Here is a 57,521-nt window from a genome sequence, read left to right on the forward strand (position 1 = left end):
GCTTGGTCATCTTGGATATCTTCGCGACGGGCGTCCGCGCCTTCGAGTGCGCCTTCAGTTCCTTGATGTCTTCCTTCGTCCACTCGCGCCGGACAGTTTTCTTTGCCTTTTTGGCCACTCAGCGACTCCGTCAATTGTTAGGAGCGCGGTCTAACAACATCGCCCACCGTACGCAACCTTGCAAAGGAGAATCCTTGCCCAACGACGACTTTCAATCGCCAGTTTTCTAGCTTTCCATTCAAACTGAAGCGCCAATAGCAAGGCCATAGCGCAGCAGCCGCTGTGGGTCAGGCCTTTACGGGCGTCAGATGCTCAGTGTCCACAACCGGCATCTCCTTTCCTGCATCAAACTGTTCGCTTGCGATCTGCTCGATCGTCCCCCGATCCTTGTGGAATGTGGCGACCACGTTATCGGGGTCGGTGCAGTCGGCAACGGCGCGGTCTCTCAAGGCTGACCATTCGACCCTGCAGTCGATGCGATCATCGCCATTGAACATAGCAAACAGAACGGTTTCCGGGTTCGCCTCCTGAAACTCGCCAGAGGGGTCGGGGGAAAGGGGCATCTCGGAACTCTACTCCGTCAAGAGAGGTTTCTACTTTTCCCGATCGGTGTGGCCGCGGCTACCTCAACCGTCGCCGATACCGTCATTATCGGAGTCTCTTTCGTTCTTACGAGGATGGACAGCTTCTCAGTCAGGCTGGAAGGACTGTGGTTTCGTATCGCCTCTGCCAAATATCTCATCGCAGCGTCGCGGGCGGCCGCGAAGTTCGGAAGCTCTTCTCCCTGGTCGTCGATGATGGCACCAGCCGTGTCCTGATAGTCGAAATAGAAGCGCATGCTTGCCAACGTTGCGTTGGTCCGGCCAGTTCCTAACGACGAGCACTCTCTGCAGCGTTTGAGCCGCTTACTCTGGTAACAGCTCAGGGGCGAGGCCTCTGACTGGCGGATTGGATCGTTGGAGATCGCATAGAGACTGCTATCAACGTGCGCGTGCAGAGCGACACCGTAACCGTCCTAACCGATGGACCACTTTACTCGAAAGACGCGAGCAAAACTGTTCAAACGAGCTTGTGAAGTCCGTGCCCATGCGGGTAGGCGTGCTTGTGTTGCGGCAACGGGTCCGGCGAGCTTCGCTTATCTCGTCGCTGAGGTAGCGAAGAACTATTCGTTTGACGATTTTGTCACGCAATCTGGCGCATACTTTCAGGAGCTATTCGCCTCTCACGTCACCAGTGACGGCCTGCAGTTTGCAGCCGCCGTTGGCTGGCTCGATCGCGAGGATCGCCCGGCCGCATATATGATCGATCTGGTGTACGGTGACATCGAACGTTTGCGCAGCGAAGTCAAAATTGACGGCGAGCCGATCAACCAATTGATGGAATCTCACCTGCTCGCATTTCCGCCTCCGGACATCGAGGAAGTGAAGCGGACGGGCTGGCCATTAGGTGTTCCCCTTGACGCGCGTGATGCTCAAGCAGATCTGCTCCATCTTGCGGAGATCCAGCGTCGCCAGAAGTCACTAACCGGCCGCTACATCGGGATTTGGCCGCGCCCTAGCCACTTCTTTTAGGCTCCGGCGTCGTCGACCACATGTAGGGGCGTGCTATCGCCGAGAGGCGAGGGCTGGCCCTTGCGTACGCGCTTGATCAGAGTCCAGAGCAGCCCGCCTTTCCGCGACTGCATGATCGAACAGCTCAAGGACAAGGCCGAACGCGGCCATGTCCTCCTGTTCGATGGCTCCCTCATCGTAGCACTTGAGGGTTTCTGCAATGATCGCGTCGACCTCCCGCTGCGATGCCAGCAAATCCTGTTCGGATGCGGCATCGCGGACCTCGCTGGCCACTGCGAGAATGCGGTTGCGGTACCTGGTGTTGTCGTCACGTTCGTCCCTGTTCAGATATCGGCGTAGCCAAGCGGCGGCCGAACCGATCCCGGAAAAAAGAAGCAGGGCGAACCAGAAATAGTCGCTGTACTTGTCCAGAAACGTCCTTTCGGTCCCGTTGATGACCGCCGCAGCGCCTCGGTGTACCGAGGGCTCCACCTCCTTCTCCGTATCTGGCTTCGCGATGTGCCCGGCGCCGGGGACGCGTTGCGCGATGGAATCGCGTACGACGAAAAGCTGACGATAAAAGGCCGCTGCTTTGGCTTCCGATAGCTCTTTTCTGGCCAGGATGAGATGGCTGACGCTGATGGTGTCGATCTTGTCCTCGGGCCAAGCCGGGTTGGCGTTGAAGACGCTGACGGGGACCTCCTCGGCTTCGTAGCGGGGGTGCCGCAGGGCGATCGCCTCGGCCGCTTCGATCGGAAGAAACTTCGGAGCTCCTCGCGATCGGGCAGTCGCGGCGATGGCCGCGGCCGTGATCTTGCTGTCGAGGGGGCCTACGGTGAAGTACGCATCCAGCGTGTTGTCCTGCGCGAGCTTTTCGATCTCTTCGGTCCCGAATTGGTTGGTGGCAACCCTGTCGGGCCGCACGCCCGAGCCCTCTAGAATTGTCCGAAGGAGTGCGACATTGGCGCCGGTCCTTCCGATAATGCCGATCTTGTGCCCCGCCAATTCGGCGATCTCAGCGATCTTGCCGCCTGACCTCTTCTTGGAGTCCTTGCCCGGTCGCCCTGAGGGGGACCAGAGGACGACGTAATTCTTACGCAGGACGGCCAGCGTCTGCGCATCGGCCGGCATCGCAAGGTCGCTGCGGCCCACAGCCAAGTCGGTTTGGCCGACGCCCATCAAGGCCAAAGATTCGACCGCTCCTGCGGTCGTGATCGGCGAGATCCTCACCGTCCTGCTTTCGTCCTCGAACGCTTCGGCCATCGCCTGGACCACCTGGTGATCTTCGCTTCCTGAGGGTCCGACGGCGATCCTAAGGGCCTTGGGCTGCAGGACGTAGAAGAGGGCGGCCGTAGCCCCGCCGAAGACGATGAAGCCCAGGGCCAATAAGAGTAGGAGCCTTCGTTGGTGTAGATCGGCTGAACCTTTGACCGGAGCTGAAAAAGACATCACCGGACCTCACTAGGGTAGTCGTCGATGCGGATTACGACCAAGTCATTGAGCAAGCCATGCCGACGATGCACAGGAACATCGCTACGGTGGCAACCCAGCCAAGCCAATAGACCGGCCCCGAGATCACCAAGTCGCCCATGACCGATTTCCGCCGCACCAGGAGCATCATTACGGTCATGATCGGCGCTGCCAATATGCCATTGATGACGGCGCTCCAATAGAGCGCCTTGATCGGGTCGAGCGCCGTGAAGTTGAGCGCCACGCCGAGCGCGACAGACAGTGCGAGGACGCTGTAGAAGGCCACGGCTTCCTTCGGCTTTCGCGACAGACCGACCGGCCACTTGCGACCCTCGCCGATCGCGTAGGCGGTCGAGCCGGCCAGCACCGGGATCGCAAGCAGGCCTGTCCCGATGATGCCGAGTGCGAAGATCAACTCGGCGATTGCCCCCGCGATGGGTCTCAAGGCTTCCGCGGCCTGGGCGGACGATTCGATGTCGGTCTTGCCGGATGTGTGCAAGGTTGCTGCCGTCGTCATGATAATCGCGATGGCGATGACGTTCGACACAGCCATGCCGACGAGGGTATCGATCCGGATCCGCTTGATTTCCTCGTCCTCCTTCTCGGGCTCGCGCTTGAGCGGCTTCTTATCGGGGTCGATCCGCTGCTCCTCCGCTTCCTGAGAAGATTGCCAGATGAACAGATAGGGTGAGATCGTCGTCCCTAGGATGGCGACCAAGGTTGTCAGGAACGGCCCATCCCATTGGAGCTTGGGAATGAGCAATCCTCTCAGTGCCTCGCCCCACGGCACCTTTGCGAGAAAAAGCGCGATCACGTAGGCGAAGAGCACCAACGTCAGCCATTTCAAGATGGAGACGTATCGCTCATACTTGAAGAAGATCTGCGCGAGCACCGAAACGGCGCCGAAGACCACGACGTAAAGCGTGCCCGGTCCGCCGATCAGAAGCTTGAGAGCATCGCCCATCGCTCCGAGGTCGGCGGCGACGTTGATCGTGTTGGCGACGAAGAGCAGGACGATTATGGACCAGATGACGGGCGTGGGAAAATTTCGGCAGACGTTTCCTGCGATGCCGTGGCCCGTGACGCGGCCGATGCGTCCCGAAATCTCCTGAATCGCCGCCATCAGCGGATAGGTGATCAGCATCGTCCAGCCGATGCCGAATCCGAGCTGGGCGCCCGCCTGACTGTAGGTGCCGATGCCGGAAGGATCGTCGTCGGAAGCGCCGGTGATCAGGCCAGGCCCCAGGCGCTGCAAAAAGCTGTCCTGATCTTCATTCTCGATCGGCTTCTTGCTTGCACCCGCCTTCATCGTCACGTCCGATCCTCCGCTTGTTTCAGCCACGGAACCGTTAACGCCCCCGGCGTCCTAAGGGTCCTCACGGTCGCGCGCGCTTTTGATTTCAGTCGCAAGCGCGCTCGGGAAAATTAGGCAATTTCCTGCCGCGAATCTGGAACCTTGCCATCATTCAGGGGTTCTCGCATGCAGCAGCCTGCGGCCAGGAGATTTTCATGAAGAAGCTGATGCTGACGTGCGCGGCTGCTGCGCTGATCTCGACGGGCGCGATGGCGCAATCCACCGTCGTCCCCCCCGCGGGTGCGGGCCACGCCGCCGCCGTGCAGATCGAGCCGGAATACCGCACGAAGATCCGCACCTACGTCACCGAACACAAGGTGCGCCCCGTGCAGACCCGCGAGAAGATCGTGGTCGGGCAGCCCGTGCCTCGAGAAGTAGAGCTCGAGTCCGTGCCCGCCGATTGGGGGCCGTCGCTCACCAAGTACCGTTACGTCTACTCCGGCGATCGCGTGATGCTGGTCGGTCCTTCGACGCGCACGGTCGTCCAGGAGATCGACTGAATCCTTCCGGGCGGGTCGCTGAAACAAAAGCGGCCCGCCTGCGTCCGCTCCGGCCCACCGATTCCTGATTCCTTCCTTGCGAGCGGCCGTCCATGCCGATCATCAGATACTTCGTCTTCGTCGGCGCGCTGCTGCTGGCGCTGCTCTTCGCTGCGGACCGATACCTGCCGCCCCCTGTCGAGCGCGCGGGCCCCTCCGATCCGGACAGGACCATTATCCGAATTACGTCGACGAGAAGCCTTCCGGAGAAGATCGTGTTCGACACGCGTCCTCGCGCCGATGCGCCGACGATCGCGCAGGCCGATCCAATTCCAGAACGGCAGTACCAGGTGCGCGAAGACATGGCCGCCATGCCTGCAGCACCTTCCGTGGAGGTCAGGAAAGAAGCGTCGGCGCGCGCCTCCGCTGGGGCCCGCCCGCATTCGAAGCGCTCCGCAAAGCTGCAGAAAAGGACGCCAGACCGACATCTCGCCTTCGAGCGGAACGGCCCGTTTACCGGCGGATGGTGGTGAGCGGAAAGCTCGACAGTGGCCCAAAGGAAAAGGCCGCTCCCTGCAGGGTGCTGCCTTCGTCGCCTTCAGGTGCGTCCGCCTCACCAGTGGCGGCGGTGCCGATGCCAGTGGTGGGAATGACCGGATACATCCCGCGGTAGTAGGCGTAGGTCGCCCGGACGACGCGGCGATAGCGATACCCGTAGGAGACCGGCGCAGTGTAGTAGGTCGTGGTGTAGCCGCCGCCGCAGCGATAGGGCTCGTCGTACCCATAGTGGTAGGCGTAAGGACCGCCATAGTAGCCGGCACCATAGTAGTCGGGGCCGTCGTAGTAGCCATAGCCCGGCCCCCAGCCATATGCCGAGGAGGCGAGCCCGCCAATGACGGCGCCCGCAACCAGGCCGCCGGCGATGCCCGGTCCCCAGCCACCCTAGCCGCCTTGCCTATGAGCTTCGGCGGGAGACGCCGTGGCTACCGATGCCAGACCAAGAGCGCCGACCATCAGCGCCGACATTGCAATCTTCTTCATCGAGGATCCTTTCCACATTGCGCACGCCCCGGCGATAACGGGAAAACAGGCATTGGTTGCTGCTGGCCCCAGGCGGCGAGGGGCAATGGAAGGCTCGGCGCCGGGGCAGCGTCACTCGAAGCTTCGAGCTTGGAACCCAACGTTCATGGGTGAGACGAGTTCGATCACAATGCTGCGGCGCGAATTGCGCAAGCCGCCCGGAGGTCGCGTTAACAAAGTTGAATTCGCCGCCGGGCTTTTGCGCTAAGCTCCATTTCTCGCTTTTGGGGGGTCTCATGTTCGATCCGGCCACGACCGCGCTTCTGCGCGCCGTCCTCGACGAGGTTTGCGAGGAAATCTCGCGTTCGGAAACTGGCGCTCGCACGCGCGTCGCCTCGCGAATTCTGGAAGCTCCGCCGCCAAAGGCGACGTCGCACCAGAGAGTCTGAAGCAGGTCGGCCGCCAAGCGCTTCACGACGCGCCCACCATGTGCCGATAGCGCGGGGCGCCGAGGCGTGAACTTCCAGGTCACGGTGCTCAAGATCCTGGTGAGTTATCCCGATGGATTCGCCGTCATGGCGGACCTCAAGCGCGACATGGCGATCCTGTCGACGAGCGGGCGGGACTGGGCCGAGCGAACCAGGCGCCTCGCCGCACGCGTGCCGGACCTCGATATCTTTTCGCAGGCGCTGGTCGAGCGTCTGAACGGAGGATGGCGGATCACCGACAAGGGCCGGACGGTGCTCGAGTTCATGGAGAGCAGGCCTTCCGCGCCGCAAACCACGCCGGCCGCTCCGGTCGAAAATCTCGCGACCGCAGGACCCGCGCCCTGACTTCTCGTCTCTACAAGGGACGGCCGCAGCCAACGCCTGCAGCGCCGCCGCGCCGCGCGAGCGCGCGCGTGTGCCAAGGCGTCCTGACTCCTTCGTCTGAGGATCGGGAAAAATCGGAAACCTTCCGGAGCGCCTTGAGTTGGCAACAACTGGGTTTGTCTCCGGAGAGTGAGCATGGCCGAAGACGTCGTCTTGAAGAACGCCACGGAGACCGCCTGGACCGTGTATCGGGCGCGGCACCCCAACGTCGACGCTCATGATGGCCGGCGCTGCCTCATGGAGCGCCATCTGCATCGGAGATGGGAAGAGCGACAGAGCGATACTGAAGAACTTGCCACCTTCGGGTTAGCCTACCTGCACCGGCTCCCCAGAGACGAACGTTGACGAGCATGAGAATGCTCGTCGCGCACCTAGCCAACGGAAGCACAAGGCCCGGTTGGACGCTGCTTGCGATTTCGTTTCTGATCTCCGCGACCATCGTGATCGGCCTGCGCATCGCGTTCGGGGCCTAGCTCGATGCGGATCGCTCAGCTTGCCCCGTTGGCCGAAAGCGTCCCTCCGAAGTTGTACGGTGGTACTGAGCGGGTGATCGCCTGGCTGGTCGACGAACTGGTCGACGTCGGTCACGACGTCACTCTGTTCGCAAGCGGCGATTCGAGTACGAAAGCCAAGCTTCACGCGGTGTGGCCGCGCGCGCTGCGCCTGGGGCGGCGCGGTGTCGACGCCAACGCCGCCTGCTCGCTGCTGATCGAGACCATCGCCGAACATGCGCACGAATTCGACGTCATTCATTCCCATGTCGACTGGCTTCCGCTGCCGGTACTGAGCCGGACGGGCGTGCCGTTTCTAACGACGATGCACGGCCGGCTCGACCTTCCGGGCTTGCCCGACGTGATCCGGACTTTCCACAAGGCGCCGTTCGTCTCCATCTCCGACAATCAGCGGCGTCAGCTTCCGAGCGCCAACTGGATCGCGACGATTCAGCACGGATTGCCGAAGGATCTGTTTCGTCCCTCCTACGAAGCCGGGTCGTATCTGGCTTTTCTCGGGCGGCTGACCGCGGAGAAGGGGCCGGAAGCCGCGATACGCATCGCACACGCGGTCCAGCTGCCGCTCCGGATCGCGGCCAAAATACCCCGGGCCGAGGCGGCCTACTTCAAGAAGAAGCTCGAGCCCGAGATCGACGGCGAGAAGGTCCAGCTCATCGGCGAGGTGGACGAAATCCGGAAGCAGCCTTTCCTCGCCGGCGCCGCCGCCTTGCTGTTTCCCATCGATTGGCCGGAGCCGTTCGGCCTCGTCATGATCGAGGCGATGGCGTGCGGGACGCCCGTGATCGCCTACCGTTCCGGATCGGTGCCGGAGGTCGTCGAGGACGGCGTCACCGGCTTCATCGTGGAAGGCGAGGCGCAGGCGATCGAGGCGGTCAAGAAAGCCGTCCGGCTGGACAGAAGAGAGGTGCGCGCCCGCTTCGAGGAGCGCTTCGTCGCGTGTCGCATGGCGAAGGAATACGAAGTTCGGTATCGCGAATTGACCTCCGCCCAAGCGCGACACCCGCTTCACGCAGCGGGTAAGTGACGAATCCTTTGGCGTTAGTCCCCGGCGTCTCCTACCAGGAACAAGCGGAACTGCCGGGCGTTGTGGGGGCGGCATCCGACCGGATGCTGGTCCACTGGAGGATATGATCTATGAAAAGGATTCTTGCCATCGCTCTGCTTGGCACTGCCGTGATCGGCGGGGCTGCATTCGCCCAATCCACGCAACCGGCCGATCGCGCTGCGCCGGCCGCCACCGCCGCTCACACGACCGACGCGAAAATGGCATTCAAGGGCAATTGGCGCGCCTCGAAGCTCATGGGCCTGAACGTCTACAACGAGAACAACGAGAAGCTCGGCGACATCAACGAGCTGCTCGTCGACAAGAGTGGCAAGATCAACGCGGTGGTGATCGGAATCGGCGGCTTCCTGGGAATGGGCGAGCACGACATCGCCGTCTCCATGGATAAGCTGAAGTTCGTCGAAGAGCCTGTCCGGACAAGCTCGACCAGCACCACTACCACTACTACGCGCGACAAGACCACCGGCGCGGCTTCGACCAACACCACGACCCGCAACGCCAACGATTGGGTCCCCGACCACGCTGTCATGAGCGGCAACAAGGAGCAGTTGAAGGCGCTCCCGCAGTTCAAGTACTCAGACTACAACTAAGGGGACGAAGCGTTCTCGGATCGAGGGCCTCCATTGGAGGCCCTTTTTCTTTGAGGTTCGATGACGCGGGCACAAACAGAAACGGCCCATCCGGATGCCGGACGGGCCGTTCGTACGAAAGTCAGTAGCTCAGTGCATATGAACCAGGAAATAGCCGACGCCGCCAACAACGAGGACGGCAGGAACGGCCCACAGAATCAATACGGGCATTTTCTCCTCCAATTGCTGTCAGTAGGTTCGCGGGCTTCCTTCGGCCCCCGAATGGTCGCTTACTGCTCGGTGCAAACCTTGGTGGTCTTCACGGCGGACTCGGCTTCCGTCTTGGTTTTGTAGACGCCGTCGCCCACGACCGTGGTGGTGGTCGTCGTCGGCTTGGTGTCGACGACGGTGCACTTCTTGGTGGACGCGTCGCGCACGATATAGAACTCGGCGGCGCTGGCGGCCTGGGTGCCAAGGGCGAAGGCGGCGAGCGCGCCGCACATGATCAACTTCTTCATGATGTCCTCCTCAGTGTTCGTAAGTAGTCACTGCCAACGGGGTTTCGTAGACGAAGTTCCGGTTGTTTCCACCCGCTCAAACCATCGTGCCATTTCGCTACAGCAGGAATCCTCCACGCCGGAAGAAACAAGAACGCTTTGCCAGGTTTTCCCGGAATCGGAACCGCGCGCGCCGGTAATGGTTGATCGTCGTCCACATTTGGAGGTTTCAGATGAACAAGCGTTTATTCTTGGCCACTACCGCTGCAGTCGCCCTAGCGACTTCGGCCATCGCGCAGTCCTCTCCGAGCACGTCGAGCTCGAATCCAAGGGCCACCGAGCGTCAGCAGGATTCGTCGACAACGTCGCCGTGGTCCTCGACGTCGATCCCTTCCACCAGCTCGTCTTCAGGATCCGCGCAGTCTTCGACGAATTCCGCCCAGACGCAGTCTCCGTCTTCGACGGGACAGACTGCTGCAGGCTAGTCGTCCAATTCCGGTACCGGGACCAACACTACGCAGGCGCCGACCTCGAACAACTCCAGCAACCAGGCCCAGACCAATCAGCCGTCCGGCCAGAACACGACGCCGTCCAGCGAGGCGCAGACCAACACTCCGTCGAACACGAGCAACCAGACGCAGAGCGCCAACCCGCCGTCCTCCAGTACCAATCAGGCGCAGTCGCCGTCGGGTAGCGGTTCGACCACACGGCCCAGCAGCCGACCAATCAGCAGAACGCCCCCGATCGTTCGTCGAACACCAACGTGAACGCGTCGGTGAACATCAACGACCAGCAGCGGACCCGCATCAGCGCGTTGATCTCGCACCTGAACGTGCAGCCGCTTACCAACGTGAACTTCTCCTTGTCGGTGGGCACCGTCGTCCCTCGCGATGTCCGCCTGCAGCCGCTGCCGGCCGAGGTCGTCGAGATCGTGCCGCAGTATCGCGGCTACGACTTCGTCTTGGTGAAGGACCAGATCGTGATCGTCGAGCCGTCGACCTACAAGATCGTGACGGTCCTGCCGTTCTCCGGTCGTTCGATCGCCGCTGCGCCGGCGCGGACGGAGCAGCGTAAGACGACGTTCACCGACCGCGATCGCGAAGTCATCCGCAAGCACGCCAAGGCGCGCCCGGTCGAGGGCGAGAAGCGCGTGACCACCGGCAGCTCGGTCCGGACCGAGATCCGGACCGGCGAGCGCGTGCCGGAGGGCGTGGAGATCGAGGCGTTCCCCGAAGACGTCTATCGGGATGCTCCGACCCTTCGCGAGTACCGGTACATCAATCGGGACAGCCGCACCTACATCGTCGAGCCCCACGAACGTCGCGTCATCGAAGAGATCGATTGATCTCGCAACGGAAGGAGAAGAACGTGAAGACCATTGTGCAGGGAGCGCTCACGGCGAAACCTGATGGCGGCGTCCGCGAATGCTGCGCCTCTTGCGCCCGCGGCCATCGCCTCGACCGGGGCTGTCGGCGTCGAGCAGATGCGCTGTCTGTGACGAGTTTGGCCGCTGCTACCGGACCCGCGGCCCCCTATGTCCAGCGCTACTACGGCGGGGACGACGGGTATGTGATGCGCTGAAGCTACGGCTACTATGGCGGTGGCACGAGCATCGGGCTCAGCTTCGGTACCCGGAGCTGGTGAACTCAAGAAGGGGCCGCTCTCCGGCGGCCCCTTCGACGTCTGTTCCATCTGTGCGGGAATGAGATGTCTGCTGTCGCCAGGCTCCTGAATCAAAAAGGAGCAGTTGCTCGTGTCCGAACGAGCGGGCCGAAATCCAGGCTTCTCGCGAGGATCGAGACGGCGCTAAAGTTGCTCGCCAGCCAGGGTTCCGCCGCTGTCGCGGCCGACGAATAGTGCTCAGCGAGCGGTTTCCGTGAAGCTTTTCCGAAGGACCCCCTGCCGGAGATGAAGGCCCCAGCTCTGCGGGGTAGGGGGCTATGAGCTGGGGCCAGTACGGGGTTCGCCCCTGGGGCAGGGGCATCGGGAAAACTTGGCACGCGCGCTATCGTTCCTTTGCGCGCAACGAGGTTTCGCGTGGATCATCGGCGACGCTCTTCTGGCCGGCGCCTGCAGGGGTGCGGAAGTTAAAATTAGCCGCGAGGATGCAATGCTCCCACAGCACATCGGTGCTAAGCTACCCCGAGCGGGGGGATGACAGTTGGCGATCTATCGGATACTTCAAAACTCACCTCTGGGGCCGGAAGAGATCGCGCGGCTTTCTAGGGCCTACGAAGAGGCGCTCCGCAGGATCGGCGTGCAGGATCGCAACGATCCTCTGACCGAACTGATCGCCAAGAAGATCATCGAGGTCGGTCAGACCGGCCTCAAGGATCCCGCCGAAATCTGCGGCCGGGCGGTCGAGGAATTAGGCCTGCCGAAAGGATGAGTCCGTGGCAAGCGCAGTACCGCGAGCCGTTCGACCTGGAGTGCCCCGTATCGCAGGTGGCGGCCAGTACCGCTGCTCTGAAGGATCGTGAGCGCGGCGGGCAAGGCCACTCTCGTTGACAGAAACGCGGCTTCGGGTGGTGAGGGCAACCAATTGGGCCCCGCTTTGCCAAAATGGAACGACGTTCGTAGCGCATGCCGAGGCCGATCCCGGGCCATGGCCTAGTCGTGGTCAGCCTTCTTGCCTGTCTCCTGCTGCTCGGTGGACAGGCTTGCCTCAAGCTCAGCGATGATGTCCTGCAGCAGCCGCACGGCAAGCGGGTCGGTCGCCTCCGCGTGCAGCCTTCGGTATCGCTGCAGTTCTTCGAGTATCTTCGGCGATTGGGTGGCCATGGTCTGTCGCGATCTCCAAACTCTCTACGCCAGAACGGGTTTGGGGTTGCAGATACCTTCGGCGAAATTCAGCGCCTGCCGCGCTCATGCGTCGCGCGCGAGAGAGACCTGCACCTCGCAACCCTCCGGAAGAGGCCTTCTCATTACCGTCCCCTTCATCTGCGACGCCAACAGGCTGATCAACCGCGTGCCGAGCCCGCTCCTGACCTCGGTCGGACAGCCGACGCCGTCGTCCTGCACCGTCACGAGGATGCGGTCGTCCTTAGTGCGCACGTCCACCTCCACCGCGCCGCTGCGACCGTCCGGGAAGGCGTACTTGAAGCAGTTCGTCACCAATTCATTCACGATCAGCCCGATCGAAGCCGCTTGCGAGCTCCGCACCTCGATATTCTCGCAGCGGACACCGATCGAGATCGTGCGTACGCCACGATGGAAGTCGGCGAGGCTTCCGCATAGAGCTTCGATGTACGGCGCAAGGGCGATTCGGCTGCTGTTTGCGGTATCGCGCAAACGGTCGTGGACCTTGGCGACCACATGCACCCGGCTCACCGCTGAAGCGATCGCCGTCTGGACCGCCGGGTCGGTCGCCGAGCGGGCCTGAAGCCTGAGGACCGAGACTATGGTGGCGAGGTCGTTGCGCGTTCTATGCGCGAGCTCCTGCAGCAGAACTTCCGAATACTGGTTGGCTTCGGAAATTTCCGCAGCGTGCTCCTGAGGAGCTCGGTGACAGCAGCGATGCAGATGCCCGTCAGAATGAACAGGATGAGTGGGATCGCAGCGGAGGATGGGGGCCCCGGCATCAAGTAGGCGGCGGCGAGCGCGGCACCTGCCGCGGTGGCCACGATACCGCTGCCGCGATTGAAGAGGACGGCGGACAGAAATATAGCTGGTATGAACAGCAGAACAGGGTAGGAGCGCAGCTGATCGTCCAGCATCACCCGGGCGATGAAAGCGATGCCCACCAGACCGAGTGTCAAGGTATAGCGCACCCAGATCGGAAAGTCCGACCTCGCCGTCATGAGGCTTTGCAGAAAGGCTTCCATCCCGGAGCAACGTGCCCTCGAGGCTCGATGTTCCGATCAGAAGCCGCTCTTGCTTCGCAGGGGTTGCTTGCGCCAGGCCGGCCCGATCCAACGACCGCGTTTTATTCGGCCATCCAGCAGGAAGTTTTGCATCCGCTACTACGAAGCCGGTAAAGCTCGGAACGAGGAGCTGAGACAAAAGCTGGAGGCCCTGGGCATTCGAGGGCAATTGCCGCGGTGGCCGTCCGTTCCCTTTTTCGCGCGACCGGAATGCCGGTCAGGACGAGCCTCGGCTGCGCAACGTTGTCTGGTATCGATCTCGACCCAAGAGGAGGATGACGATGGAAACGGAACGGCGTGAAACGGGTACGCTCATCGGCAGCGACAAGGTCGAAGGCACCGCGGTGTACGGCGCCGGCGACAGAAGATCGGCTCGATCGAGCGCGTGATGATCGACAAGGTAAGCGGCCAGGTCTCTTATGCGGACCTCGGCTTCGGCGGCTTCCTGGGCATCGGTGACGATCACTATCCGCTGCCATGGCAGTCCCTGAAGTACGATACGAACCTCGGCGGCTATCGGACTAACCTCAGCGCGGACAGGCTGCAAGGAGCACCGCACTACGGCAACGACAACGAGTGGAATTGGGACGACCCGGGACGGGCGAGGGCGGTGAACGACTACTACACCGGGTTTTAGGCGTCGCCACTCTTCCGAGCGCGCAGACGACGAGCGCCTCGGCGTTCCGGAAAGAGCGCCGAGGACATGGGCGTCTCGCCGCGAGCCCGCCTGAGGGCGTTCCGCCGCGCTACGTGCGCGTTGCCTGTGAGGACGATCCTGCTTGATCCCACCGCCCTCAACTGGGCGGACAGTCCGCTGAAGCCGCCGGCCAAGTAGACCCGAACGCAACTCGGCCTCGATAGGCGCTTGCTGTCGAGGCCGATCGCGCTGTCAAATTGTCCAAACGCCTTCGCCCCTCAACCCGCAGATCCGAACGTCGTTCCATCGAACGTGCCAACCGCGCCGCACTCGGGCGGACCCCTTGTCTGCGGGGGGACGGAGGGCGGAGCCCGGAGTGCCTAGGAGTCCGGGTCCCCGCAACCGTAACCGCAGAGGAGCACGGGCTCCTCCCGCTCGGTACATAACCAACTCTACGCCTGCGGGCCCGGTTCGCCTTGAGCCACCTCAATTTCGCGTGGCCGAATTGGACGCGATCTTTCCGCGGCGCTCTCGGATTTCCGCGGCGCAGCGCCTTACACGGATGAATCTCGGAGACAGCAAGGTGGAGCGTCGGAACTGGGTGCCGTCGTTCGTCTTGAATCCAGGCCGCTCAAAGGAGTTCAGCGTAACATGGCCCCACGTGCCAACTGGAAAGGCTTCCTGCGTCTGTCCCTGGTGACCTGTCCGGTCGCGCTCTATCCGGCCACCTCCGAAAGCGAGAAGATCTCGTTCAACCAGCTGAACCGCGCGACGGGCCACCGGACCCCCTCGGAAGCCCCCTGGGGATTGAGGCTCCGCTCTTTCTCAAGGGATCAAGACACCGGTTGGTTCCAGTCTGAGGTGGACATGATCTGTATGGGGCACAGAATCCGGATCTCAGGCGAGGGCCGGCCGGGTTCCTTGTGAAAGCGCGTTGCGGATGTTGAAGCGGTTTAGCTAGTTCAGACAATCGGCATAAAGCTCAACGACACGCTCCCACAGTCAATCCTCACCAAGGCCGCTATGTCCCAATATTCGATCGATCTATTGCGTCAGCGCTATGTCGTCGAGAAAAGACCGCTCGAGGCCAACGTCGAGCAGATCTTGCGGGCCGACACCCGTGCGGGAGCGCGGGCGATCCTGGCTTCGATCGATAAACGCCGCTTTGAAAATCGTTCCGAAGGGCAGCGCCTCCGCAAGATGCTCCGCTTCGAGACCTCTCTTTGGGAAAGCGGCCACCATGCCGTGGCAGGGGTGGATGAGGCTGGAATGAGCCCTCTCGCTGGGCCGGTCTCCGCTGGCGCCGTGATTCTGAAACCCGGCACGCGGATAGTCGGGATCGACGACTCGAAAAAACTCGACGCCGCGGCTCGCGAAGAACTCGCGAAAGAGATCAAGGAGAAGGTGGAGAGTTGGTGTGTGGCGTTCGTTGAGGTCGAGGAGATCGACGCGATCAATATCTATTGGGCAGGTATCCAGGCTATGCAGCGCGCGGTCCGGGGACTAGGGTTGACGCCGCAGCACTTGCTGATCGATGCGAAGCGGTTGAAGGAAATCGACATCCCTCAGCAGGCCATCATCAAAGGTGACGCCAAGTCCGCCAGCATCGCCGCCGCCTCCATCCTCGCTAAAGTCGAGCGCGACAGGGTCATGCGGACGCTCGACGTGCGTCACCCCAGCTACGGATTCGCGGATCACAAGGGCTACCCGGTGCCGGCTCATTATGAGGCGCTCGCAAGGCTTGGCGCATGCGCAGCTCACCGGCGATCGTTCGGACCAGTCCGTAAGGCTCTTGGGTTGCCGCCCCTCCCGCCATGGCCTTCGGCAGCTGAGCGCGAAGCGGGCTGAACACATCGTACGCTTCGTCTCGGCGGCGCTATTTTCGCGACCAGTTCTTTTCGCGAACGACGTCCTTGGCGTTCTTGTCGGACCGCAGGCCGAGATAGACCGGCTGGCGAAGCTCGCCCTTGCTGGTCCACTCCGCGAACTTCACTTCCGCAACCAACGAAGGACGCACCCAGGTCGTGACCAACTCGTCCTTCACCTTGGCAGGAAAGGGCGACTTGGCAGTCTTGAGCCTCACGAGCTTGCCGTGAACCTCCTTGAGAACTTGGTGGCTGAAGCCGGTACCGACGTGACCGATGTACCGCCAGGCCCCGTCTTCGCGAACCGCCAGCACGAGAGCGCCAAAGAAGGGCCGGGTTCGCCTCGGCGCCGTGAAGCCGGCGATCACTACCTCCTGCCGCTGCGCGGTCTTCACCTTCAGCCAATCCGCGGTCCGGCCTCCGGATGCATACGCGCTATCGGCGCGCTTCGCCATGATGCCTTCAAGGCCTTTCTTCTCGGCCTCAGCAAAGAACTTTTTACCCTCAACTTTTCGGTGCCGGCTGAACGCGATCAGCGTGTCGCGCGGCAGGATGGCCTTCAGCCTTTCCTTGCGCTCGAGCAGAGGACGCTTCCGAAGGTCTTCCCCGTCGGCGAACATAAGATCGAACACGCAGTAAAGGAGCTTGGCTTCGTGTCTCAACGCGTTTTGCAGCAATTGGAAGTGCGAAACGCCGTCCTTACCGAGGGCGACGAGCTCGCCATCGATCACGGCGTCGCCCTTCACGCCTTCCAGGGCCTGCGCAACCTCCGCATACGAATGGCTGATGATCTTGCCGTTGCGGCTGTACAAGGCCACCTTGCCTCCGCGGATCTCGGAGACCGTCCGAAAGCCGTCGTACTTGTCCTCAAACACCCAATGGGGATCGTCGAAAGGGGCATCGGTGAGCGTGGCCAGCATCGGCTGCAGGCGCTTAGGCAAGGTCGACTTTCGGGTCATTTCGAAGCCGACTGCCGATCGAGAACTGTCTCATCGGTGCGGCCGACACGGAATACGCCGAACACGCGCGTCCGAGCCGAGACGAACACTTTCCAGAGTTTCGCAAACCAAGAGATTGTGAGCAGCTTTGGCTTCACAATGGCAAAAAGCCGCTCGACCACCAGAAGGCTGAATGCATAGCACGCAATGATCATCGCAGTCCCGGTGATCCAATTGCCCTCTCCTGCCACCGCTGCCGCGACGAGCTTCAGAGGCTCTACGGTAGCTGCCGGTAGAGCCAGCAAGAAGAGCGACGGGTAGGGACCAAGTCCTTCGATCAACTTTCTTAAGCTCATGCGATGCTCCTCCGGGGAAGAACGAGGGCATCCTGCCGGTGGTTCCCGGTAACGGAACATACGTCGCCTGTTCTCGTTCTAGGGGTGCGGCGGGTGAATCTGACCTAAGTTGAAAGTGGCGATGGAGAGCCAAGCGAAGGCTCACCGGAAGATGGCCGCGCAGCGAGCCAAGATGTCCGCCGGAGCCTAGCTCTCCCGAGCAGTAAATTCCGATTGGGCTCGGGAACAATTGTCCGCTTTGGTACTTATTGAGTCGCCTTTGGCAGGGTGATTCCCGTGAACTTTTTCAGCAGCGACAGATTTTCGGGACCGAAGACACGGGAAGATCAGCGCTGCAAATGCGGCGCGCAACCCCGATTGGTTCACACGATGATGGACCCAGTGCGCGGCCTGAACGTGCGCATGTTCGAGTGCCGGTGTGGCGAGCGCTCTTGGACTGAGGACAAGGAGTAAGGCTTCTCGGTTTGATGCCTCTAGTCTGCGAGCGTAGTGGGCCGGGTTGATCTTGAGGCGTCGCCTATTCTGGAACGTGCACTCGTCTGTCAGCATTACTGGCATATGCCGCGCTATGTCTTCCACGTGACCCACAAACACTACGAACCTGACCTCGAAGGCGAGGAATTTCCGGACAAGCACGCCGCTTGGCATGAGGCCACAGTGACGGCGAGTCAGATGCTCCAAGGCCTCGACGGGAAGCTAACGCCGGACTGGACGCCTATCGAGATCGTGCGTACGCCACGATGGAAGTCGGCGAGGCTTCCACATAGTGCTTCGACGTAGGCTGCGAGTTCGATGCGGCTGTTGTCTGCAGTATCTCGCAAACGGTCGTGGACCTTGGCGACCACGTCCACCCGGCTTACCGCTGAGGCAATCGCCGCCTGGACCGCAGGGTCGGTCGGCGAGCGGGCCTGAAGCCTAAGGACGGAGACTATGGTGGCGAGGTCGTTCCGCGTTCTATGCGCTAGCTCCTGCAGCAGGACCTCGGTATACCGGTTCGCCTCGGAGAGCTTGTGCAACGTGCTCCTGAGCAGCTCTGTAACGGCAGCGATGCAGATGCCTGTGAGGATGAACAGGACGAGCGGAATCGCAGCGGACGATGGGGGGGCCCGGGATGAAGTATGCAGCGGCAAGCGCTGCCCCTGCCGCGGTGGCCACGATACCGCTGCCGCGGTCGAAGGGGACGGATGACAGGAAGATGGCCGGGATGAAGAGCAGAACGGGGTAGGAGCGTAAGTGATCGTCCAGCATCACCCGGGCGAAGAACGCGATGCCGATCAGGCCGAGCGTCAAGGTGTAGCGCACCCAGATCGGAAAGTCCGACCCAGCCGTGAAGAGGCGGTGCAGAAAGGCTTCCATTCAGGAGGAACGTGCCTTGCAGGCTCGATGTTCCGAGCGCTTGTCAGGCCGCTTCCGAGAGTTTTCCCAAGCGGCTCGCCTCGCGGGGCGGGCTTTCGCCTGCGCGGGCGAGATATGGCTGCTACGCCCCATCACAAGATGCGGAAGATGCATGCTCATCCCGAGAGCCGGCGGACTTCCCCTGGTTTGAGGTTTATCTCGCCGAACGTTTTCAACTGCTTCTCGGATAGAACCGCTGGGACGACCTGCGCTGTCCATCCCTCCGGTACGGCCGCGAGGACCAGGGTTACCGCCTAACTCGGCTTGGCAAGCGCAAGCCAAATCTCAGTCGTCGATCCCGAATCGGCTGTCAGCTCAACGACCGAAAAGGCTTTTCCGAACGACTCTGCCATAAGGACCAATTCACGCGCAGTGCAGCCGTTTCTATCTGGCGGGCTCACTCAGGCGGTTTCAGTCCGGGGGATTGAAGCCACTGGTTCATGTGCGAGCCGGTCTCACACTGTCGCGCCTTTCGCACGATCTGATCGCGCAGGGACCCGTGAGGGAGCAACTCGGCTTGCTCACGCAAGCGCTTGGCCTCTTCAGCGAGGCGCTCTTCCAAAGATAAGGTCTGTTTGAACAACGCCGCTTCGACATGGCGCTGCTCCCTGGTTGGAGGGGGCGGGAGCGCTACCGGCGTTCTCATCACAGATAGTCTTTCGCGACCTTTCCGGAACTCTTTAGGAATGGCTCAAAGGACGCAATCGGCTCAAACCAAGGATTGGCGGCACTTGGATCAATAGGCATTTGACGCGAAAGCTCTTGGCCGCCCCGCACGATTGCGTGGACGGGCCAACTAGCCGACGGCCCTCTCGCCCTCGAGCGAAACATTGCGTGCCGCCGCCATCAGGCGGCCCGAGAGAGCGAGCGCCTCTTCTGGCGGAAATAGCGCGCAATCTCGGGCAAGGTCATTGCATTCAGCACCCTTTGCGGGGGCACGCCACCCTTCCGGGCCATCACGACTCCCCAGTGCATGTGGTCGAGTTCGGGGATCGAGTGCGCGTCCGGATTGATGCTCAGCATGCAGCCGAATTCGAGGGCCGCCCGGTGCCAGCGCCAATCGAGGTCGAGCCGCCATGGATGGGCGTTGATCTCGACGACAACGTCGTGCTTGGCGCAGGCCCGAAGCACCTTCTCGACGTCGATTTCGTAGCCCGGTCGCCGCTGGAGCTGCCGCCCGGTCATGTGCCCGATGATGGTCGTGTGAGGATCGGAAATGGCCCGAAGCAGGCGCTGGGTCTGCGCCATGCGGTCCAGTTTGAAGCGGCCGTGGATGCTGGCGACGACGAAGTCGAAACGTTCAAGCACCTCGGCGTCGTAGTCGAGCGACCCGTCCGTCAGAATGTCGGATTCGATGCCTTTCAGAATCCGGAAATCCTTGCCGAAGCGCTTGTTCAGCCGGTCGGCTTCCCGGTGCTGCTGCGCAATCTGCTCCACTGATAGACCTCCGGCATAGTGCGCAGACTTGGAATGGTCGGCGACTCCGAAATACTCGAACCCGCGCTGGCGTGTCGCCTTCGCCATGGTCTCTAGCGTCTCTGTCCCATCTGAAGCATCGGTGTGGCAGTGCAGGATTCCGCACAGGTCCTTGTCGGTGACGAGCTTCGGCAACTTACCCTTCAGAGCCAGCTCGACTTCGCGGCGGCCCTCACGAAGCTCGGGATCGATGAAAGGCAGCCCGAGAGCCTGGTAGATGTCGGTCTCCTCGCCCGCGACCAGTGTGTGACCCTTGTGCAAGCCGTCAGTGTCTAACCGCATGCCCTTCTCGGCGGCCAAGGCTTGAAGCTGCTCGAGGTGAGCGGCAGAGCCGGTGGCGAAGAGAAGGGCGGCGCCGAAATGTTTGCGGTCGCACACGCGGACTTGCAATCCTTCGGCCGATGGCGTCGACGCCTTGTCCGGCTTGGCTGCCTCCGCAACGATGGCGAGGTCGCCGATAAGCTCGCAGCCTCGACGGAAATCGCCGGCGATCGTCACGTGCCTGAGCTCAGGCCGGGCCTTCCGGATCGAGTCTTTCGCGTGCGCAAGCAGGGCGGCGGCCCTGTGCAGGTGGAGGCGGCCTTCTCCGCTTTTGGCTATCGCCAGGTTCTGAAGGATCTTGGTCTGCAGCGCGGCGCCGAGTCCCTTGGCCTTCTTGATGCGGTCGTCCTTGGCCGCGGCCTCCAGTTCTGCGAGCGAGGCGATGCCCAGATCTTTGTAGAGCCGGAGCACTTTCTCCGGACGAAGGCCGGGCACGGCGAGCATCTCGAGCACACCGTCGGGAATCTCCTTTCGCAGCTTTTCGAGGCTCGGGTGAGAGCCCGTCTTGTGAAGCTTGGTGAGGATGTCGGCGATGGCATCGCCGACGCCCGGGATCTCCGTTAGACGATCCTCGGCGATGAGCACGTCCAAAGGGACGGCAAGGGCCGCCACGCTGTCGGCGGCCCGGGAATAGGCTTTTGCCCGGTAAGGATTGCCGCCTCGCAAAACCGTACGCTGCGCGTACTCTCGCAGGAGACTTGCCACAGCGCGAGCGTCGAGCGAAGGCATTCAGCGAGCCTCCCGGTCCACGCTTCGCGGCGCAACCGGGGCAAGGCGACCGCCGGAGCGGTCACTTGGCCGGCCATCAGAAGAGCGTTCGAGCTTCTGAGCTGCGCGAAAGTCCTCGAGGTGCTGGATATTGGGGCCGTAAGCAGCCTCCTTCTTCAGGAGATTGTAGATCCGGCCGGCCACCAGCTGCAGATGCTTAATCCTGCCCTGCGGCATAGATCTCGCTTTGCACAGAGCTCGGACGGCGTAGGCCCGAAAGTAGTCGAATGCGTCTGACATGATAGGTAAACGCCCGCTATCGATCGGAGTTCGATGCGGGAAGGATTGGCCTATTCGGCACTGCACTCTGAGAACGCGTTGTGGGCCGCTCAAATTCGAAAGTTCATGGACCAGTGGGGTCGGAACTCCTCCCAGCCTGCGAAGTTGCGAGACTCGTTGAGTAAGGTAGGTAGACTGCCCGCCGTCGGCCCCAACCCGGCGGTGGTTTTTTGTGAGTTGCGTAATGGCAAAGCGTACAAAGGCGCTTCGGGCCTCTGGGCCGGAGGTCCCTCCAATGCCGGGGTTCACCGGACCCAGTTGGCGAGCCTGAAGATGAAGGCACCTTCGGATTCTCGGTGGATTCACGAAGTCAAATACGACGGGTACCGCATCCAGCTGCGGATCGACGGTGACGATCGCCGGGCCTACACCCGCAAAGGCTACAATTGGGTCAGCAGGTTTTCGAGGATTGCTGCCGCCTTCGATATCGGAGGTCAGGCAATTGTCGACGGGAAGTCGTCGTTATCCATCAGGCGCGCACGAATTTTTCCGAACTGCAGGCGGACCTCGGCGCAGGCGATTAGGACCGCCTGGTCTGCTTCGCGTTCGATCTGCTGTGGCCCGACGGCAAGGATTTACGGAAAGAGCCACAGATCGAACGAAAGAGGCTACTCAAAGAGCTCACCGATAAGCACAAGCTCGAGGAGCCCATCTACTACAGTGAACACCATGAAGGGGGACGGGCAGGCGCTCTTCGTTGCCGCCAGCAAGTTGAACTATGAGGGTATCATCTCCAAGCGCGCGGATGCGCCATACCGATCGGAGCGCGCCGAAGCCTGGCAGAAGATCAAGGTCGTCCAGAAGGGCAAGTTTCCCGTGGTCGGCTTCATCAAGGACCCATCCGGCGTGGCCGCGCTCTATCTGGGCAAGAAGGAAGGCAAGGATCTCGTCTACTTGGGGAAGGTCGGCACGGGGTGGAATCGAACCACCTCGGCGCAGATCCGCAAAGCGCTCGACACGGTGGTGAGCCCCAAGCAGAAGCTTACCAAGACGATCAGAAAGCCGAAGGCCACGTGGGTCGAACCCAAGTTTTACGCCGACATCGAGTTCCGTGACATCACCTCCGAAGGTCTCCTGCGGGCGAGCTCATTCAAGGGCTGAGCAAAGGAACACGTCGTTCCTAACCGCGATTTCCGTGTATGTGGAGTACCGGTCATGGATCCGGAACAGCGAGTCGCGAAGGCCTTGGAAGACGCTCAGGGCATCCGGGCCCGGTATGTCGAGCCCGGCCCCAGAGATCGCGAGCAAACCAGAAACCAGCTGCTGGATGTGCTCGACGACGGCGCCGTCGTGCAGGCGCTCAAGGATTCAAAGATGGAAAAACCAACTGCAGAACAACTCGCCGAGCTCAAGAGGCTCAACGCGATCGCACGGTGCCGGACGAATGGGAGATCGTCACTTCGAAGGAAGAAGCCGAGATCCGGATCCGCGATCTGAAAGACAAGACGCGGATGGAATGATGCCTGAGAAGCCGATTAATGGCGTGGAGCCCGAACGCTCCGAGGATGACATCCAGCGCGAAGAGCTCGGTCCTCGTGGCGTACCTGGTAAGGCAAGCCCGGCGAAGATGACGCCTCAGCGGGAGAAGAAGACGCTGAAGCATGTTGACTTTGGACATCCTGAATGAATTCGATGGACACCTTCAATCCCGACTTGCCGTGTTGTGTCCATGACGGGTTCAACGACCAGATTATCGAAGGGAGACCTCAAAGGGCATTGATGTATCGCGAGTACCGGCGTGAAATGGGATGAAGGTGTCATAGCTTGGGACGGTCTGTTGCTCGACGGATGGGCTGCTTCCATCATGCATTCGCATCCCTGCGCCCACTGGGCAGTTTGATCGAAGCCCCGAGAGATGCAGGTGATTCCGATGCGCACAATTGGTGCCGCCAGCTTTGACCGCCTCGGCCGGCACTAAGAGCGGAACCCGAATGGCGGCGGAGTGAACGAGCCGTCCCAAACGGGAAGCCACATCACGTTCACGGCTTCCTTTCGAAGTTTCGAGCGGACTGCCGGTCGCAATTCGACCATGCTACGCGATTTCGCACTCAACGATGCCGAGCTCGTCGGCATCGCCCTTTCGATGACGTCGACCTCCAGGTTGGGAATACTGTCAGGCGCTCGGCGCCGACCTTCCGCAAGTCATGCTGCTGCAGGAATGGTTCGCATCGCGGCACGAAAGGATGCGGGCCAGGCTTGCCATGCTGCTGCCGGGCACCGCCAGAATACTCGGGATGATGAATCCACGACGCCTCAGGCCTCCATCATGCGCATGAAAAGCCAGTAGCCACTGACCAGGCTGATCACAGCGGATACGGCATAGACCAGCCCAGTCGCCCTCATCGGCTTGGCGCGGTCAGTCGTGATCAGCCGGTCGAACAGGCCGAGCACCGGGAATACGATCGCGACGATCGCGACTTGGCCGATTTCGACGCCGATATTGAAGGCAGCAAGCGCCGGTACGATCGCATTCGTCGGCAGGCCGACTTCATGAAGCGCGCCGGCAAAGCCGAAGCCGTGGATCAGCCCGAACACGAAGGCCACGCGCCAGCGCCTGTCTATGTCGCGCGAGAAGAAGTTCTCAACGGCAACGAACATAATCGAGGCCGCGATCGCTGGCTCCACAACGCGGCTGGGGATCACGACGAGGTCGAGCGCCGCCAGAGACAGCGTGATCGAATGGGCGATGGTGAAGGCGGTGACGATCTTGACGACCGGAATGAGCCGGCGCGCCCACAGCACCACCGCGATCAGAAAGGCGATGTGATCGTAGCCGTGAAAGATGTGCTCGATACCAGTTAGGAGATAGCGCTGCATTGTCGACCCTAGCGGCGGCGCCGGCGCCGAGAGTGTGACGGTGGTATTGCCGGCATCGAGCAGCGCCTGCGCTTCAGACTTGCCCTGCGTGACTAGCACCACCTGGCGCGCGGTCGGATCCTTCTCGGTCAGGACGGTCGAGTGATAGACGATGTCGCCGGCAACGCCCTCGCAGGCAAAGCTGTTGCGATAGATGACACCGTCGCCATCGGCCAGGATGGCCGCAATCCCGGGGGCGCAGGCCGTCCCTTCGGTCCCCAATACGGCCAGATGTGCCTTCATGTAGGCGAGGATGAACGCAGCGGCCGCGTCGACTGCGCCGGGATCGACCGCGTCTTCCTTTGCGTCGTAGATCTTGGTGCCGACGAGCCGGTCTATGTCGCTGCCCTTGAGCGCGACCTCGACGGTCACGGTGCGATCGGTAGTCAGCGCCACGCGCGCTGTCGAAAGGTTGACTTGGTGCGCGCGAACCGGCGCGCCGAAGCTGAGCAGAAACAAGCCGAGCAGCAAGCGGCGAGCTAAGTTCACGATCCCGCTCCGATGGCGCGGAGCAGCTCCGTCAAGCGGCGCATCTCGAACTCGGCCACGGTGACCACCGCGCCATTGGGCGCGAGCCGTGCGTAGCGGTCGAGACTATCGGCGGATGCACCGAACTCTAGTCTTGCCAGCGGCGCGGCCGCATCGCGCGAGAATACCAGCACGATGAGGGTCGGCAGGTTGAGCCCATAGCGGGCGACTTGCGACGGATCAGCCGGTCCGACGCGCGTCTCGACTGCGGCGGCATCCAACGCGCGTATCGCCGCGTCGATGACGCGGGCCTGCTCGGGATCGGCGACGTGCACAACATTGCCGGCGGCGTGGTTGTGCTGGCCGAGGTGGCGGAACCAGTTGCCGTCAATGTCGCGCTCGAAGCGGGTGAGCTTGCCCGCGAAGACGATCTCGAACGCCCACACCTGCGCCATAGAGATTGGCAGCAACAAGCTCCTGCCACGGCTCGCCGCATCTGGCCCGGCTGGGCCGCGCAGGCGGCGCGCCATATCGAGCGTGACCCGCCACTCCTCGCCGAAATGACGCGGCATCAGGTACACAGTGGGGCGCCCGGCGATGCGGACATAATGAGAGGTGCTCGCCGGATTGAGCGCGCCCAAATTCACGGAGATCGTCGAACCATCGGCCGTCTCGATCACGGCCACGGTTGCGGGCGGATCGAGCCCAAATGCAGCGAATTGTTCCACAGCGAGCTCGGCGGCCGGAATTTCGCGCGCGGGCTCGCTGACGGCGACGAGCCGCAGCGCCGTTTCGAGATGCGATCCGAGCTCGGCCGGCACGGCGCCATCCATCCCCTCGATCGTCCACTCGCCGGCTTTGCGAAGCAGGACAACGCTCCCGCTACCCGAACGAATCTCCACCCGCCGCGCGTCGGCAGGCGCGATGGTCACGAGGCCCTTCGGCGCAAATGCGACCTTGCTGCGCAGCTCTGGCCACTGCCCGCCGACGATCAGGACACCCAGCAGCGCCACCAGGCACACAGCGAGCAGCGGCACAAGCCATCGGGTCCTCCCGCGTTTGGCCGCCCCGTCCGTCACCGTCGCCTCCACCACATCGCAACACCGAACAGGGCCGTGCTCAGCGGCAACAGCACCTCCAGCACGATGAAAGTGTCGCGCATCTGGCTGCTGGTCAACACGATCTCCGGCAGCTTGAAGGTCTGCGGTGCGACGCTCGGCGTGGCATCATCCTCGGCAAGCCAGCGAAGCATGGCAAGCGAGAGCTCGCCATTAGAGATGTAGGGGAAATATTCGTTGGTTGCGAACTTGCTGGTGCCGGCCACGACGAGGCGGAAGCGCTTGCCCGGCGAGGCCTCCGGCCAGCTGCCTTCGAGCGCGACCGCAAGCGGCTGTGCGCTCCGCGGCGTGTTTGTCGCGTCTCTCTCCGTCACGGCGGGAGCAGACTTGGGCGAGCGCAAATAACTTTCCTGGCTGCTCGCGGCCAGCACGATCAAGCTGACGCCGGACGGCGGCTGCGCCACCGCGATCGGCCGCGCCTGCGGAAACACGGTCAGCGCCAGACGCTTCGTGATCGGGTGCGGCGGATAATAGGGCACGGCGACCTTGTCCGCATCGGTACGGAAATGATTGAGGGGATCGATGACGATCATGGCCTCGCTCGATAGTCCCACGGGCTCGAGCAGCAATCGCTCGAAATCGCCATCGAGCTGAGACAGCGGATCGATCAGGAGCAGAAGCCTGCCTCCACCTCTTACATAATCGGCGAGCAGGGCCGCCTCGTCATCGGCAAAGGCTGTGCGCGGGCCGATGTCGGCGACCGCCGAGCAGTCAGGTGGAATGCTGGACGCCGTCGCCGTGACGAGCTCGCGCATCTCGAAGCCGATCTGGTCGAGGGCAAGCAAGAGCCGGTCGAGTTGCTCGGGCGCCGTCTCCAGCACGTCGCCGGCGCCGGGTGTCTCGTGCCCCTTCAAAGTCTCGACATGGCTGAAATGAAAATGCGAAGGCAGCGGGCGGAACGTCTCGCCGTGGCCGGTGACGAAGCAGACGGTCTCCACGCGCTTGCGCAGCACGCGCAACGCCGCATAGCCGATGCGGGCGGGATCGATGACGTTTTCGACGAGGATCTTGCGATCGTCGGCCTGCAGCACGGCGGTGTTGTAGGCGCGTACACCGAGGTCGCGGGCAAGGCCGGGCTCCTTGTCGAGATCAATGGCGCGGAAGGCGAGAAGCGGATGGTTCCGCGACGCGGTCTGAACGAGGTCGCGGACCGCAATCGCATTGGCATCGCTCGCATTGTAGAAATAGGTCAGCGCGAGCGGTGTGCGCAGTTGCGCGATCACGTCGGTGAGCTGTTGAGGCGGCGTATTGCGACCTTCCCGGCTGACGTCGAAATGCACGTCGTGGCGATAGAGCGCCACGTTGGCGCCGAAGACCGCCGCGACCGCCGCGACAACGATCGACGCGTTCCCGACCCAGGCCGACCAGCGCGAGCCGCCGCCGCGCAAAGGGAGTCGGATTGCCAGCGTGAAGAGTGCGAGCAGCGCGAGAGCGCAGGCGACGAACAAGAGGATGTTCGATGCAGTTTCGCCGAGCCCCGCGAATCCGAGCGCGCCGCAGAGGATGGCGCCAACCGACAGGACGAGGAGAGCGACATTCGTTCTAACAGATCCGCTCATCGCATGCGCCTCTCACCGCCGTGCCAAGGCGCGGACTGTCAACAGCAGCGTCAGCAGGGTGGCGCTGAGGAAGAAGCCCACGTCGGACAGATAGATCGACCCGACAGCGAAGGGGCGGAAATGGACCGAGAGCGACAGGTTCACCACCAGCGTGTCCGCGGGGCTTGGCAGCAGCCAGCCGAAATTGTCGATGATCCAGAGCAGGAGGAAGACGCTGAGCGAGATCAGCGCGGCGATCACCTGGTTGGCCGTCAGCGCCGAGGCCAACAGGCCTGTGCCGACCAGTGCCGATCCGAACAGCAGCAACCCGAAATAGCCGCTGTAGATCGGCCCGAAATCAGGATCGCCGAACCAGGCGAGCGCGGCCGCGTAGGCCCCCGATAGCACGAGCATGACCACGATCAGGCTCATCGCCGCCAAGAACTTCGCCAACACGATCGCGACTTCGGAGAGCGGGGCGGTCAGGAGGACCTCCAGCGTCTTGAGCTTCCGCTCTTCCGCGAACAGTCGCATCGTGATCAGCGGTACGGTCAGCATGAACAGGACGAACATCTGGAAGAATATGTGCACCATGCTGGGCTGGTGGCTAAGGAACAGGGTGAGCGTGAAGCTGTAGCCCATGATCAGCAGGAACACCGTCATCAGCACGTAGGCGATCGGTGAGGAGAACAGCGCGGTCACTTCCTTCTCTAGCAGCACTGCGAAGCTTCTCATGCGGCCGCCTCCGGTCGCCGGGTGAGATCGAGGAACACCCGTTCGAGATCGGGCCGCAGCTCGGTCAGCTCGTGTACCGGGATTTGCGCGGCGACCAGCACGGAGACCAGCTCGGCTGCGAGCGACGGGCGCCGTTGCGCCCTGACGAGGAAGCGTCCGGCACCGTCGGGATCCGCGACAACCTCGCGCACGCCGGTGACGACCTTCGTCGCGCCGTGGACGGCCTCTTCCGACGCGTCCACCGACAGGCGCAACGTTTGATCCTGTCTAGCATCTTTCAGCGCATCGGACGTCAAGAGCACGCCGTCGAGCAGGATCATCACGCGCGAGGCAATTCTCTCGATCTCGGGCAGGATGTGCGAGGCCAGCAACACGGTGTGGCGTCCGGCCAGCGACCGGATCAGGTCGCGCACGGCGATCACCTGGTGCGGATCGAGCCCGCTGGTCGGCTCGTCCAGCACCAGAACTTTTGGATCGCCCAGCAGAGCCTGCGCGATCGAGACACGCTGGCGAAAGCCGCGCGACAGTTTGCCAGTCGTGAGCCTCATGACGCGCGCGAGGTCCAGCCGATCCGCCGCCTCGTCGATCGCGGCCCTCGCCTTCGGTCCGTGCAATCCCTTGATACCGGCCATGAAATGCAGGAATTCGCCGACCCGCATGTGGTCGTAGAGCGGCGCGTCTTCCGGCACATAGCTGATGGCACGACGTACGCCGAGAGAGTCCTCGATCACGTCGTGGCCAGCGATCTCGATGCGTCCCGCGGTCGGCACCAAGTAGCCGGTGAGCAAGCGGAAGATCGTGCTTTTGCCGGACCCGTTCGGCCCGAGCAGGCCGACGATCTCCCCCGGCGCGATCGCAAAGGACACGTCGGCGACGGCGCGTCGTGGCCCGTACCATTTTGTGACGCGCTCGGCGAGAACGACCGGAGAAACAGCCGGAAGCATGGAAACTTTAGACCCCCTCTGGCGGACACCGCGCAAGACTACCGAGCAAAATCCCGGGCGCGAAGGCCCGGGATGACGACTCGTGCGGATGTCCCTAGGCTACTACCGCTCACTCGTAGAATTCGGGCGAGTGCTTGTGCGCCTTGAAAGTGTCGGGGTCGTGGGCATAGATGATGTCGGCGCCCTCGGTGTCGCGAACGCGCTTCACCCAGGCGTAGGCATCGAGCATGCCGACGGGATCATAGACGCTGCCGATGCTCGGCAGGATGTTCTTGTCCAGGTTCTCCTGGAGATAAACGGCGTCGCTGGTCAGCACCACCGTGCCAGTTTTCGGCAGGCGCACCACCAGGATCTGGCTTCCGGGCGTGTGCGACACGGTACGGTGGATGAAGACGCTATTGTCTCCGAACAGGTCGAGATCGCCGTCGAGCTCGATGGTCTTGTATTTGGAGGGCATCCCCCCGCCGACGCTGTTGCGCAGCATGGCGAAATCGTCAGAGATGAAGAAGGTCGCGTAGCCCGGCGCAGGCCAGAACGCGTTCCTCATCTCGTCGCGCTGGTACACGAAGGTCGAATCCAGGAACTTGCCGATGTTGCCGGCGTGATCGACGTGGAAATGACCGAGGATGACATATTTGATGTCAGATGTCTTGACGTTGATCTTGGAAAGCTGAGCGTCGATGGCGATGTCGGGCGAACGACCCGGATCAAGCGCCTTCACGAACGGCCCCCAATAGTCCGGCTCCTTGATAATGCGGTCGTTGTTGCCGCAGTCGAACAGCACGTCGCCCTTGGGGTGGCGGATCAGGAAGAAGCCGACAGGAATTTGGATCTTGCCGCTACTGCCGTTCTGAATGATCGACTTGTCGAGATTGAGCGCCCCCGAAGAGAAGACGTAGAGCTTCATCTCCTTTGGCGGTTCAGCGGCCATCGCGGTAGCCGACATAAGAAAAAGTCCTGCGGCCAGCGAGCCAAGGACTTTTAACGCAGTCCCCCGCATGTCGTCCTCCCTGTTTTCGACGCGCTTTTTTCAGCGGATGTAGCATCCTACCATAGTTTAATGCGGCTGTGCAGGGCTCAATGGGCGCGAGCGGGCGAATAAAAGATCAAGATGCGAGGCCTGACACTTTTGTGCGGCGCAATTGTCCCACTGATGACCCCGTCCTGCTCAGGCGACAACGCCGGCCACGACTGCCTTCAGAACGTCGTGCACGTCGGCTGGTTTGAGCCGAACCTGCAAGCCACGTTGACCGCCATTGATATAGACTGCTCCTGCCGAAGCGCGCTCTGCTCGACCACGGCGCGCACGAGTCTTCACTGCCCGAAAGGGCTGATCCCGTCGATCTTGAAGCCGGCAAGGCGTTCCAGCCGGCCTCATCATCTGCGCCGACTTGCCGCCGCCGGCAGCGGCGAGCTTCTTCATCGACGATCCTTGTCGGACGGCACGAGGACTCGGACCGGCTTCCTGTCAACCACCGCCTTCAGCGTCCTTCGCGCAGGATCCTCGCCGAGTGCTGCAGTCCGATGCTCTCGTTTGCCGAGGCTACGGTTCAGCGCTGAAAGACGACCTTGCCGCCGACCAGCGTCAGATCCGCCTTGATGTCTTTGATCTGCTCTTCCGGCACGGCCATGTAGTCCGCGGAAAGCACCACGATGTCGGCAAGCTTTCCGGGCTCAATCGTCCCTTTCCGCGCTTCATCGAATGTGTAGCGCGAAGCTGCGCTGGTGTAGAGGCGCAGGGCCTGCTCGCGAGTAACGGCTTCCGCCGCCCCAAAGACGTTTCCGTTCGGATCCTTCCTGGTCACCATAATGTACATGTTGAGAAAAGGGTTGATCGGATTGACGGGGAAGTCCGTTCCGGCGCCGAGGCTATCAAGGCCCATTTTCGCGATCAACGTCCTGGTCGGCACGGCGCGGTCAGCGGTCGCCCGCCCCAGAAACCGCTCGACGGTCGCGGCCTTGTCCCACAGGAAGACGTTCTGGAAATCGATGCGGACTCCTAGATTGTGCGCGCGCTCCATCTGCTCCGGCCTGATCAGACTGGCATGAATAAGGACGAAACGACGATCTCGGATCGATTTTTCTTTGTCGGCTGATTCGAGCGCGTCGAGCACTTGGTCGATGCCGAGGTCGCCGACGACGTGCACGCCGACACGCCAGCCGTAGCGGTTGCAGATCGAGACGAGTTGCTTCAGCCGGTCGGGTGTCTGCTGCGCAATGCCGTGGTAGTTGTCATGTGAATCGGGATAGACGTCGCGCATGAGCGCTGTTTTCAGCGTCATGCCTCCATCGTAGAAGATCTTGATGCCGGCGAACTTGAGCCAGTCGTCGCCAAAGCCCGACGAGGCCCCGTTGCCCGACATGATAGCTTCCCACGCGGTCAGATCAGCTGGCGGTTCTGGCCGGAACATCACGCCGATGCGCAAGGTGGCTTTTCCGGACGCGGCAAGCTTCTGCAGCGTGCGGATATCACGGGCTTCCGTTGCGCCTTCGACCGCGCTGGTGATTCCAAAGCTGTTCAGCACGCTCTCCGCAATCGTGAACTGCCGAATCTCGTCGTCTTCCGTCCAAGGCGGCACGGCTTTCTCGACCCGATCGATCGCTGCTTCGACAAGCACGCCGGTCAATTCGCCGGTAGCGTCGCGCTCGAATGATCCACCGCTCGGATCCGCGGTGGTCTTGTCGACTCCTACCTCTTGCAGGGCCATGGTGTTCGCCATCGAGAAATGCCCGACGGTACGCAGGTAGACCGGATTATTCGGGGCGACGCTGTCGATCTCTTGCCTGGTCAGATAGCGTTTCTCGGAGAGTTGCGACGGCGGATGCCATGCGCCACCCACGATCCACTCGCCCGGCTTCTTCTTCGCCGCGAACGCCTTGATCGCCTCGAGCGCGTCCGCAACAGTCTTCGCTCGGCCCATGGCGACGACATAGTCGCCAAGTCCAGCGGCCTTGAAGTGAGCGTGCGTATCGATCAACCCGGGAATGACGCTCTTGCCGGACACATCGAGCACGCGCGTGCCAGCGCCGGCAAGCGCCCTGATCGATGCGTTGCTTCCGGTGGCGAGAATCTTTCCGTCTCTGATGGCGACCGCCTCTGTAACGGTGGATCCTTCGTCCAGCGTCAGAACGTTTCCGTTGATGAGGACGAGGTCAGGCGCGTTGAAGTTTCCCTGCTGGCTTGCCGCAGGTGCAGCGCCAGCGAGCCACATCCCCGTCCCGAAAACCGCAAGTGCCATCAACTTGGAGACCATTGGATCCTCACCAATTTTGTTCAAGAGACGAACGTTTGTTCTATTTTTGAGGCTAGTTCCAATCTCGACGCGGTTCAACGCCTCTTGGCAAAGCCCGGCGACAGTTCACCTTGGGTCAAAAGCAGGCGCCCCGCCACTCGGTTGAGCGCCGTCTGGCTTCCATCGGATAGCAGACGTGCCGATGGGCTCCCGTAGTATTGAGATTAGGGCTAGTTGCCGACTTCGGTAAAGAATGCACAAGACGGCGCTTGCTCTTTATGTTGCTTCAAGTTTGCGACGTCAATCGTGCGCTGCCTCTCATGCAACCAGCAGGATACGCTTGAGCAATCAGCGAAGCCAACAACATGGTCTGGACGCAACTCCAGCTTCAGCGCTGGAGCGGAAGCCGGTGGGAATCGTTCGGTGGGATTCTTGACGCGAGCTCGGAATGACCGATCAGCCACATGACATTCCAGGGCCGAGGTGCGGCCCGACGAGGGCCGGAGATGATCAGGAGGAATCCACCGTGGCTGACTTGCGGATATTCTCCTACTTGCCGAACCCCGGGTCTGGAAGGGAACTATCGCGGCGCGATTCTGCGGTGTGGAGGTCGAGGTCAGGGGAGCTCCGCCCAAGGAGCTGCGGGACTGGTTGTGGGACTATGACGCCCATCCTTTGGCGGAGCATGAACGCTCCTCGCTATCTTCGCTGGCGCGAACCGGTCGAGTTGGGCTGACCGGTTCGCAACTCTTAAAGACCCATGCGTTCGTGACAGCGCAGCCGTTCGGCAATGTGCCCGCCGCTTTCGGGCCTGATGGGACAATCGGGATCTTCGAATCGAACAGCATCATGCGGGCGGTGGCACGGCTCGGCGCAGCGAAGTTCTCGCTCTACGGGCGTGACGCCTATGAGGCGTCCAGGATCGACAGCTTTCTCGATGTCAGCCTGGTCTTCGCCAGGGACTCGCAGATTTACCTCTTGGCACTATCGAGCGGCACGGTCGATGCCGCCATTCATGCGCGAGCCCAGCAGGCGTTTGCGATCTATGCTTCGGGCATGGAGCAGGCGCTGTCGCAGCAGCGCGAGGCGCTGGTGGGCGCGGGGCTATCGCTGGCCGACATCTGCTTCGCCGCAGAGCTTGCGCTGTTCATGAATGAGCATGCGCGGGCCGATCAGTTGCGCAAGCTTGGGCTGGGGAGGATCCTGCATCCGGCAGTGCAGGATGACTATCCGCTGACCTTTGCTCATTTCACCCGTCTCGTCGAACACGTGCATTTCCAGCCTGATCTGAAGCCATACGTCGAAAAGCTGTTGGCGAAGGCTGGCAACTGACCTGCCGGCCGAACGTGGAGGACTAATCGCATGACCGCGCCTGTCTGCCTGATATCCGGTGTCGGCCCTGGCACAGGTTCCGCTCTCGCCAGGCGGTTTGCCGAGGGTGGCTATCGCCTCGCTCTGCTCGCCAGGAACGAGGAGCGCCTCGCGGCCCTTGAGAAGGAACTGCCGGGCGCGAAAGGATTCCGCTGCGACGTTTCCGATCCCGAGCAGATCGACGCGGTAGGGTCGGCCGTGGAGCGCGATCTCGGCAATCCCGCCGTGGTCATCCACAACGCCGTCGGTGGTGCGTTCGGCACATTCCGCGAGATCGATCCGTCGATCCTGAATCGCAACTTCCAAGTCAACACCATGGGACTGTTGTATCTGGCGCGGCGGTTCGTCCCCGCGATGCTGACGGCCGGAAAGGGTGCGATCATTGCCACCGGCAACACCTCGGCCCTGCGCGGCAAAGCCGGTTTCGCCGGCTTCGCGCCGACCAAGGCGGCGCAGCGAATCCTGGCCGAAGCGATGGCGCGCGATCTCGGGCCACAGGGCGTTCACGTCGCTTACGTCGTGGTCGATGCCGTGATCGACCTCGAGTGGACACGGAAACGCTGGTCAGATCGGCCGGACGAGTTCTTCATCAAACCGCGCGCTATCGCCGAGGAGATCTGGCACGTCGCCCACCAGGATCGAAGCGCATGGTCGTTCAATGTTGAATTGCGGCCGTTTGGAGAAAGCTGGTAGCCGAGAGGAGTCGTTCATTGTTTTATTGATCTTTTCGATCGCTATTTACGTTCAGGACGCAGAAAGCCCCCTTGGTCAGATCACCACCTGAACGGAATGTCGGTATCGGTGGTTGCGCCTCCCCGCAACCACCGATGCTTGCGATAGCAAGCTATCCAGAGCCCCGGCCTCCGAGAGGAAGTCGGGGTTCTTCTTGCCCGCCGCAAATTGCAGGATCGCAGCTAGGTCACCGCGCAGCACGATGGCGAGTTGTTCCGCCTCGGGCACGAGCGTCACCTGGTCGACCAATGTACGGAACACCTCCGCCGCCTCTGATCTCTCCTCTTCGCCTTGCAGGCTCTCATAAAGCGCCGAGATGCGCTGCCGATAGATCTCCGCCATGCTCGGGTGCAAAAGCGGCGGGGGGTCTTCGGCATTCGCGAGCAGATCGGTCAACTCCGCCTTGCGAGCTTCCAGCGTATCCATCTCAGCCTTCATCGACGGTTGATACATGCCATCTTTGATCGCGGTGATAATGCCTCGAATCTGCTTTTCAACTCTTCCCAGCTCGCTCTGCCAAGCATCCTGATCGGTTCGACGTTCGATCCGCAGCCGGTTTACTTCACGGGTGAATTCCTCGCAGAACTCCTTGAATAGCTCGGGCTCCATCAAGTGCGTCCGGAGGCCGCTCAATACGGATGTCTCCAGCGTATCGCGGCGCATGTTCAGGCGATTTTTGCACGTCCCCTTGTTGCGCGCCGTCGCGCAGCCGAGCAGGTCCTTCGAGATCATCGTGTACCCACCGCCGCAACAACCGCATTTCACCAGCCCGGCGAAGAGATACCTGGGCCGCCGACGGTCATTGAGCTTGTTCTCGCCGGGTGCCGAGGGCTCGTAGGCGAGTGCCTGCTGACGCGCCTTCACAGCGTCCCAGGTATCCTGATCGACGATGCGCAATTCGGGGACGTCTAGGGTCACCCACTCGGATTCGGGGTTGAGCCGAGAAACCCGCTTGCCGGTATCCGGGTCCTTCAGATAGCGAAGCCGGTTCCACACGAGGCGCCCGACGTAGAGCTCGTTGTTGAGGATGCCAACGCCGCGCTTTGGATTGCCGTGAATGGTCGATGGTCCCCATTCGGCGCCTTGAGGTCCCGGCACACGCTCGCGGTTCAGTTCGAAGGCGATCGTGCGCGAGGATTGGCCGCTGAGGTAATCTGTGAAGATGCGGCGGACGACAGCCGCTTCGGCCTCATTAATCCTGCGATCGCCGCGGATTGGCTCGCCATTGGCAGCGAACTGCTTGACGACGTCATAACCGAAGCACAATCCCCCGCCGGACTTGCCGTCCTCGATGCGGCCGCGCAGACCTCGCCGAGTCTTGTCCGCCAGGTCTTTCAGGAACAGGGCATTCATAGTGCCCTTCAGCCCGACGTGGAGATGTGTGACGTCGCCCTCCGAGAGCGTGACGATCCGCACGCCGGCGAAGGCCATACGCTTGAAGAGCCCTGCAATGTCCTCTTGATCGCGGCTGAGGCGGTCCATCGCCTCTGCAACTACGACCGCGAACTTCCCCCGGGTCGCGTCGCTGATCAGTTCCTGGATGCCGGGGCGAAGCAGCGATGCGCCAGAGATGGCCCGGTCTGAATAGCTGTCGACGACAGTCCAACCTTGCTTCTCGGCGTGAAGGCGGCAGAGCCGCAATTGATCCTCGATCGAAGCGTCACGCTGGTTGTCTGATGAGTAACGGGCGTAGAGCGCGACCTTCATGACGCCTCCTTATTCCGGGAGACGATCACGCTTCCGGCTGTCTGATTCGGTTTGCACGAAGTCCCGCGCGGCCTGCCGAGCCAGCAGGCGCACCAAGTTGACGAGGCGCGGATCGGGCTTCGATCCGACAGTCGCAGCCGAGGGGCCGGGCGCAGCATCGGCGACCACGCGAAACTCTTCGGCTGTTGTTCCTCTCTGTCGCGCCACCACGGCGTCCTTGTCGTTGCGCGGATCCCTCCGCATCGTGACAAAGATCGCAAGTTACGGTCGCAACGCAAGAAAAAATATTCAAAGGTATCAATGCCTTGCTTCGTAGCCGCGCGCTTTCCCGAGATGCGCAGCGTAGCGGATCGGGAAGTCGCAAGGTCGAGCGCGCGAAAAATATTTTCGTGATCACCTCTGCGAGATGCGATTTGGTTGATCCCGACGTCGGACAACGCTCCGCCCTCCATCCTTCTGCTATGCCGGCGGTGAAAGGCCAAGCTCCACATACAAGGCCTTCAACTTCGCCAGGGCAGCGTCCAGCATCGGTCTGGCCGCATCGCGGCAATAGCTGTACGGGTCATTTGTCGCATTGGTCCTGACCACGAGGCACATCTCGCCCTTGCTAATGAGATGCGCCGTGCTCCGTCGACACTTCCGCTGCCGTTGCGCCTGCTCGACTTTAACGTCAATGAGGATGTCTCTCACCTTAGGCATCGTCGTTTCCTTTAAGGGAATCCCTGATCCTATCGCCCAGCATGTCGAGGGCCGCCAATGCGTCTTCATTGTCGCCGGCGTCTGGCGACTTCCGGCTCCCAGACTTGATCCCCAAATGTTCGTTGATCGCTTTGTTGAGCAGCGATGTCACCGCGGCCCTGTTGTCCCGCCCAGCCACGGTTTTGTCCCGTTGTCCAACCTCCCTGCCGTTGGGCGACAATTTGAGGTCCTTGAGAATGCGGGCCACGACTGAACCGGTGCGTTCGGAAAGCCGCTTTCGCGCATGCACGCGGCGTGCCTGAGGCTGCGTTGGAAGATTGCCGGCGCTGCTGACGGCCGACATCTCATCCTGCTTGCGCCGCAACGTCTGCCGAAGCTGCTCCTTGTCGACCACATCGCGTAACCGCAGACCACTGCCGATCTCGTGATCCAGCATTTCGTTGAGGACGCGATCGTCTTCGGGATCGAGAAACGACCTGTTGATGAACGAGCCAACGATTTCATTATCGACGAGCATTCCGATGTCGAAGCGGCGAGGCTCTCCCTTACCCTCGCCGTCGCCATTCTCGTCTCCGGCCTCGAGCCACTTCTTGACCATGGCCTGGTCGTCGAAGTCGAGCTCGCGGAAATCGTCCCAATGAGCGTCGGTGTTTAATCCGACGTGAGAGACCACGTAGGCGTGGTTGTCGGCATGATCGGGCTTCGCCTCGTGCACGACACGCATGACACGGCCCACGAACTGAATATACGGCGACAAGCTCGCATACGGTCTGAAGATCGCGGCGACACTCAGCGGCGGGTGGTCGAACCCTTCGCCCAGCATTTGGACCTGCACGATGCTATCGAGCCTGCCGCTGCGAAGCTCGGCCAGCACCGCATCCTGCTTGTCCCGATCCATTTCGCCGTAGATCTCGCGGGCCTTGAGGCCGCGCTCTTCGTACAGTCCACGGACCTGACGGGCATGATCGACCGAACAGGCGACTGCGATGATCTGATGCCGAAAGCCGCTGCGCTCGCGCAGCTCGTTGAGATATTTGATGCTGGCGTCGACGATGTGCCGATTGCACTCTGGAGCCAGAGCGACGCCACGGCGAAACCATGCGTGCTCGCGCAAGGCCATCACCTCTTCCAGGCTGTGTCGTTTGGCATCATCCCGGTAAGTGAACGACAGCTCCGACGGCGCTACATTTCGCGAGTGAATCTGCTTGATGTAGCCCTTCACCATGGCCCGGGTGAAGGGGTAGCGGTAAATCACCTTGCCGACCGGCCGCGACCCGTCACCCCGGAACGGCGTCGCAGTCAGGCTGACGACCTTCGCATTCGGGAAACGGTCGAAGATCTTCGTCCAGCTGGGAGCGACGTTATGATGGCCCTCATCAATTAGGATCATATCGAAGTAGTTCGGCGGAAACTGCGGAAGCCAACGGTCGGCGGAACTGGCCAATTGATGGATGTTGGTCACCACGAACTGACTTGCATTGCAGTCGTGCAGATTGGCGTCCACGCCATCGAGCACGGCGCGAAACGGCCCCGCCGAAAAATCGTGAAGCGCGCCAGTCCGCCTCCAGAAATTTTTTGGATTGCTGATGTCGAGCGCTTCGGCAACGCCGGTGCGAATAGTCAAGTTCGGCGTGATGACGAGCGTCCGGCCCTTGGCCACGCCGAATGGCAGCGTCGCGATGACGCCGGTCTTGCCACATCCGACGGGGATCTGCAGGATGACCGGCTCGTCTGATGTCTCGAAATGGTTCCGAACTGCGCGATGAGCGCCCTGCTGAGGCTCACGGACCTTCGGGTTCGCCTCGATGTCCGCCATCAGCGTTTGAAACATGTGGTCGGGCTCTTCGGCCGCCTGCTCGGCGCGCCGATATTCGAGCCGGAACGGTTCAAGGTCCGGCCGACGATAGAATCGATATCCGCTGCCTGGACGCCGCACTGGCTTTAGTCGACCGGAGGCATCCCAGCGGCGAAGAGTGTCTTTCGACACGCCAACATATTCGGCAGCCTCGGCGAGGGTGAGGAAATCTGGTGCATCTTTCTGAGACATGTCGCAACCTTATGCAACATTGTGCAGTCAGTCAATGGCTCATGTTGTGAATTCTGAGTGGCATGACAGGCTCCGCTCAGCTGGTCCCGCACAAGTCAGCGGTGCGGCAAGCGGAAGGCGTCAACGCACCTCGAAAGCCTGTCAAAGCCTGTCTATGACTGGCGGAGGAGCCGTATCGCGCCAGAGTCGCTATGTCCGAAATGTGTTAAGCGCTCGGACGGCAGGATTCGGATAAGGACGATCGCGTGATGCGTGCCGACATCTTCACTGAAGAGGCTATGACCCGGCCGCTCTTCGAGGACCTTACTGGAGATCACGCGCGTGAGGATGAATGGTCCGGCCCGCATGGCTTCGCCATCGGCGGGATGATGCAGGCCAACACCGCTTCCCTTGCCGAGGAATACTTCACAGCCGCCAATGAGCTTGTGGATGCGATCAAGGAGAAGCGCATCGCCGACTACCGGATCGGCAACGCAGCCCTGTTCCTATACCGTCATTCTTGCGAACTCATTCTCAAGGCCGCGCTGCCCGCCTCGAAGCGAACTCACGATTTGACTGGCCTTACTGATAGCTTCGTGGAGATGGTCAAAGAGAAATATGGACAAGATGTTCCTGCTTGGGTCGTGAGACGAATGAAGGAATTGGCTGCAATCGATCCCAATTCGACCGCGTTCCGCTATGGCAACTACGGTACGCCGATTGACGCCGGGGACGCGCCCATCGAGTTCGAAGCCTATGTCAGCCTCTCGCATCTGCAAGCTGCGATGCTGGCGCTTAACACCGCGTTGGTTTCGGCGGTCGCAGAGATCGGGTTTAGCCGTAACGGGCAATGACTAACTAAGTCCGCGCGAGCGCTTGCGGTGGTGGGCAAGCCGTCGGCGATGCTCGTCCGTTAGCCAAATCGGCGAATTCCAACGGAGCTCGGCGCGCGCTTGATCGCTGAGACTAGACGAGAACTCGGGCTTTCCCTCGTCGTCGAAGGTAACGAGTCGACGATCGAATGCGGCGTCCCAAAGCGCCGACAGCAGCAACCCGTTATGTGCATTGAGCCGTTCGGCGTCGTTTTCACATTCCGCCCAGGGAATGATGTGCGATGCCCGCAACAGAGCCGCGTCACTTATTCCTGTGAGTGGGCAACGCCCCCGCCAGTAGTCCATTAGGCGAGCGCGAAAGATGTCTTGACCGATCCTCTCCACGACCAGCCGCTCCGCCTCGGTTGTCCGCGGTAGCCCAGTGACGCGCCGCTCAAACTCCCGGAGTGGTGCATCGGGTAAGCTGACGCTCAGCTCATAGACGCGGCGCAGCACTCCATAAAGCGCACCAAGCGTATCGAAGGCGAAGCGAGCACTCCCAGGACCGACTACCTCAGCGATGGGTAAGTTCAGTTCCTGGATGACACCGTAATGGTCGAGAGCCAGATACCACGGTCCCGCTGCCCCAGCAGCGGCGAGGTGAATCATGCCCCTCGCCGTAGTAGAACCGAAGGCTGCCCACCCCTTCTCTTCCCCCAAAACGCGGCGGAAGCCGTTCTGCCAAGCGGCCTTCTGGCATTCCTCACGAACAATGAAGGACTGAGATGTTTCGACCATGATATTCTCAGGATCAAATGTCCATTCCGAATAGACGTCTTTCGGGCGGCGTCGAACTCATCTGGAGTCGGACGTTATGCTCGTCCTGCAATTCAGGCGGCGGAGCCGTGGTGGTCGTGACGATGTACTGGAAGCAAGGCGTTTCCACTCCTTGCTCCCATTGATGCACAAGGCTGAAAAGGCGGGCGTAGAGCTGTCCATCCAGATCGGCCTCGCGCGGGCTGTCGTGTAGCAGAAATGCGGGCAGGTCCGCTTTCTCCTCCACGGCCATATGCAGCGCGGCAAGATCGAAAGCGACGATCTTCAGGGAGTCCAATGCCGCCGTTGATACCTCGCCTCGTCCTGAGAATTCAGCGTCAACCTTCAAGCCGTTGCCGTCGAGCTTGATAGCGCCTGCCACCCCATCAGGGAGCCAGGCGGCCATAATCCCTTGATACCTTTCCTCCAGCGTCCGGATGGCCGCTCGCGCCCGCGCGCGTCCGGCTTCCAACTGCGCACGAACTGCGTCGAGCTCCGCGGTCCCTGGCGTCGCCGGTTTCGCAGTGGTTTCGCGTTCGCGCAGCGATCGCACGTCATCGAGCGTTCGCCTCGCTTGGTAGATACGATCTTGCACCTGCCTGTTTGCTGCGTGAGCAGCACGGTTGGCGGCATCAGCGGTTTTAGCCTCGACCTCGAGCTCCTGCTGCTGGGAACCGAGCTGCTGAATCTGGGCATCGACGCCTTTTGCCTCCTGCTCGGCACCGTTCGATTGCGCATCCAGCTCCGCGGCTTTCTTTTGCTTGTCCGCAATCGAGGCCTTCAGTGCGGCCAGGTCGCAGGTTTCGAGCGAAATCCCGCATCCCTTTGCCTTGACCTCATCTATGCTGACCCTGCAGACGGGGCAGACCCTGATCCTTCCCTGAGTGACGTCGATCTCGCCCAGACTCGCTTCAGAACGGTAGCGTTCGGCTTCACCGCGCTTGAAGCGCGCCTCGTTTTCTAACTGCTGACGTTTTGCCGTTAGTGTCTGACGATGCTCATTGAGCGCCTTTTGGCGCGCGAAGATCGAGCCGACATCGGGCGGCTTCGGCAGCTCGGTTCGCATGGCATTGGCCAAAGCCACCTCCGCCAGCGAGATCAACCCTTTTCGATCGATCGTGTCGTCGAATCCCACTTCGTCGTCGGCCTTCAAGGCGAGCCTCACACTTTGCAGGCCGTCGGCAAACCGCTGTAGCTGATAAGCTTGCCGCCGCCGCTCGTCCTCGACGGCGGCCACGAGCTCCCGCTCGCGGGCGGCAGCTGCGCGTTCGTCAGCATCCAAAGCGCGCAAGGCGAGGCGTACCATGGTGAGCTTGGCTGTTTCGCCGATCACCTGGGCACGGGATCGGGTTTGAGTGTGCGATGACCGCCAAGCCAGAATATCCGCCAAGCGGCACTCCTGGTCGCGGGTTAACCAAGCCCGAAGGACGTCCCAGATCTGTTCACGGTTTACCTCTGGCGGCGTGGCTCCCGTGATGGTCGAAAAGAAGCTGGCAATAATGGTAGGGTCGATCGATGCTCGATCGTCCTCTCGACGTCCCCGCGCTATTCCATCTTCGATGGACGCGGCTTGAGTGACGAACTCACCACCTTGCGGCCCAAATGGACGGACCGCGATCCAGCACACGCCATCGATCAGAATCTCAGCCGCGATCAGGCCGTTCGGAATTCGCGCCAAGAGGCGTGATCGCTGTGTGTCCGCGGCGTAGCCGGGCTCTCCCAGGCAGGCACGAAGTAAGCGGCAGAACGTGGTCTTGCCGCTACCATGGGCCAAGGCGTGGCTGCCGCTGCTCGACATATCTGGTGTCCAGATGATGTTGAGTCCGGGCTTCAGCACCACCTCGCGGATGATGGTCTGCGAGTCCCGGAGAATCGCCAGACGGCGGATCCATAGCCGAGGTCCTGTTCGACCCTGCGGCGAAACCGGCGGATGGATCACCGGGGTGAACAGATCAGCTTGAGCGGCCACTTCCAAACCTCGCCCAGATCACGTTGTCCTCAGGCGCGGCCACAGCAGTGAGGCTCGCGACGTCCATGCCCCGCACGGCGCGAGTCACGAAGGCGGCACGCTGAGCGTCGGCAGACGTGGCCTGCAGCCCCAACGGACTAAAATGCTGACCTCTTGCCCATGTAGTGTCACTGTTCTCCTCCAGCTGACCTGAGCTGAGCAGCGTCTCGAAAGTGGATCGCCATGCTCCATTGATGGCCGGCCGCAACCGGACCGCGCCCTTTGAGGGCTGCGCCTCGCCACCAACGAGTCTGATCCATTGGCTCCGATCGCTGTCCGTCAGCAAAGGGGTCAGCAACGCTGGTTCCGCAAGACTCGCGATAACGAAGCGCACACGGGCGCCATCGATGGCTGGGTCCATTTGCCAGAGCGCGTATTGAGCTGCATATCGGAGCCGGTCCCGAGGCTGGAGGCTTGTCGGCCAAGCCCATGCGCGGTCTGCCAGCTCTTCAAAAGGCGGCAAATCGACGGAGGTAGGAGACGTATCGGATGCCTGAACCCCCACCTGCTTCCACGCTTCCAGCACCAAACGTTCGGTGCGGTACTCGCCGAATTGGCGGGTTTCTTTCTCCCTCAATCCTCTAAATGTCTCTGACGGATAATCGGAGCCTTTGACGCGGGCAGGGTCCAGGACATACCGCAGCTCTTCCTCGGTAAGACCGTATTTCTTGGCAAAGAAAGCATCGAGTTCAGCGCGCAGTTGGGCGCGCCGATCGTCTTCCCATGCGAAGGGTGGGCCGGAATATCCTAAATCCTCCGCCCATGGCTTCATTGCACGACTCGTGTAGGTGAGTTCCAACACGCGTGGGGTGATGAAGCTGAAATCGACATGCGAGTAAGCGGAAGGAGGAAGGACCGGAAGCTGTTGAGCTATGAAGAAATTAAGGTGTGTACCGCCTACCTTGTGTCGGGCCGAAAAATCGAAGGTCATAGAACTAAGCATGCCAACGAAAGCCGCCGCTTGTTTTCCGTCGACGTGAACCCCCGGATACCAAATGGGCAGATTGTTGCCGACCCCGGCTTTTGGGAATACTCCGCCAACCACCGTCCGCTCGTTGGTCGCGTTGGTGATATCCCGCCAGCCCATCAGCCAACGCGGCTGTTTGGCGGCAATTAGGAGTTCGGCAAGCGCAAGCACATCCTTGGGCCCTTCAGTAATCCGGGTAAGATCATCCGCGGCAAGCGGTGTTTCGCGCTGCATCTCATCGGCGACAGCGAGCGTCTTGGGATCGAGCAGGAACCGTTCAGGCGAGCTCTTCAGTGCCCCCCGCCAATCCTGAACGCGGCCGAGAAGCTGAAAGAGGTCGCTTTCCCGCGCGGGGCGATGCTCAAATACCGAAATCGCCCCGGCAATCCACGTAACAAGAGCTTTAAGGGCCGCTGCACGAGCGCTTTCCTCCAGATCAGTATCAACCTTGCGGCGTGCCTTTCCGCCGTCACCGCGAGCCTGCTTGACGGCGCCTTTTAACGCGGCCGGTACGCGAGCGGCGCGCAGGACAACTTCTTGCTCAGGTACCCAGTAACGAGGCGACGGCTCAAACGTGGGGCTTTGCTTTTCAGCCAGGGTGCAATCCCGCGCGCCTTCCTCGTCATCGCTCGCATCGAAGCCGTAAGTCGCCCAGCGATGATCAAAGTGATGGATCATCTTGGCTTCATAAAGCGGAACGCGACGTTCAACGCCTGCTGCCGTTTCGCGAATCCAATCCTCTCCCTCCCGACGCCATTTCTCTGGCTCCATCTGCGCTGGCGTGCGGAAGAAGCTCGCATCGTTGGACATATGAAACATCGTCTGGAACGTGATGCCCCAGGGATTGACATCTCCGCCTGCCTCGATCGGCCGTTCTTCGATCAGGACTGGGGCGCGAGCGTAAAGCTTCGCAGTCAACTCCGCATCGGCGCGCGTCCGGAAGACCGGCACTGTCTTCGTATTTGGATTGACCGCGGCGATTTCCGCCGGAGACAAATTAAAGTGCCGCCTCCCATCAGCAAAATCGTCGGCTGTACGAGAAAAGAAGCTAAATGAAATTTCCGTTGGACCTGATTGCGGTGCGGCCAATGTTAGGAGTGAAAATTTGAATCGCGCATGACCGATACGGTCAAAGAAGCCTCGGCCCGTCTGGAAGTCATGCAGGCTGATTAATCGGCGCTCCTCAACCTGCGCAGCGAAAAAGCTGGCCGTGGTAGAATCGGTCGCGATAGCCGTCGGTACGATCACGCCCGCGCGGCCGCGCGGACCAACCAAGCGCGAGAACAGCTCCGCGAAGAGGGCGTAGGTATTTACGTCACCCCGACCTGTGAGCGGATAGCGACTTGACGAGCGAGCAAACTCGCTGGCTGCCTCGGCAGTGCGCTTGGCGAAAACGAAATCTTGCCACAGACGGCCATCGGCACTGTCGGGAATCGCTTTCTCCAGAGTGTCGATCAGCTTCTGACGTTCTGCTTTGTTGGCCGCGCTAGCGATCGCCGGCGAACGTGCGGCGAAGAACTCCTGTTCCTGGAGTTTGATGCGCTCCCACGGCGGATTGCCGATGACAATATCGAAGCCGTCATCGCACTCCATAATCTCTGGAAATTCGATAAACCAATGAAAGGCCTTCACCTTCTCGGAGGTCAGGGTGGCACCCTCGCGCAGATGGTCAGCGGGCGCTCGGCCACCCGCCGCCTGCCACACGTGTTCGGTGAGGGGCATCGCGTCTAGGCCAGCGGCGGCGGTCGCTTTCGGCGTGAAGAACGCCGCCATGTAGAAGTTGGCCGAGATATAGAGGTCACTGGCAGTTTTTAGGCGCTGCCAATCGTCCGACGCGCGCATAGACTCGAAGCCTCGCGCTTTTGCCTCGACGCTCGCGAGATCGTCCTGCGCCATCTCCTTGAGATCGTGATCCCACTCCGTCAGGATTCCAGGCGGCGACCAATTCTCGAACAGTTGCGGATGCCCTTTGGCCCGATCACGCTGTTCCTTGTTGAGGCGAGCGTACCGGCGGGAGAGTTCCTTGTCGTCGCCGGTCAGCGGCTTGTAAGCTTCATCCGGTAGTCCGTCCCGCAACATCGCACGATTGAAAACGCCGATCAGACTGTCGCCGCAGCGAATCTGCGCGTCGAAGAAGGCGAGCGGTCGGCCAGGCTCTAGCGCTTCGATCCAAAGAGCGACCTTGGTCAGCTCGACCGCCATCGGATTGCGGTCCACGCCGTAAAGGCAGCGGCACGCCACTTCGCGCAGCGCGTGGCGAAAGTCGGCAGCTGAAGGAATCCCGCCCGCACGATAGCGCGCGACCCGGGTGGCGATGCGCCGCGCAGCCGCGAGGAGGAAATGTCCCGATCCACAGGCAGGGTCGATAACCGTGAGCTTCATAAGGTCTTCGGCGGGATCGGAAGCTTTGGTTTCCCGCTCGTCGAGCACCGGATTGAGGGTGGTGTCGAGCAGCAGCTGCACAAGGCTATCCGGGGTATAATATGAGCCGGTCGTCTTGCGCTGATTCCCTTTCTGCTCGGCGGCTTCCGAAGCAAAAGTCAGCGTTCTGCCGTCGTCGCCGAGTTGCGGTTGAAGCTCGAGCAAGGACTCATAGACCGAACCGAGCTCCTCGGTCTCCATCGCGCGCCAGTTCACCGGGACCATACCGGATTTGTCTGAGAGCCAAGAGAGACGAAAGAGCGCCTCCATGAAGGCACGATTGCGTAGGCGCGCAGTTTCGAGATGCGGCAGCATGCCTGCACTGAAGAGGCCGCCAAGGGCAGGGAGCCCGAGCCTCTCCTGCCCATGGGCGAGAGCACCGAAGACGACTTTCACGCCCTCATAGCGATCGTGATGCCTGTCCCACGAAGCCGCGCGAGCGCATTGCGCACGCAAAAAAGTGAGACTGTAGCCTTCGGCATAGAGCTTACGAGCCCCAGGTTTCGCCATCTCGGGGTGAAGTAGGTTCCGATCCTCGGCCACCATCAGGAAGATGAGGCGATAGACGAGGCGCAGGAGCTCGTTGAACCACTCGGTCAGATCGACCTCGCCGGATTTCAAGCGATCGGCGAGATCGGAATTGGCTTCGAGGAAGCCCGAGCCGAGCACCTTCAGCGCAGTTTCCACTTGGTCCGCCAGCCGGTCGCGGACAGCCTCGCCTTCGCGCGAACCGGCTTCACGCCAGCGTTCCAGCGCGCAGTCTGTGACAGGCGTGCCCGTAATGCCGAAGCGGGTTCGGTGGATCAGCGACCAAAGGACAGCGAACGAGGCAGCGTCCTCGTTCGCGAATATCTGTGCAAAGTCGGCTTCTATATAGGCAGGGCGGGTCAGGGACGCATTGTCCCGCATGAGTCGGATTACCGCGCCGTTCGTGACTAGGCCCCACAGTGTTTGATTGCTATCATTGAGCCAATCCTGGAGCGCGAAAGCTGGAGATCGCGAGCGGTCGGTCGATAGCGTCGGACTGCGCCTGTCAAGCTTTTCGTCCGCAGGCGGCACAACGACTACAGGCACGCGCCCGCCCGCCACGAAGGAAATCACTCCGTCAGTGGGATGAAGATCGTCGAAGCCGAAGGTTTCCGCGAGGAAGGCTCGCACAAAGCGCCGTGTAGCCTCGACCGAGGGAGTCTTCAGCTTGGCGAAGGCATCGAAGTGTGACTGACCGACGCGGAAGGCGGTCGAAATCTCCTCGCGGATCGTCAGCCCCTTGCGGATGCGGTAGTCCTGCTCCGTCTGCTCGGCCGCTTGCCTGCGGTCGATGCTGGCGATCATCGCTGGAGCAATGAGGTTGCCCTCAAGCGTGAGGGAAGGCCATGCTGACATATCGGTGACCGGCTTGCGCGCCATGGATCAGGCCTCACCCGGCATCAGTACGAACAGCCCAATCACGTCTGGCGGCAGCACGGCCTCCACAGTGACCCGCGACGCGGACCCCGATGCCGCACGCAGCCGAGCATGGTCATTCATGAGCTCTTGCGCACGCGATCGGCCGAATTCTGCGATCGGTCCTTCAAGCAGGCCAGGCAAATGCTCCTTCGCTTTTGCGACGAACCTGTCGCGCGCCACGGGCGCGAGGTCGGCAGTGGCAGGCGCGTTGAGCAATTCACGGGCGGCCTCGCCAGCCGCTACAACCCGGCCGTCTCGGATCGCGACGAGCGCCGCCTCCTCGGCCAGCAGCAATCGTTCCTTGCGGGCATGAACGGTCAGCTTGAACCGAATGCGGAGCAGAGCCAGGCGAGTTATCTGCTGCACGCCCATCGTCGGCCAGGCTCCGACCCGGCCGATGCCGAGGCCCGACAACGTCTCCGGATCAAGTGAAGCCTCAACTAGCGCTTCGGCGAGCGTCGCTGTCAAAGGATGCGTCCTGGTCAGTAGCGCAGTACCCGAAGGCGCGGGTTCGGCCGTCGCCAAACGCACCGATCCGGTTAGATTATGCTCGGCCAGCCGCTCACGGAGATTGGTATCGACGGCATCGACATGAGCTAGCAATAAGGATTTCCGGGCCTCGAGCGGTACGCCGAAGCGCGCCATTGCCCGCTCAACGAAGAGCCTCGCATCCGCCGGAGAGCCGAGCAGTGCCCGGACCTTCTCCCATTCCGGGGCAACCTCCTGCGGCTTCATGGCATTCTGAGCGAAACGCGCGCGGGACTTTTTCTCGTTCTCGGCGGCGTCACGCCACCGCGCCTCCATGACCTTGGCGCCATCGTCGAGGCGCAGATCGAGCGTAAGCTGTCGAGGCACACCTCGGCGCAACATGACCGACGCCATCAGCGCGTCTGTTACTGGGCCACGTTCCTCGGGTAGGGGAACAGTCACACCCGTCGCCTTGCGAATTTCCTCCGCCTTGCGAAGGATCACTTCAAGGACGGCACCGTCGATCGCGCTGTCCGGCGAGAACATCATGATGGACCGGACAAGCTCTGCTGGCTGACCGAAACGATCGACGCGTCCCTCGCGCTGCTGATGCCGGGTCGGATTCCAGGACAGATCGTAGTGAACGACTGTGTCGAAGAGCTGCTGGAGGTTGATTCCTTCAGACAAGCAGTCGGTAGCGACCAGGATGCGCTGTGCCGGCTTCTCCCCCTCCATCGGCACCATGTCGGCCACACGTTCGCGCCGTTCATCGGGAGTCAAAACGCCCGTCACCGCTGCGACCATCAGTTTTGGGAAGGCCTTGCGCAGACCATCGCGGATATGCTCGGCCGTCGCCAGATAACGGCAGAAGACGACCGGATTTGCGCCCTGTTTAATGAGAGGCGTTAGAGCTTCAACTAATGCCGCCAGCTTCGGGTCGGGTTTGTCGATCAGTTCGTGTGCCTGCCTCACTAACGCAAGAAGCTCCGGATCGGCGTCGAAGGTGGTGCCCGGCTCGAGATCGACCGCGTCCTCATCGTCGCCATCATCATCGTAGATTTGCAGTTCGAGACGGTCGCTCTCGGTTGCCATGCGGTTTCGCAAGGCGCTCAGCGCCGCTGCCGGCGAGGAGCCGACGCAGCGCATCAAGGCGAGCGTGCCCCAAAAAGCTAAGCGTCGTTCTCTTTGCCCGTCGCCGGCGCGCGACACGATACCAAAGCAGTAGTCGAGCACACGCTCTTGGAATCCGCAATGGGCCTCCGTCAACCGATAGGCGAATTCCTTCGTATCGTGCCTGGGAAAGGCACGATCTTCGTCCCAGTCTCCTGAAATGAGATCGATCCGGCGCCGCTGCACGAAGTGCCGCGCCAGGCGCTCCCTGTAGCGGGTGTCGTCGAAGTCCATAGACGCGAATGACGGTTCGATAAGAGAGAGAAGGCGCGCAAACGCATCTTCATCCCCAGAATGCGGCGTCGCTGTCAGAAGAATCATCCGCCGGTCAGGCGCGCGGGCCAAACCGGACAGCAGCGCGAACCGCTGCTGTCGTCCCTGGTGCGTTCCTACACAGGCATGGGCCTCGTCCACGATTACGAAGTCGGGGCAGGCACGTGCGAAGCTCTCCCGGCGCTTCTCGGCCTTAATATAGTCGAGGCTGACCACCGTGAAGGGATACGCCTCAAACAGGGTCTGAGTAAGGGGCAGGCCGCGTTCCAGCCGGCTCGCCGTGCCTGACGTGATCGCGACGGCGTCGATCCCGAAGCGCGCCTTAAGCTCGCCGACCCATTGCTCGACGAGGTGAGGTGGGCAGAGGACTGAGAAGGCCTCCACTTCGCCCCGATCCATCAGCTCACGCAGGATTAGGCCGGCTTCGATGGTCTTGCCGATACCGACATCGTCCGCGATGAGTAGGCGCGGCGACGACAGCCGAAGTGCCATGAGCAAGGGGACAAGCTGGTAGGTCCGGGGCTCGAAGGCGAGTTGTGCGGCCGAACGGAAAGGGCCGGCGCCGCGGCGCAATGTCAGGCGCATCGCATCCGCTAGGAGCGCGGCCTTCGCCTGAACGGTTGGCAGTGCGTCGGCGGGCAGATTGAACCTAGCCGGTTCGACAGGGAGAATCTCGAGTTGGGGGTCGAGGACGACCGCGTCATTCTCTCCGCCCGAGAGGGGACGAAGCGCCAGAATGCCATCTTGGGGAGACGGCAACGCGACCCATTCGCGCCCGCGTGCACGGACGAGGTCTCCGGGGGTGAAGTTCACGGTCATCGAATCATTCCCCGAACATCGACAGCATCGCGTCGGGCACGCCTCCGGCCGCCGCTTCAGTCAACTCGAACAGCGTCCAGCCCTTGGCTTCGGCCACCTCGCGCGTGGCTTGAGAAAGAGGTGTCACACAAGCGGCAACGAAGTGGCTGCGCCATGCGAAGTTCATAACCTGACCGGAGAAGCTCACCGCAGAGCCGTCGGGAGGCGGAAGCCCCGCCTCCTTAAAAGCGCTTTGCCACTCTGAACCTTCGGCAGACTGACCGGCGCCCTGGGCGAGCACCACCTGTCCTCGGGCCAGATCGATGAGCATCTGTTTCGCTTCGCCGCTCATGCGGTTGATCAGTTCGTGATCCGGCTGGTTGAAATAGGAGAGCAGGCACCGATAGCACCCGCGGACGCAGGCTTCCCCATCATAGCTGACGAGTAGTTTGGCGTCGCCAGCCGCGATCGCTTCATCCACTTTTTCGAAGTGCATGAGAATCAGAGCTTCCCGCGCGACCTTTGCGAGTGCTTGTGGATCCTCGATCAAACGACTTAATACCCCGGCGCCACCCTCTGTGGCTTCGTAGGCTAGGACGGCCCGCCGGTTGTCTCGGGCGGGCAATGGCTCGCCGAGAACCTCGCCTTCCTCCAGTTGGAAAACGACCTCAATGCCCCTCATAAGGGCGTGCTGAACCGTCACGATCGTCTCTGGCGCATAGGCCGTGGGCTCGCTGAAACGGAACAGCAGGGCGTTCTTATGATCACGGACTATAGGCACGATTCGAACCGGCCTCACGACATCGGGCGGGACATCGACCTCGGGATCTTCCTCGTCCGACTTCGCCCAATAACCACTGCGTGGATCGATGTAGAAACCGAAGATCGTCTGGTTGGCCCGTCGTTTCAGCCCCTTGTTGATTCGGCTGATCTCGGCGCTATTGGCGTATTGCAGGTTGAGGATCGTGGCGTCCTCGCAACGAAAGTCCGCCTCCGTGATCTGGATCTTGCCGTCCCGCTTCGGCCAGGAGAAAACGGTTTGAATATCGAAGCCCTGTCGGACACGCTCTTCATCGTTGGCTGTGATCCTCTCGGCCGGCGCAGCTTCGACGTTGTCGATTCTGAGCGTCCGCTGAACCGGCGTTTCACCGGCCATCGGAGCATTGCACGCGTGGCAACGCTCGACCTCGCCGTCATGACAGGCGCCACAGATCGAGCAGATGAAGATGTCTCTTGTGGCGAGCTCCGAACCATCCCCGGTCCGGACCTCCGGCGGCAGCTTTGCCTTCATCACCCTGTAAGCGCGGCCTTCGTGATAAATCAGGCTGCGCGGCCCAAATTCTGAGATGGCCAGGAAGCGAGCGCGCTGGAGGAAGGAGCCGGTTTTTCCCTCGCCGGGAATGAAAGCATAGAGCGGTAGCCGCGGGAAATTGTAGCCCGGCAGGAAGCCTTCTGTTGCGAGATAGCGGTAGGAGTAGAAGTCCGAGCCGTTCGAAGCCTTTCCCTGCTCGAGAATCGCGATCTGGTCGCTTGCCTGCATCTGGGAAGCTTTGATCCGACGGCGATCCGCGGCCGAGAGACCCGTGATCTCGGAGCGGGCGTTGGCCTCGATCAACTGTGTTCGAGCTGAGTTGTAGAGCTCCCGCCATCGATCAAAGGCGCGATCGAACTCCTGTGGTGCCCGCAAGGCGACCGAGGAGACGAAGTCATCCGGATCATTCATCCAGACCGGCTTGCGGCCGTCCACTGAAGCGAGAATCTGACCAAGAACGCGCTTCATCGGAGCCTGCGCCAATGCGATCAGCTCAGGCCGGTCGACCACGCTCCGGATCTCGTGCTTCAGCGGATATGCCGTCTGCGTCAGGTCGAGGATTTCCGGAATATCCGGAGATAGGGCGAGCTTCGCTTCGGCAAGCCAGACGGCGTGCAGGTGCGAGCGAACGAGCTCTTGATTGGTGATGTCGAGGGCTGGAGGACGAACGACTCCTGCCACCATCTCATTGCGCCGCTCGAAGAAGTACTGGTCATGAGGCGATTGGGCTGCGCAATAAGTGACGATGACGGCTGCCTGCCCGGAGCGACCCGCGCGCCCAGCGCGTTGCGCGTAGTTGGCCGGTGTCGGCGGCACATTCCGCAGATAGACGGAGTTGAGCGCCGAGATATCGACGCCAAGCTCCATCGTCGGCGAGCAGAACAGGGCGGGTAGAAACTGCTTCGACTCGCCAGCGCTCTTGAGATCGGCGGCGTTAGTCGCCAGATTTTCTCGGTCTTCTTTCTCGAACCGGAACCGCCACTCGCGCCATTCACGTTGCCTCTGGGATACCTGAGCTGTGTGTTCACGGCCTTCAAGGCCCCAGAAACTGCTGTGACCGGTTTTGAGATCGGCAGCGATCTCGTTGTAGAGATCGTGAAAGTAACGATTGCCCTGCGCCGATCCGCTTCGAATGGCTCCGCCGGGCACGATACGGACGGCTGACGGTGACACGCGCCAACCCTGCAGGTCCTCCTCTATCTCGACGCGCGACACGAGCCCCTCGCGCCCAAGGAGGTCCAACAAATCAGTCAGGACCCTCAGGTAATCGGCCTTGCCGAGCTTAGTCCCAATAACGCTATTGCGATTGATAAGCCGACCGATACGGGAATTGTGCCCGGCACGGACGATCGTCTGTTCTTCGCGCAGACTCACCTGGTCCTTGCCTGGGGCTTGCAGAAACAGGGCGGTGCGGCTTCTGGGTGTTTCCTTGATGTCGATCGCCCACGGGGCCCGGAGCAGGTTGCGGGATTTCTGGGCCGCCCCCTCGAGAACGGTCGCGTCGAGCGCTTCTGTTCCGACGGCCAGTCCGTCGAGCATGGCTCCGAGAAGCTTTTTCAGCATCGACTTGCGCGCCGGCGCATCGAGCAGACCCAATTCAGGCAGAATGGCTGTCAGACGTTTGCTGTCTTCCGCGATGTCGTCGAGGCCGATGAACTCGACGTCGATCAGCTTCAGAACCGACAGGCTCGGGTTGGTGTAGCGCCATCCCCGGCGCAGATCCGTCCAGAGCCGATGCGCGAGCACCTTCTGGAGCGAACGCTGGGCGTCCTCGCGGACCACGGCCCCTGCCTCCGGATCTTGCATCCAGTGGATGCGCGCATCTCGGTTGGCGGCGGTGAAACCGAGCGCCCTGACGACTCGCAGACCGAATTCGTCCTCGGTCATGCCGTCATTGCCGGCGTCCAGAACGGCCCGCAGGATGGCGCCGCGCAGCAGGCTGACGAACAGAAAGTCGTTGAAATGGCCAGCCTGGAGGGCAGCGTCCTGACGATTGTCTGTGAAGCCGAGAAGCTTGCGCTTCTCCTTGGGAACGCCGCTATTGCGCCCGTTCATCCATTCGAGAGCGGTCGCTACGAGGAGCGTCGTTGCCGAACTACGGCCTTCGCCCGACAGGCCCGCCAGTTTCGTGCGCTCGCGCATGTTGGGATGGGGTTGGTCCAGGCAACATGTGCAGAAGCCGAACTTGCCGGGTATGAACCAGTAGCTCTTACCCGATGGCGCGTAGCGCCCATCCGGCGCCACCGTCACCATCTGGGGTACTCTGCGCTTCCTGTTCGCTCGGAGCCGCTCTACGCCACCCCGCTCTTCGCGCCAGTCCTCGGGATAAGTCTCGATTTCACCTGTGAAGGCGTAATCGGGATCACTGCCGCCATCGGGGATCAGATAGCCGGCCGTCTCTCCTTCCTCATCGTCAAGTGGCGCGTCATCGATGTTCCTGGGCACGAATCGAATGCTGCCGCTATCCTCGGCCCTCGTAACAACATGGACCTCATGTCCGCACTCCCTGCAGAAGCGCGTTGGGTAGAGACGATGGCCCGGCGTGCTGGGATCTTCGAGCTGACCATCGAACAACACATTTCTGGGCCTTTCGGTCAGCGTGGTAAAGATTTCGCCGGCACCAGAGATGAATTGGTGAAGTTTGAATGCCAAAAATGCGCCTGTTCCCGCACCGCCTCGCTCCGTTTCCGGGAGGCTGATCCGAGTCAAGAACGTCTCGAGCCCACTACGACAGGTTTCTACTTGTACGCCGCTATCCTTTGACAGCAACGCTACGGCCTCTGCGAACGGAATGGGTTTTTTACGCTTGAGCTCTTGTGCGTCGTCAAGGCCGATGGCCAATTCGGTCCAAACGGCCAAGGAGTGCTGCTTGAGGACTTCGTCAGTCAGGACGTCGGGAAGGGCAGAGGTCAGCGCAGACGCGAGCTTGGGCCGCACGTCGCTGAGCTTCAGCCGGTCGTCTGTCGCTCGCTGCAGCGATTCATCAATAACCGACTCTGGCCCGATAGGCGTTCCGAAAAGGCGCGACGCGACTTCCGCAACGGCGCGCGCGCGATCGGTGTCAGCGCCTTCGCTTGCCATGGTGGCGGAAGTCCCGATGCATATTGGCGCTTTGTGCGGCGCGCACCGGTTGCGAAGGCGACGCACGAGAATAGCGACATCGGCACCCTGTCGGCCGCGATAGGTGTGTAGTTCATCGAGAACAATGAAATCGAGTCCGTTTGCGTTCTCTACAACCTTCGTGTCGAGGCTGTCCTGCCGCGTTAAAAGGAGCTCGGCCATCATGAAGTTAGTTAGGAGAATATCCGGCGGATCGTCTGCGATGCGCTGCCGCTCCTCCTGACTCTCCTGACCCGTATAGCGCCGCACAATGGGCTTAAGCTCATTAGCCAACCCGGACTGGGAAATGAACTTTTCAATCTCATTGATCTGGCTGTTGGCCAGTGCGTTCATTGGATAAACGATGATGGCGCTGGTCCTGCGCGGCTTTCCGGCTTTCCGCGCCCGGATAATGGCATCGACGACTGGGACGAAAAAGCAAAGCGACTTGCCCGAACCGGTTCCGGTCGTGACGACGTAGCTCAGGCCGGCCCGAGCCTTGGCGATCGACTGTGCCTGATGGCGATGGAACCGTAGGGGCGTGGCCCCAAAGCGGAAGATCCTGCCGGTTGCCTCGTCGAGATCACCCGATCCGACAAGATCGTCGGCAGTAGGCCCCTCGAGATAGCGAGGATTGATCGATAGGAGAGCGTCCGGCCAGAAGCGCTTGGCATTGTACTGCCGATCAATCTCGGACTTCAGATCGTCAGATCGAACGGTGCTGAAAGACCGCGAGAACCGAGCGTATGAATCAATAAGACGATGATCAAATTCGAACGCCTTCATTGCCCCTTCCCAACCAACTCTTCACTCTGAGCTAAGACGCTCGCGAAATCATTGAATAAAGTCAATTAAACAACCGTCGGATGTCTGTCATCGGCCGAAACAGCTTCATGGGTTGATCCGGAAACGGCAGAAAGCTTTCCCGCTCGTAGAAACGATGGGCGTTGTCGTCCTTCGCGTCAACGATCACCGCAAACGAGGCGATCTCGCTCCGTGCCGACCGGTAGAGGGCGTCAGCCAGTAGAAATCGGCCGTAGCCCTTTCCTTGATGACGCCGATCCACGGCGAGCCGGCCCAAAAGCGTCGCCGGCACCAAGGGATACCTTGGAAGCTTCCGCGCCGTTTGCTCCGGCAGTTCGGCGAGCTGCAGAGATGTCGACGATAGCGTGTAGTAGCCTGCGATTGTTTGGTCCGGCAGCAAGAGGACAAAAGGCGCAGCCATATTTTTCCGCGCGTCCTGGCCGGCCTGCGTCCGAAAGTACCTGTCCAGTGGCTCGACGCCGGACTCAAACCGCGAGCGATCATGGCTGGGACCCAGCGGCTCGACGCGAAGCTTTTCGTCCATTTCACCGGCCACGCTTCAGACGCCGGTCTTCTCGCGATAGCGGCGGACTGTGTCGCGCAGGCGATCGTTGACCGGCCTCGGATTGAGCAGCGCCTCGACAAAAGCCTCGCTGTCGTGAACCGAGAGGACGAGCTGATTGTGCTCCTCGATGGCGCGCCGGGCGGCATCCTGCACGCTCGTCAGCACAAAATCCGTCACGGTGCGGCCCTGTAAGGCTGCCGCCCGCTCGATCAGATTCTTTTGCTCGGCGGTCACGCGGGCCTCCAGGCGCTCCCCCCGGGTCCGGCCGCTATTCGATTTCGAAGCTGCATTGGCCATAAAAGCCTCCGTAACGGATGTACGGCCAATGGCCGGCCATTTCAAGCGGTTCTCCTACTTGACCGTCTCACTGTGAACAATGTAAACAGTTCCTGTGAACGATGGTCACAGGAGTGATTGTGGCAGAATTCTCTGAAGATCTCGTCGGAATTAACGAGATCGCAGCCATGGCCGATGTCTCGCGACAGGCCGTGGCGAACTGGAGGGTCCGCGCCCCCGATTTTCCGCAGCCGGTCAGCGAGCTGGCTTCGGGTCCAATTTTTCGGCGCTCCCAAATTCGCGCCTGGCTGAAGCGCCATAAGAGAAAAGGAAAGTCGATGACTCATGTAATTTCTACGATCAATTTGAAAGGCGGGGTCGCAAAAACAACGACGACCGTTGCCCTAGCCGAGACCTTTTCTGCGAACATGGGCAAGAGGGTCCTTGTGATCGATCTCGACCCGCAGACCAATGCCACGCTCATGTTGATCGGCGAAGACAAATGGTTCGAACTGAACAAAAAAGAACAGACCCTTGCGCGTCTATTCAAGGATGCCATGGATCCGAACAATCGTAAGTTCAATTTGGAGGCAACGCTTCAGAAGAGGGTGTCCGACGTCGGCGCAGTGCGAACCGTCGACCTACTGCCATCAAGCCTCGATCTCATCGACGTTCAGGACAAACTCGCCTCGGCGCCGGCCGGTAAATTCTACGCCGCCAATCCGATCGATCTGCTTTGGCGCGCTGTGAAGGGCAAGCTTGAGGACTACGATCTCGTCATCGTCGATTGCCCGCCTAACCTCGGAATCATTACCTTGAATGGACTTCGAATCTCAGACGGCTATATCATTCCAACAATTCCAGACCATCTCTCGACTTACGGCATCCCGCAGATCATCACGCGCGTCAGGGATTTTTCTGAAGCTATCTCGGAGTCTATTGAGCCCGTTGGAATCGTGGCGACCAAGTACCAAGCCAATTCGACCGTGCATAACAACGTGCTGAAGCAGCTCCGCGAGGATATCGAGCTTCCCGACGTGATGGACACCGTCATTCGCCAAGCGAACTCAGTTGCCGCAGCGGCCGAATTTCAGACCTATTCGCGGACTCTCAAGCAGAAGTATGGATCGGAACTGGCCGGTCAGTACGATGATCTCGCCAGAGAGATCTGGTCCGCGCTGGAGGCGTGAGGATGAATATCCGAAAAGTCCTGACAGCTCTTGTTCACGAAGTGGCCGACGAGGCCGAGCGTAACCCTGCTTTCCGACAGAGAGTTGAGCAGGCTCTCGGAGAGCTCGCTCCACGCGCCCATGTGGCTCCGACGCCCAAGACCACGCCGAAGGCGGAAGAGCCCAAACGACCTAGCAATCGTCGTGCGCCGGCAGTTCTAGATCCAGTCCAGCTCGCGCGGCAAGGAGAAGATGTGCTGCGCTCGGCGCTGGGCAGGTTAGATATTGAGCAGCTGCGTGATGTCGTCGCCGACTATGGGATGGACACAGGCAAGCTCGTGATCAAGTGGCGGACGCCGGACCGCATTATCGATCGCATCGTCGAGGTCTCCCGCCAGCGAGCGCA

48 protein-coding genes and 5 pseudogenes (2 of these 53 running past the window's edge) are annotated in these 57,521 nt (G+C 61.3%); 22 read left to right on the plus strand and 31 right to left on the minus strand.

Annotated elements, in window-relative coordinates; genetic code table 11:
- The 3 genes from AAFG16_RS16955 to AAFG16_RS16965 all read right to left on the minus strand — a co-directional run.
- Positions 1–118 carry the 5' portion of a hypothetical protein gene (locus AAFG16_RS16955; protein ID WP_283085684.1) on the minus strand. Its footprint begins 65 nt before the window's first position, so 118 of the gene's 183 nt are visible here — the first part of the coding sequence; the start codon lies at positions 116–118; its stop codon lies beyond the left edge, outside the window.
- Between the two features lie 169 nt (positions 119–287).
- The gene (locus AAFG16_RS16960) at positions 288–563 is read right to left on the minus strand and encodes a DUF1488 family protein (protein WP_342739875.1); all 276 of its coding nucleotides are present in this window, start codon (positions 561–563) and stop codon (positions 288–290) included.
- Positions 564–580: 17 nt separating this feature from the next.
- Positions 581–838 (minus strand): hypothetical protein, encoded by a 258-nt coding sequence (locus AAFG16_RS16965; RefSeq protein ID WP_283085686.1) that lies wholly within the window; start codon positions 836–838, stop codon positions 581–583.
- Positions 839–1,022: 184 nt separating this feature from the next.
- On the opposite strand from AAFG16_RS16965, the gene AAFG16_RS16970 reads away from it, so the two are divergent.
- Positions 1,023–1,571: a hypothetical protein gene (locus AAFG16_RS16970; protein ID WP_342739876.1), complete on the plus strand. Its 549-nt coding sequence runs from the start codon at positions 1,023–1,025 to the stop codon at positions 1,569–1,571.
- A gap of 33 nt (positions 1,572–1,604) precedes the next feature.
- Here the strand turns inward: AAFG16_RS16970 and AAFG16_RS16975 are convergent, their stop codons facing one another.
- Both AAFG16_RS16975 and AAFG16_RS16980 read right to left on the minus strand, forming a co-directional pair.
- A complete protein-coding gene (locus tag AAFG16_RS16975) occupies positions 1,605–2,999 on the minus strand; it encodes a TAXI family TRAP transporter solute-binding subunit (protein WP_342739877.1) in 1,395 nt (464 codons plus the stop codon).
- 34 nt (positions 3,000–3,033) lie between these two features.
- A complete protein-coding gene (locus tag AAFG16_RS16980) occupies positions 3,034–4,329 on the minus strand; it encodes an Nramp family divalent metal transporter (protein ID WP_342740921.1) in 1,296 nt (431 codons plus the stop codon).
- Between the two features lie 200 nt (positions 4,330–4,529).
- On the opposite strand from AAFG16_RS16980, the gene AAFG16_RS16985 reads away from it, so the two are divergent.
- From AAFG16_RS16985 to AAFG16_RS17020, 8 genes and pseudogenes are all read left to right on the plus strand, one after another.
- Positions 4,530–4,874 (plus strand): DUF1236 domain-containing protein, encoded by a 345-nt coding sequence (locus AAFG16_RS16985; protein ID WP_342739878.1) that lies wholly within the window; start codon positions 4,530–4,532, stop codon positions 4,872–4,874.
- A gap of 92 nt (positions 4,875–4,966) precedes the next feature.
- Positions 4,967–5,386, plus strand: coding sequence for a hypothetical protein (locus AAFG16_RS16990; RefSeq protein WP_342739879.1), 420 nt, complete (start codon positions 4,967–4,969; stop codon positions 5,384–5,386).
- Positions 5,387–5,832: 446 nt separating this feature from the next.
- On the plus strand, positions 5,833–6,141 hold the full coding sequence (locus tag AAFG16_RS16995) for a hypothetical protein (protein ID WP_342739880.1): 309 nt from the start codon (positions 5,833–5,835) through the stop codon (positions 6,139–6,141).
- 28 nt (positions 6,142–6,169) lie between these two features.
- Positions 6,170–6,372: pseudogene (locus AAFG16_RS17000) on the plus strand (hypothetical protein).
- Positions 6,373–6,388: 16 nt separating this feature from the next.
- Positions 6,389–6,793, plus strand: a pseudogene (locus tag AAFG16_RS17005) (hypothetical protein).
- A gap of 87 nt (positions 6,794–6,880) precedes the next feature.
- Positions 6,881–7,090 carry a hypothetical protein gene (locus AAFG16_RS17010; protein ID WP_342739881.1) on the plus strand — a complete coding sequence of 70 codons (210 nt, stop codon included), beginning with the start codon at positions 6,881–6,883 and terminating at the stop codon, positions 7,088–7,090.
- A gap of 132 nt (positions 7,091–7,222) precedes the next feature.
- Positions 7,223–8,281 (plus strand): glycosyltransferase family 4 protein, encoded by a 1,059-nt coding sequence (locus AAFG16_RS17015; protein WP_342739882.1) that lies wholly within the window; start codon positions 7,223–7,225, stop codon positions 8,279–8,281.
- Between the two features lie 110 nt (positions 8,282–8,391).
- On the plus strand, positions 8,392–8,910 hold the full coding sequence (locus AAFG16_RS17020; RefSeq protein WP_283085694.1) for a PRC-barrel domain-containing protein: 519 nt from the start codon (positions 8,392–8,394) through the stop codon (positions 8,908–8,910).
- A 269-nt stretch (positions 8,911–9,179) separates the two neighbouring features.
- On the opposite strand, the gene AAFG16_RS17025 is transcribed toward AAFG16_RS17020, so the two are convergent.
- Positions 9,180–9,407: a hypothetical protein gene (locus AAFG16_RS17025; protein ID WP_342739883.1), complete on the minus strand. Its 228-nt coding sequence runs from the start codon at positions 9,405–9,407 to the stop codon at positions 9,180–9,182.
- 742 nt (positions 9,408–10,149) lie between these two features.
- Here AAFG16_RS17025 and AAFG16_RS17030 point away from each other — a divergent pair.
- Together AAFG16_RS17030 and AAFG16_RS17035 are read left to right on the plus strand one after the other, a co-directional pair.
- Positions 10,150–10,731, plus strand: a complete 582-nt coding sequence (locus AAFG16_RS17030; RefSeq protein WP_342739884.1) for a DUF1236 domain-containing protein — start codon at positions 10,150–10,152, stop codon at positions 10,729–10,731.
- A gap of 816 nt (positions 10,732–11,547) precedes the next feature.
- Entirely contained in the window at positions 11,548–11,775 is a 228-nt protein-coding gene (locus AAFG16_RS17035) for a hypothetical protein (RefSeq protein WP_283085695.1), read from the plus strand.
- A 221-nt stretch (positions 11,776–11,996) separates the two neighbouring features.
- On the opposite strand, the gene AAFG16_RS17040 is transcribed toward AAFG16_RS17035, so the two are convergent.
- From AAFG16_RS17040 to AAFG16_RS17050, 3 genes are all read right to left on the minus strand, one after another.
- Positions 11,997–12,167, minus strand: coding sequence for a hypothetical protein (locus AAFG16_RS17040; RefSeq protein ID WP_283085696.1), 171 nt, complete (start codon positions 12,165–12,167; stop codon positions 11,997–11,999).
- 84 nt (positions 12,168–12,251) lie between these two features.
- A complete protein-coding gene (locus AAFG16_RS17045) occupies positions 12,252–12,863 on the minus strand; it encodes a sensor histidine kinase (RefSeq protein WP_342740922.1) in 612 nt (203 codons plus the stop codon).
- Positions 12,785–13,210, minus strand: coding sequence for a hypothetical protein (locus tag AAFG16_RS17050; RefSeq protein ID WP_342741126.1), 426 nt, complete (start codon positions 13,208–13,210; stop codon positions 12,785–12,787). Before AAFG16_RS17050 ends, AAFG16_RS17045 begins: the two co-directional genes overlap by 79 nt.
- A gap of 320 nt (positions 13,211–13,530) precedes the next feature.
- Between AAFG16_RS17050 and AAFG16_RS17055 the strand changes: the two are divergent.
- The 3 genes and pseudogenes from AAFG16_RS17055 (at position 13,531) to AAFG16_RS17065 (ending at position 15,734) form a co-directional block, all read left to right on the plus strand.
- Positions 13,531–13,886 (plus strand): annotated as a pseudogene (locus AAFG16_RS17055) (PRC-barrel domain-containing protein).
- Between the two features lie 651 nt (positions 13,887–14,537).
- A pseudogene (locus AAFG16_RS17060) lies at positions 14,538–14,666 on the plus strand (Ku protein); the annotation flags it as partial.
- A 243-nt stretch (positions 14,667–14,909) separates the two neighbouring features.
- Positions 14,910–15,734 carry a ribonuclease HII gene (locus tag AAFG16_RS17065; protein WP_342739885.1) on the plus strand — a complete coding sequence of 275 codons (825 nt, stop codon included), beginning with the start codon at positions 14,910–14,912 and terminating at the stop codon, positions 15,732–15,734.
- A 28-nt stretch (positions 15,735–15,762) separates the two neighbouring features.
- Here the strand turns inward: AAFG16_RS17065 and ligD are convergent, their stop codons facing one another.
- The 4 genes from ligD to AAFG16_RS17085 form a co-directional block, all read right to left on the minus strand.
- Entirely contained in the window at positions 15,763–16,710 is a 948-nt protein-coding gene (gene ligD / locus AAFG16_RS17070; protein WP_342739886.1) for a non-homologous end-joining DNA ligase, read from the minus strand.
- On the minus strand, positions 16,707–17,045 hold the full coding sequence (locus AAFG16_RS17075) for a hypothetical protein (RefSeq protein ID WP_342739887.1): 339 nt from the start codon (positions 17,043–17,045) through the stop codon (positions 16,707–16,709). The genes ligD and AAFG16_RS17075 overlap by 4 nt, the downstream gene beginning before the upstream one ends.
- A 668-nt stretch (positions 17,046–17,713) precedes the next feature.
- A complete protein-coding gene (locus tag AAFG16_RS17080) occupies positions 17,714–18,061 on the minus strand; it encodes a histidine kinase dimerization/phosphoacceptor domain -containing protein (protein ID WP_342739888.1) in 348 nt (115 codons plus the stop codon).
- 1,225 nt (positions 18,062–19,286) lie between these two features.
- Positions 19,287–20,966, minus strand: coding sequence for a PHP domain-containing protein (locus AAFG16_RS17085; RefSeq protein ID WP_342739889.1), 1,680 nt, complete (start codon positions 20,964–20,966; stop codon positions 19,287–19,289).
- Positions 20,967–21,953: 987 nt separating this feature from the next.
- Here AAFG16_RS17085 and AAFG16_RS17090 point away from each other — a divergent pair.
- Genes AAFG16_RS17090 through AAFG16_RS17100 form a run of 3 tightly spaced genes read left to right on the plus strand, consistent with a single transcriptional unit; the run spans position 21,954 to position 22,911 of the window.
- Positions 21,954–22,385, plus strand: a complete 432-nt coding sequence (locus AAFG16_RS17090; protein ID WP_342740923.1) for a hypothetical protein — start codon at positions 21,954–21,956, stop codon at positions 22,383–22,385.
- A 54-nt stretch (positions 22,386–22,439) separates the two neighbouring features.
- On the plus strand, positions 22,440–22,721 hold the full coding sequence (locus tag AAFG16_RS17095; RefSeq protein WP_342739890.1) for a hypothetical protein: 282 nt from the start codon (positions 22,440–22,442) through the stop codon (positions 22,719–22,721).
- Positions 22,722–22,743: 22 nt separating this feature from the next.
- Positions 22,744–22,911, plus strand: a complete 168-nt coding sequence (locus AAFG16_RS17100) for a hypothetical protein (RefSeq protein ID WP_342741127.1) — start codon at positions 22,744–22,746, stop codon at positions 22,909–22,911.
- 626 nt (positions 22,912–23,537) lie between these two features.
- Here AAFG16_RS17100 and AAFG16_RS17105 read toward each other — a convergent pair.
- The 8 genes and pseudogenes from AAFG16_RS17105 to AAFG16_RS17140 all read right to left on the minus strand — a co-directional run bounded on the left by AAFG16_RS17105 (position 23,538) and on the right by AAFG16_RS17140 (position 32,197).
- Positions 23,538–24,629: a HupE/UreJ family protein gene (locus AAFG16_RS17105; protein WP_342739891.1), complete on the minus strand. Its 1,092-nt coding sequence runs from the start codon at positions 24,627–24,629 to the stop codon at positions 23,538–23,540.
- Entirely contained in the window at positions 24,626–25,702 is a 1,077-nt protein-coding gene (locus AAFG16_RS17110; RefSeq protein ID WP_342739892.1) for a DUF4340 domain-containing protein, read from the minus strand. Before AAFG16_RS17110 ends, AAFG16_RS17105 begins: the two co-directional genes overlap by 4 nt.
- Entirely contained in the window at positions 25,684–27,285 is a 1,602-nt protein-coding gene (locus AAFG16_RS17115) for a Gldg family protein (protein ID WP_342739893.1), read from the minus strand. The genes AAFG16_RS17110 and AAFG16_RS17115 overlap by 19 nt, the downstream gene beginning before the upstream one ends.
- 12 nt (positions 27,286–27,297) lie before the next feature.
- A complete protein-coding gene (locus tag AAFG16_RS17120; RefSeq protein ID WP_283085708.1) occupies positions 27,298–27,999 on the minus strand; it encodes an ABC transporter permease in 702 nt (233 codons plus the stop codon).
- A complete protein-coding gene (locus AAFG16_RS17125) occupies positions 27,996–28,943 on the minus strand; it encodes an ABC transporter ATP-binding protein (protein WP_342739894.1) in 948 nt (315 codons plus the stop codon). The genes AAFG16_RS17120 and AAFG16_RS17125 overlap by 4 nt, the downstream gene beginning before the upstream one ends.
- 109 nt (positions 28,944–29,052) lie before the next feature.
- Positions 29,053–29,889 (minus strand): N-acyl homoserine lactonase family protein, encoded by an 837-nt coding sequence (locus AAFG16_RS17130; protein ID WP_342739895.1) that lies wholly within the window; start codon positions 29,887–29,889, stop codon positions 29,053–29,055.
- A gap of 222 nt (positions 29,890–30,111) precedes the next feature.
- Positions 30,112–30,461: pseudogene (locus AAFG16_RS17135) on the minus strand (YbaK/EbsC family protein); the annotation flags it as partial.
- Between the two features lie 32 nt (positions 30,462–30,493).
- Complete coding sequence (locus AAFG16_RS17140) at positions 30,494–32,197, minus strand: amidohydrolase (RefSeq protein WP_342739896.1); 1,704 nt, start codon at positions 32,195–32,197, stop codon at positions 30,494–30,496.
- Positions 32,198–32,779: 582 nt separating this feature from the next.
- Here AAFG16_RS17140 and AAFG16_RS17145 point away from each other — a divergent pair.
- Positions 32,780–33,508: a glutathione S-transferase gene (locus tag AAFG16_RS17145; RefSeq protein WP_342739897.1), complete on the plus strand. Its 729-nt coding sequence runs from the start codon at positions 32,780–32,782 to the stop codon at positions 33,506–33,508.
- A gap of 30 nt (positions 33,509–33,538) precedes the next feature.
- Positions 33,539–34,240, plus strand: coding sequence for an SDR family NAD(P)-dependent oxidoreductase (locus tag AAFG16_RS17150; RefSeq protein WP_342739898.1), 702 nt, complete (start codon positions 33,539–33,541; stop codon positions 34,238–34,240).
- Between the two features lie 75 nt (positions 34,241–34,315).
- Here AAFG16_RS17150 and AAFG16_RS17155 read toward each other — a convergent pair whose 3' ends face one another.
- The 3 genes from AAFG16_RS17155 to AAFG16_RS17165 form a co-directional block, all read right to left on the minus strand.
- Positions 34,316–35,986: a recombinase family protein gene (locus AAFG16_RS17155; protein WP_342739899.1), complete on the minus strand. Its 1,671-nt coding sequence runs from the start codon at positions 35,984–35,986 to the stop codon at positions 34,316–34,318.
- 459 nt (positions 35,987–36,445) lie between these two features.
- Positions 36,446–36,685: a hypothetical protein gene (locus AAFG16_RS17160; protein WP_225129060.1), complete on the minus strand. Its 240-nt coding sequence runs from the start codon at positions 36,683–36,685 to the stop codon at positions 36,446–36,448.
- A complete protein-coding gene (locus AAFG16_RS17165) occupies positions 36,678–38,732 on the minus strand; it encodes a DEAD/DEAH box helicase family protein (RefSeq protein WP_342739900.1) in 2,055 nt (684 codons plus the stop codon). The genes AAFG16_RS17160 and AAFG16_RS17165 overlap by 8 nt, the downstream gene beginning before the upstream one ends.
- A gap of 248 nt (positions 38,733–38,980) precedes the next feature.
- Between AAFG16_RS17165 and AAFG16_RS17170 the strand changes: the two genes are divergently transcribed.
- The gene (locus tag AAFG16_RS17170; protein WP_342739901.1) at positions 38,981–39,565 is read left to right on the plus strand and encodes a hypothetical protein; all 585 of its coding nucleotides are present in this window, start codon (positions 38,981–38,983) and stop codon (positions 39,563–39,565) included.
- Here the strand turns inward: AAFG16_RS17170 and AAFG16_RS17175 are convergent, their stop codons facing one another.
- The 7 genes from AAFG16_RS17175 to AAFG16_RS17205 form a co-directional block, all read right to left on the minus strand.
- Positions 39,566–40,321, minus strand: a complete 756-nt coding sequence (locus tag AAFG16_RS17175) for an HNH endonuclease (RefSeq protein ID WP_342739902.1) — start codon at positions 40,319–40,321, stop codon at positions 39,566–39,568.
- Positions 40,322–40,334: 13 nt separating this feature from the next.
- Positions 40,335–42,308 carry a DUF2326 domain-containing protein gene (locus tag AAFG16_RS17180; RefSeq protein ID WP_342739903.1) on the minus strand — a complete coding sequence of 658 codons (1,974 nt, stop codon included), beginning with the start codon at positions 42,306–42,308 and terminating at the stop codon, positions 40,335–40,337.
- Entirely contained in the window at positions 42,292–47,142 is a 4,851-nt protein-coding gene (locus tag AAFG16_RS17185) for an N-6 DNA methylase (protein WP_342739904.1), read from the minus strand. The genes AAFG16_RS17180 and AAFG16_RS17185 overlap by 17 nt, the downstream gene beginning before the upstream one ends.
- A gap of 3 nt (positions 47,143–47,145) precedes the next feature.
- Positions 47,146–49,911, minus strand: a complete 2,766-nt coding sequence (locus AAFG16_RS17190) for a DEAD/DEAH box helicase (protein ID WP_342739905.1) — start codon at positions 49,909–49,911, stop codon at positions 47,146–47,148.
- Positions 49,912–49,915: 4 nt separating this feature from the next.
- Positions 49,916–55,087, minus strand: a complete 5,172-nt coding sequence (locus AAFG16_RS17195) for a DEAD/DEAH box helicase (protein WP_342739906.1) — start codon at positions 55,085–55,087, stop codon at positions 49,916–49,918.
- 61 nt (positions 55,088–55,148) lie between these two features.
- A complete protein-coding gene (locus tag AAFG16_RS17200; RefSeq protein ID WP_342739907.1) occupies positions 55,149–55,649 on the minus strand; it encodes a GNAT family N-acetyltransferase in 501 nt (166 codons plus the stop codon).
- 15 nt (positions 55,650–55,664) lie between these two features.
- Positions 55,665–55,967 carry a DUF1778 domain-containing protein gene (locus tag AAFG16_RS17205; RefSeq protein ID WP_225129240.1) on the minus strand — a complete coding sequence of 101 codons (303 nt, stop codon included), beginning with the start codon at positions 55,965–55,967 and terminating at the stop codon, positions 55,665–55,667.
- A 119-nt stretch (positions 55,968–56,086) separates the two neighbouring features.
- Here AAFG16_RS17205 and AAFG16_RS17210 point away from each other — a divergent pair, with 119 nt between their 5' ends.
- On the plus strand, positions 56,087–57,136 hold the full coding sequence (locus AAFG16_RS17210; protein WP_342739908.1) for a ParA family protein: 1,050 nt from the start codon (positions 56,087–56,089) through the stop codon (positions 57,134–57,136).
- Between the two features lie 2 nt (positions 57,137–57,138).
- Positions 57,139–57,521 carry the 5' portion of a hypothetical protein gene (locus AAFG16_RS17215; protein ID WP_225129070.1) on the plus strand. It continues 88 nt past the right edge of the window, so 383 of the gene's 471 nt are visible here — the first part of the coding sequence; it begins with the start codon at positions 57,139–57,141; its stop codon lies off the right edge, out of view.

This window comes from Bradyrhizobium sp. B117, from assembly GCF_038969555.1.
Classification (GTDB): domain Bacteria; phylum Pseudomonadota; class Alphaproteobacteria; order Rhizobiales; family Xanthobacteraceae; genus Bradyrhizobium.

Coding starts and splice junctions, on each gene's coding strand:
- AAFG16_RS16960 (WP_342739875.1), bottom strand. CDS start 563: ATGCCCCTTTCCCCCGACCCCTCTGGCGAGTTTCAGGAGGCGAACCCG.
- AAFG16_RS16965 (WP_283085686.1), bottom strand. CDS start 838: ATGCGCTTCTATTTCGACTATCAGGACACGGCTGGTGCCATCATCGAC.
- AAFG16_RS16970 (WP_342739876.1), top strand. CDS start 1,023: ATGGACCACTTTACTCGAAAGACGCGAGCAAAACTGTTCAAACGAGCT.
- AAFG16_RS16975 (WP_342739877.1), bottom strand. CDS start 2,999: ATGTCTTTTTCAGCTCCGGTCAAAGGTTCAGCCGATCTACACCAACGA.
- AAFG16_RS16980 (WP_342740921.1), bottom strand. CDS start 4,329: ATGAAGGCGGGTGCAAGCAAGAAGCCGATCGAGAATGAAGATCAGGAC.
- AAFG16_RS16985 (WP_342739878.1), top strand. CDS start 4,530: ATGAAGAAGCTGATGCTGACGTGCGCGGCTGCTGCGCTGATCTCGACG.
- AAFG16_RS16990 (WP_342739879.1), top strand. CDS start 4,967: ATGCCGATCATCAGATACTTCGTCTTCGTCGGCGCGCTGCTGCTGGCG.
- AAFG16_RS17010 (WP_342739881.1), top strand. CDS start 6,881: ATGGCCGAAGACGTCGTCTTGAAGAACGCCACGGAGACCGCCTGGACC.
- AAFG16_RS17015 (WP_342739882.1), top strand. CDS start 7,223: ATGCGGATCGCTCAGCTTGCCCCGTTGGCCGAAAGCGTCCCTCCGAAG.
- AAFG16_RS17020 (WP_283085694.1), top strand. CDS start 8,392: ATGAAAAGGATTCTTGCCATCGCTCTGCTTGGCACTGCCGTGATCGGC.
- AAFG16_RS17025 (WP_342739883.1), bottom strand. CDS start 9,407: ATGAAGAAGTTGATCATGTGCGGCGCGCTCGCCGCCTTCGCCCTTGGC.
- AAFG16_RS17040 (WP_283085696.1), bottom strand. CDS start 12,167: ATGGCCACCCAATCGCCGAAGATACTCGAAGAACTGCAGCGATACCGA.
- AAFG16_RS17050 (WP_342741126.1), bottom strand. CDS start 13,210: ATGGAAGCCTTTCTGCAAAGCCTCATGACGGCGAGGTCGGACTTTCCG.
- AAFG16_RS17065 (WP_342739885.1), top strand. CDS start 14,910: ATGTCCCAATATTCGATCGATCTATTGCGTCAGCGCTATGTCGTCGAG.
- ligD (WP_342739886.1), bottom strand. CDS start 16,710: ATGACCCGAAAGTCGACCTTGCCTAAGCGCCTGCAGCCGATGCTGGCC.
- AAFG16_RS17075 (WP_342739887.1), bottom strand. CDS start 17,045: ATGAGCTTAAGAAAGTTGATCGAAGGACTTGGTCCCTACCCGTCGCTC.
- AAFG16_RS17085 (WP_342739889.1), bottom strand. CDS start 20,966: ATGCCTTCGCTCGACGCTCGCGCTGTGGCAAGTCTCCTGCGAGAGTAC.
- AAFG16_RS17090 (WP_342740923.1), top strand. CDS start 21,954: ATGAAGGGGGACGGGCAGGCGCTCTTCGTTGCCGCCAGCAAGTTGAAC.
- AAFG16_RS17095 (WP_342739890.1), top strand. CDS start 22,440: ATGGATCCGGAACAGCGAGTCGCGAAGGCCTTGGAAGACGCTCAGGGC.
- AAFG16_RS17100 (WP_342741127.1), top strand. CDS start 22,744: ATGCCTGAGAAGCCGATTAATGGCGTGGAGCCCGAACGCTCCGAGGAT.
- AAFG16_RS17115 (WP_342739893.1), bottom strand. CDS start 27,285: ATGAGCGGATCTGTTAGAACGAATGTCGCTCTCCTCGTCCTGTCGGTT.
- AAFG16_RS17120 (WP_283085708.1), bottom strand. CDS start 27,999: ATGAGAAGCTTCGCAGTGCTGCTAGAGAAGGAAGTGACCGCGCTGTTC.
- AAFG16_RS17125 (WP_342739894.1), bottom strand. CDS start 28,943: ATGCTTCCGGCTGTTTCTCCGGTCGTTCTCGCCGAGCGCGTCACAAAA.
- AAFG16_RS17130 (WP_342739895.1), bottom strand. CDS start 29,889: ATGTCGGCTACCGCGATGGCCGCTGAACCGCCAAAGGAGATGAAGCTC.
- AAFG16_RS17140 (WP_342739896.1), bottom strand. CDS start 32,197: ATGGTCTCCAAGTTGATGGCACTTGCGGTTTTCGGGACGGGGATGTGG.
- AAFG16_RS17150 (WP_342739898.1), top strand. CDS start 33,539: ATGACCGCGCCTGTCTGCCTGATATCCGGTGTCGGCCCTGGCACAGGT.
- AAFG16_RS17155 (WP_342739899.1), bottom strand. CDS start 35,986: ATGAAGGTCGCGCTCTACGCCCGTTACTCATCAGACAACCAGCGTGAC.
- AAFG16_RS17160 (WP_225129060.1), bottom strand. CDS start 36,685: ATGCCTAAGGTGAGAGACATCCTCATTGACGTTAAAGTCGAGCAGGCG.
- AAFG16_RS17165 (WP_342739900.1), bottom strand. CDS start 38,732: ATGTCTCAGAAAGATGCACCAGATTTCCTCACCCTCGCCGAGGCTGCC.
- AAFG16_RS17170 (WP_342739901.1), top strand. CDS start 38,981: ATGCGTGCCGACATCTTCACTGAAGAGGCTATGACCCGGCCGCTCTTC.
- AAFG16_RS17175 (WP_342739902.1), bottom strand. CDS start 40,321: ATGGTCGAAACATCTCAGTCCTTCATTGTTCGTGAGGAATGCCAGAAG.
- AAFG16_RS17185 (WP_342739904.1), bottom strand. CDS start 47,142: ATGGCGCGCAAGCCGGTCACCGATATGTCAGCATGGCCTTCCCTCACG.
- AAFG16_RS17190 (WP_342739905.1), bottom strand. CDS start 49,911: ATGACCGTGAACTTCACCCCCGGAGACCTCGTCCGTGCACGCGGGCGC.
- AAFG16_RS17195 (WP_342739906.1), bottom strand. CDS start 55,087: ATGAAGGCGTTCGAATTTGATCATCGTCTTATTGATTCATACGCTCGG.
- AAFG16_RS17200 (WP_342739907.1), bottom strand. CDS start 55,649: ATGGACGAAAAGCTTCGCGTCGAGCCGCTGGGTCCCAGCCATGATCGC.
- AAFG16_RS17205 (WP_225129240.1), bottom strand. CDS start 55,967: ATGGCCAATGCAGCTTCGAAATCGAATAGCGGCCGGACCCGGGGGGAG.